A 57,671-nucleotide genomic window follows, 5' to 3' on the forward strand; every position below is an offset into this window, starting at 1 on the left:
AGCCTGGCGGACGCCGCCGAGCGCGTCGCCGAGAGCCTCGAGGAGGCCCGCGAGCGGGTGGAGGACGCCCGCGCCGCCCTCGACGACCTCGCCCCCGCGCCAGAGCTGGAGACGGCGCTCGCCGAGGCCCGCGCGCGGGTCGCCGAGATGCGCGCCGAGGCCTCCGAGCGCCGCGGGGCGCTGCAGAGCCTGGTGCGCGAGGGGGAGCGCGCGCAGGAGCGTCGCCGGGCTCTCGTCGCCGAGATCGCCTCCTGGCGCGCCCGCGACGCCCGGGCGCGGGAGAGCGTCGAGGAGATCGCCGAGCGGCTCGAGGCGACGCGCGAGGAGCTCGAGGCCCTGCGCGAGGCACCCGACGACTTCGCTCTGCGCCGCCGCCGCCTCCTGTCGGAGATCGAGGCCGCCGAGGCCGCCCGCCGCGAGGCCGCCGACCGGCTCGCGGAGGGCGAGCGGGTCTCGGCGCAGGCGGATCGCGACGCGCGCGCGGCACTCGACGCGCTCTCCGCCGCACGCGAGGCGGCCGCCGGAGCGCAGGCGCGGCGCGAGGCGCTGGAGACCCGGCTCGAGGCCGTCCTGCAGGCGATCCGCGACGCCTTCGAGACGGACGTCTCCGGACTGCACGCGCTCGCCGGCATCGAGCCCGGCGACACGCTGCCCGAGCCGATGGAGACCGAGGCGAAGCTCCTGTCGCTCAAGGGCGATCGCGAGCGGCTCGGCGCCGTCAACCTGCGGGCCGAGGACGAGCTCTCCGAGGTCGAGGGCCGCAAGGGCTCGCTCGCCGCCGAGCGCGACGACCTCGTCGAGGCGATCCGGCGGCTGCGCGGCGCTGTGGCGAGCCTCAACAAGGAGGGCCGCGAGCGGCTGCTGGCCGCCTTCACCGTCGTGAACGGGCATTTCGAGACGCTGTTCACGACGCTGTTCGGCGGCGGCACCGCCGAGCTGACGCTCGTCGATTCGGACGATCCGCTGGAGGCCGGCCTCGAGATCCTGGCGCGCCCCCCGGGCAAGAAGCCGCAGACGATGACGCTGCTCTCGGGCGGCGAGCAGGCACTGACCGCGACGGCGCTGATCTTCGCCGTGTTCCTGACCAACCCCTCGCCGATCTGCGTCCTCGACGAGGTCGACGCCCCGCTCGACGACGCCAACGTCGAGCGCTACTGCGACCTGCTCGACGGGATGGCGGGCTCGACGCGCACGCGCTTCCTCGTGATCACCCACAACCCAATCACCATGGCGCGCATGGACCGGCTGTTCGGCGTGACCATGGCGGAGCGGGGCGTGTCCCAGCTCGTCTCGGTGGACCTGGAGCGCGCCGAGCGGCTGGCGGAGGCGGTGTGAGAGGCTTCCCCGGCCCGAGGACGCGCGCGGCGGATTTCTCGCATCCGGCAATTTCTCCAGGCTAGGCAAGCACTTAACGCAAGTGCGAGCATCCTTGACAGGGGGGAGGCCCGCACATATGGTGCGCCCGGCTTCAGGGGGCTCTACCCTTCTTCATCTCACGCTCCGCGCTGGCACGATCATGGGCGATCCCACAGGGCGGAACGACGATGGCGGGGAGGGGTCGGGCACCGGCGACGAGGCCGACCTGTCCGCGAGGCTGCGCCGTCTCGACACGCGCCTGGGCGATGCCCGCTCAAGGCGCGATCGCGATGCGCGAGCCGGTTCCCGAGCGGCGTCCGACATGTCCGGCCTCGGAAAGGCGCTGCGCTTTTCCGCGGAGTTCATCGCGGGCGTCATCGCGGGTGCCGGCGTCGGCTGGGCGCTGGACCAGGTCGCAGGCACGTCGCCTTGGGGGATGATCGTCGGGCTCGTTCTCGGCTTCTGCGCCGGCATGCTGAACATCATGCGTGCCGCGGGGGAGTTGAATCGCAAGCCGCGCTCGGGTAGGTCCCCGGGCGACGGACGCGGCGGGCCGGACGACGGGAACCGCTGAGGCCGGGACCCGCCGCGTGGAACGGCGCTGAACGAGGACTGGAACACGATGGCGAGCCCGGTCGAGCAGTTCGAGATCAAGGAGATCGTCAGCTTCGGCACGATCGGCGACGCGCCTATCGCGCTCACCAATTCCGGCCTCTACATGCTCGTCGTGGTCGGCTTGATCCTCGGCCTGATGAGCGTCGCGACGCGCAACGTCGCGCTGATCCCGAACCGCTGGCAGGCCTTCGGCGAGACGCTCTACGAGTTCGTCGCCAACATGCTGCGCGACGCCGCCGGCAAGGAGGGGATGACCTTCTTCCCCCTCGTCTTCTCGCTGTTCCTGTTCGTGCTCGTCGGCAACCTCGTCGGCATGGTGCCGGGCGCCTTCACCATCACGAGCCACATCATCGTCACCTTCGCGCTGGCGATGATCGTGATCGGCACGGTGGTGATCTACGGCTTCGCCAAGCACGGCACGCACTTCCTCGGCCTGTTCGTGCCGTCGGGCGTGCCCGGCTGGCTGCTGCCCTTCATCACCCTGATCGAGGTGATCTCCTTCCTGTCGCGCCCGATCTCCTTGAGCCTGCGCCTGTTCGCGAACATGCTCGCCGGCCACATCGCGCTCAAGGTCTTCGCAGGCTTCATCGTCTCGCTGCTCGCCGCAGGCGGCGCCGCGGCGGTGCTCTCGCCGCTGCCGCTCCTGATGACGTTCGCCATGGTCGGCTTCGAGATCTTCGTCGCCGCGCTGCAGGCCTACGTCTTCGCGGTGCTCACCTGCATCTACCTGAACGACGCGCTGCATCCCGGGCACTGATCGATCCGGGCGGCGCACTCGTCCCAACCCCCTCCCTTCTCTCGCCTCTTCGCTCAAGGAGTACGTCATGGAGACCGAAGTCATCACCGCCGCCGGCGACGCCTACAAGTACCTCGGCGCCGGCCTCGCCGCCATCGGCATGGGCCTCGCCGCGATCGGCGTGGGCAACATCTTCGGCAACTTCCTCTCCGGCGCGCTGCGCAACCCGTCGGCGTCCGACGGCCAGTTCGCCCGCGCGTTCATCGGCGCGGCGCTCGCCGAGGGCCTGGGCATCTTCTGCCTCGTCGTCGCGCTCGTCCTGCTCTTCGTCGCGTAAGCGGCGTCGGTCCGGCGGCCTCCCGCGCGGCGGGGGGCGCTCTCCAGACGGCACTCGTCGCGCCGGGCCATCGACGCCCGGCGGACGCATTGAAAGGGCGTCGACGCCATGGCATCTCCCACGGAGGCCGCGGGCGAGGCCGTCGCACATGGCGGCGGCGCGTTCCCGCCTTTCGAGACCAGCACCTTCCCCTCGCAGCTCCTGTGGCTCGCGATCGCGTTCGGGCTGCTCTACTACGTGATGAACCGCGTGATCGTTCCGCGCTTCCACGGCATCGTGGAGACGCGCGAGGTCACCGTCGCGCGCGACCTCGACGCCGCGGCGACGGCTAAGCGCGACGCGGAGGCTGCCGGCACCGCCTACGACGAGGCGCTGGCCTCGGCGAAGGCGAACGCCCAGGCCATCGCCGCGAAGACCCGCGACGCGATGCAGGCCGAGGCCGACGCCAAGCGCAGGGCGCTCGAGGACGACCTCGCCGAGCGGCTCGCCGCCGCCGAGGCGCAGATCGCCGCCCGCAAGGCCGAGGCCATGTCGAACGTCCGCACCATCGCGGAGGAGACGGCGGAAGCCATCGTCGAGCGCATCACCGGCCGGGCGCCCGCGCCGGGCACCGTGTCCGCGGCGCTCGACCGCCGGGCCGCGGGCTGAGGAGAGCGACATGGATTTCCTGGGCTCCACCTATTTCTGGCAGGCGCTGTCCACGATCGCGCTGATCTGGCTCCTGTGGCACTACAAGGTGTTCCACCGCGTCGGCGCGGCCCTCGACAAGCGTGGCGAGCGTATCGCCGCCGAGCTCGACGAGGCCCGGCGGCTGCGCGCGGACGCCGAGTCGCTGCTGCGCGAGTACGAGGTCAAGCGCGCCAACGCCGAGAAGGAGGCCGAGGCGATCGTCATGGCCGCCCGCGAAGAGGCCGAGCGCATCCAGGCCGAGGCCGAGGAGCGGCTGAACGCCTTCGTCGCGCGGCGCACCAAGGCCGCCGAGGACAAGATCACCGCCGCCGAGCAGCAGGCGATGATCGAGGTCCGCGACGCCGCCATCGCCGCAGCCGTCTCCGCCTCCGAGACCGTGCTGCGCGAGCAGGCCGGCGGCTCCGAGGGCGAGCGTTTCCTGCGCGACGGGCTCGGCCAGATTCGCGGCCGCCTCGCCAGCTGAGACGAACCGTCCGTCACGACGCGTCACGAACGCCCCGCCGTCCGCCCGGACGGCGGGGCGTTCTCTTTGCGAAGGCGTGGTCCCGCGGCGCTCAGTGCCGCTCGTGCAGGCACTGCTCGTGGTCGGCCAGGACCTCGATGATGCGGCACTGCGCCACTGTGCCGTTGTCGCAGGCGAGCATGCCGCGCAGCTCGTCGCGCAGTGCCGCGAGCCGCGCGATCCGGTCCTCGACGTCGGCGAGGTGGGCGCGGGTAATGGCGTGCGCCTCGCCGCAGGCGCGCCCGGGGTCCGCTGCCATGGCGATGAGCGAGCGGATCGCCTCGATCTCGAAGCCGAGATCGCGGGCGTGGCGCACGAAGCCGAGCCGCGCGAGATGCGCCGCGCCGTAGCGCCGCTGCCCGCCCTCGCTGCGCGCTGGCGCGGGTAGAAGGCCGATGCTCTCGTAGTAGCGGATCGTCGGCACCTTCACACCGGTGCGGCGGGACAGATCCCCGATGGACAGGACCATGCTCGTGACCCCCTTGAAGCTCTAGCGGCTAGAGGAATTATCCTGCCTGGCGAATCGGATCAACCGGGCGGACCACCACGATGGACGAGACGCTGCGCTACCGGGTGGAGGGCATGGACTGCGCCTCCTGCGCCGCCAAGATCGAGACGGCGCTCGCGCGCATCGACGGCGTGGGTGACGTTTCAGTGAGCGTCGCCGCCGGCACGCTGCGGCTGCGCGCGTCGCAGGACGTGCGTGGGGACGCGGAGGCCGCGGTGCGTGCGCTCGGCTTCGGGATTGCGCTGATCGCGCCCTCGGATGCGGGCGCCGCCGCCGAGACGACGGAGCCCGCATGGTGGACGACGCCGAAGGCCCGCCTCGCCCTGGCGAGCGCCGCCGGGCTCGTCGTGGCCGCGCCGATCGGTCTGCGCTTCCCCGAGATCGCCCCCGTCGCCTACGCGCTCGCCATGCTGATCGGCCTCGTGCCGATCGCGCGCCGGGCGCTGTCCGCCGCCCGCGCCGGCTCGCCCTTCACCATAGAGACGCTGATGAGCATCGCCGCGGTCGGCGCGGTCATCATCGGGGAAACCGAGGAGGCGGCGATCGTCGTCCTGCTCTTCCTGGTCGGCGAGCTGCTCGAGGGCGTCGCCGCCGGACGGGCGCGGGCGGGCATCCGCGCGCTCGCGGCGCTCGTGCCGAAGACGGCGCTGCGCGCGCTGCCGGACGGCACGACGCGGACCGTCGCGGCGGACACGCTCGTGCCCGGAGATCTCATCCTCGTGCGTCCGGGCGACCGCATCCCCGCCGACGGCGGCATCGTCGCCGGCGAGGCCGCGGTCGACGAGGCGCCGGTCACCGGCGAGAGCGTGCCGAAGGCGAAGGGCCCGGGCGCCGGCGTCTTCGCCGGCACGATCGTCACGGACGCGGTGCTCGAGGTGCGGGTGACCGCCGAGCCGCAGGACAGCACGATCGCCCGGGTCGTGCGGCTCGTGGCGCAGGCGCAGGAGGCGAAGGCGCCGATGGAGCGCTTCATCGATCGCTTCGCCCGCGTCTACACGCCTGCGGTGCTCGCCGTGGCCGCCCTCGTCGCGGTGCTGCCGCCGCTCGTCGTGGGGGCGCCCTGGGGCGAGTGGGTCTACAAGGCGCTGGCGCTGCTGCTGATCGGCTGCCCCTGCGCGCTGGTGATCTCGACGCCGGCGGCGATCGCTGCGGGCCTCGCCGCGGGCGCACGGCGCGGCTTGCTGATCAAGGGCGGGGCCGTGCTGGAGATCCTCGGGCGCGTCGACGCGGTCGCCATCGACAAGACCGGCACGCTCACCAGCGGCCGGCCCGTCGTCACCGACGTGGTGGCGCTCGTCGGCACCGAGGCGGAGGTGCTGGCGGACGCCGCCGCGCTGGAGGCCGCCTCGTCCCACCCGATCGCCCGTGCGATCCTGGACCGCGCGCATGAGGCGGCAATCGCGGTGCGACCGGCGATCGGGGTCATGGCGCTCGGCGGCAAGGGCGTGAAGGGGCGGCTCGACCGCCGCGCGCTCTTCCTCGGCGCGCCGAAGGCGGCGGGCGCCATCGCGCCCCTCGACGGGGCGACCCGCGCGCGCATCGCGGCGCTGGAGGGAGAGGGCAAGACCGTCGTCGTCCTCCTCGTCGCCGAGCGCCCCGCCGGCCTGATCGCGGTGCGCGACGAGCCCCGCGCGGACGCCGAGGCCGGCCTGCGGGCGCTCGAGCGGCTCGGCGTCGCGCCCGTCATGCTCACCGGCGACAACGCCGCGACGGCCGCGCGCGTCGGCTCCGCGCTGGGCATCGAGGCCCGCGCCGAGCTGATGCCGCAGGACAAGATGCGCATCGTGCGCGAGATGAAGGCCGCCGGCCGCACCGTGGCCAAGGTCGGCGACGGCATCAACGACGCGCCCGCGCTCGCCGCGGCCGACGTCGGCATCGCCATGGGCGGCGGAACCGACGTCGCGCTCGAGACCGGCGACGCGGCGGCGCTGGAGGGCCGCGTCCTGGACGTCGCGCGCATGATCCGCCTCTCGCGCGATACGATGGCGAACATCCGCCAGAACATCGCGGTCGCGCTCGGCCTGAAGGCGGTGCTGCTGGTGACCACGCTTCTCGGCATCACCGGCCTGTGGCCCGCGATCCTGGCCGACACCGGCGCGACGGTGCTGGTGACGCTCAACGCGATGCGGCTGCTCGGGGCGGGGGGGAAGGCTTGATCCTCGTCACCGCCCCGAAATCCCTCACAGCATCGACGGCAGCACCCGGTCCGGCGGGCGGTGGCCGTCCATGAAGGTGCGGATGTTGACGATGACCTTCTCGCCCATGTCGACGCGGCCCTCGTGGGTGGCCGAGCCCATGTGCGGCAGGAGCACCACCTTGCCCTGGCGGGCGAGCTTGATCAGGCGCGGGTTCACCGCGGGCTCGTGCTCGAACACGTCGAGGCCGGCGCCGGCGATCGCGCCCTGCTCGATCAGGCGGGCCATGGCGTTCTCGTCGATGATCTCGCCGCGGGCGGTGTTGACCACGATCGCCTCGGGGCGCAGCAGCCGCAGGTGGCGCGCCGAGAGGAGGTGGTAGGTCGCCGGCGTGTGCGGGCAGTTGACCGAGACCACGTCCATGCGCGCCAGCATCTGGTCGAGGCTGTCCCACCAGGTCGCCTCGAGCTCCTCCTCGAGCGCGGCGGGGACGCGGCGGCGGTTGTGGTAGTGGATGGACAGGCCGAACGCCTTGGCGCGCCGCGCCAGCGCGGTGCCGATGCGGCCCATGCCGATGATGCCGAGCCGCTTGCCGGTGATGCGGTGCCCGAGCATCCAGGTGGGCGACCAGCCCTCGAAGCGCTCCTCGGGGATGACGCGCGCGCCCTCCGCCACCCGGCGCGCCACCGCCAGGATGAGCGCCATCGTCATGTCGGCGGTGTCCTCGGTGAGGACGCCCGGCGTGTTCGTCACGGTGATGCCGCGCGAGAGCGCCGCGCCGACGTCGATGTTGTCGACGCCGTTGCCGAAATTGGCGACGAGCTTGAGCCGCTCGCCGGCCTGGGCGAGGACCGCGGCGTCGATCTCGTCGGTGATCGTGGGCACGAGCACGTCCGCCTCGCGCACGGCGGCGACGAGCTCGGCCTGGGAGAGCGGGGCGTCCGTCACGTTGAGCCGCGTGTCGAAGAGCTCGCGCATGCGCGTCTCGACGACGTCGGGCAGCTTGCGGGTGACGACGACGAGTGGCTTCTTGCGCGCGGGCATCGCTGTCCTCGATTTCGGGCCGAACCGTTCACCGGGTCTTAACCGGAAGCCGGCGATTTGACTCGACGGGCGCGTGCGAGACGCGCCCCGGAAGCCTCTGTACCAGAGGCGTGCGCAAACACAATCCGACGGGAGTTGGACCCTTGTCCACGCGTATCGTCGTCCCCGCCGCCGCGGCGCTCGCCGCCGCCCTCGTCGTCGCTCCGGTTTCCGCCCCCGCCCAGACCACGATCGGACCCGAGACCCGGCTGCCGCTGCCGCGCTATGTCTCGTTGAAGACGGACAAGGTCAACCTGCGCGCGGGGCCGTCGAAGGACCACGTCACCCGCTGGGTGTTCGAGCGGGCGGGTCTTCCCGTCGAGATCATCGCCGAGTTCGACAATTGGCGGCGCATCCGCGATTCGGACGGGGAGGACGGCTGGGTCTGGCACTCGCTGCTCTCCGGCAGGCGCACGGCCCTCGTCGCGCCCTGGGAGCGCGGCGGCGACCCGCTCGACCTGCGCGCCCGCGAGAGCGAGGAGGCCGCTGTCCTGGCCCGGCTCGAGCCGGGCGTCGTGGTCGGCGTCGAGCTGTGCTCCGGAGACTGGTGCCGCGTCGTGGCGGACGGGCCCGGCCGCTCCGAGATCCCGGGCTATCTCCGCCAGGAGATGCTCTGGGGGGTCTACCCGGGCGAGCGGGTGGACTGACAGGCCCGGTTCGGCAGACGTCGAGCCGCGGGACCCCGCCCCTGGCTCGCTCCGCTCGCCGTCCCCGCCCCGATGGGGCGGGAGCGGGTCAGCCGACGCTCATGGGCGCGCGGGCCTGGCCGGGCTCGGGGACGGCGAGGCCGGCGGCGGTATACTCGTTCAGCTTGTTGCGCAGCGTGCGAATCGAGATGCCGAGGATCTTGGCCGCGTGCGTGCGGTTGCCGAGGCAATGGTCGAGCGTGTCGAGGATCAGGTCCTGCTCGACCTCCGCCACCGTGCGGCCGACGAGCGCACGGGTCACCGCCTCCGCCGTGCGCGCCGCACGCGTCGCGGCGTCCGGCTCGGCGCCGAGCGCGTCGCCCTCGGGCGTCATCAGCGCGTCGGGGCCGATCTCCGCGCCGGACGCCAGCAGCACGGCGCGGTGCACCGCGTTCTCGAGCTCGCGTACGTTGCCGCGCCAGGGGTTCTTGAGGACGACCCGCTTGGCGTCGTGGGAGAGCCCGCGCTCCGGCAGGCCGTTCGCCTGCGCGTACTTGCGGGCGAAGTGCTGGGCGAGCTCGATGATGTCGCCCGGCCGCTCGCGCAGCGCCGGCAGGCGCAGGTGGACGACGTTGAGGCGGTAGAACAGGTCATCGCGGAAGGTGCCGGCGCGCACGGCGTCCGCCATGTTGCGGTTCGAGGTGGCGAGCACGCGGATGTCGACCGGCACGGGCTTTCCGCCGCCGACCCGGTCGATGACCCGCTCCTGGAGCGCGCGCAAGAGCTTCGCCTGCAGCCGCACGTCCATCTCGGAGATCTCGTCGAGCAGCAGCGTGCCGCCGTTCGCCTCCTCGAACTTGCCGATGCGCCGCGCCACCGCGCCGGTGAACGCGCCCTTCTCGTGGCCGAACAGCTCGCTCTCGAGCAGCGCGTCGGGGATCGCCGCGCAGTTCACGCACACGAAGGGCTTCGAGCGCCGTCCCGAGCGCTGGTGCAGGTGGCGCGCGAGCACCTCCTTGCCGGTGCCGCTCTCGCCGGTGATCAGCACCGAGGCGTCCGAGCGCGCCACCTGCTCGGCCATCTTGACGACCTTCTCCATGGCGGGATCGCGCCATACGAAGGCCGCCTGGTCGGCGGCGACCGCCTCCAGGATCGCCGCGATCATGTCGGCGTCGGGCGGCAGCGGGATGTACTCCTTCGCGCCGGCGCGGATCGCGTCCACCGCGCCGCGGGTGTCCGCCCCCGCGCCGCAGGCGACGACGGGGGTGCGGATGCGCTCGGCCTCGAGCGCGCCGACGAGATCGGCCACCGAGAGCGCGACGTCGACCATGATCAGGTCGGCGCCCCTGGCGCGCAGCACCGCGAGCCCCTGGTCGAGGTCGTCCGCCTGAACGACGGCGGCGCCGCGGCTCATGGCGATCCGAGAGGCGGTGGTCAGCTCGCCGTCCAGGCGTCCGATGATGAGAAGGCGCATGATCCGGCTCCTTAATGGTCGCTCTTGATGATCTCGGTCATCGTGATGCCGAGGCGATCCTCGACGAGCACCACCTCGCCGCGGGCGACGAGGCGATTGTTGACGAAGATGTCCACCGCCTCGCCGACCTTGCGGTCGAGCTCGAGCACGGCGCCCGGCGCGATCTTCAGGAGATCGCCCACGGGCATGCGCGCGCGCCCGAGCACGGCGGAGACGGCGACGGGCACGTCGAAGATCTGCTCGAGATCGGCGGCCGTGCGCTGGATCACGGGCCCGTCGCGGGTCGAGTCCGCCGGCAGCGCCGCCTGCGGGTCGAAGCCGATGTCCTCGTCGTCGAGCTGGGGCAGGGTGAACTCGTCGCTCATCGCGTCGGGGCTCCGGGTGTGGCGTTGGTCGGGATGTCGTCGTGTGGGGCGGGGCCGTCCGCACCCGTGAGCTTGCCGGCGATCTCGGCGGCGAGCGCGGCGCCGTCGCGCACCACGCCGCCGTCTGCCCATTCGAAGCGCGCGTCGCCGCGCGCGATGTCGGCCTCGCCGATGACGACGAGCCGGCCCTCGAAGCCGCGCTCGCGGGCGAGCCCCTTGATCATGCGCTCGACGTCGTCGACGAGGCTCTCCTCGACGCGCACGACGAGGTGCGGCACGCCGCGCAGGTGCGCGAAGGCCTCGCGCGCCGCCTCCATGATCGTGTCGAGCGGAAAGCGGTCGAGGGCCGCGCCGGCGAGCGTGCGCGCCAGGGTCTCGGCGAAGGCGATGGCCTCCGTCTCGAGCGCCCGCCCGCGGGCGTCGGCGTCGGCGAGGAGCGCGCGGGAGGCCTCGGCGATGCGCGCGAGCGTCTCGCGCTGGGTCGCGTCGGCCTCCGCCTGCGCCGCCGCGCGGCCCTCGGCGAGGCCGCGGGCGTGGCCGCGCGCCTCCGCCTGCGCGAGCGCCGCCTCGGCTTTCGGCGAGGGGGTGCCCTTGGGGCGGGAGAAGTCGCGGTCGAAGACGAAGCTGCCGCTCATCTCAGCCTCTCTCGTGGATCCACTGGCGCATCACCGACACGGTTTCGGTCGGGCTCTGCTTGACGAGGTCGGCGACGCGCTCGAGCGATTCCTGCTGCACCTGCCCGTTCACCTTGGCCATCTCGATCATCTGCGAGGTCGCGTCCGACCGCGCCGGAAGCGCCGCCTTGCCGCCGCCGCCGCCACCCCCTTCGCCGCCGGCGATCGCCGCCACGTCGCCCCCGCCGGCGCCGGCGGTCACCAGGACGGGGGAGGCGGTGAACGCCCGCAGCATCGGCCGCAGAACGGTGAAGACGACGACGAGGGTGAGCAGGAAGAGCACGGCGAGCTCGATGGCGCGCAGCACGTCCTCGCGGGTCGGGTTGAGAAGGCTCTCGACGAGGGTCGGTTCCTCGGGCAGGAGCTCCGGCTGCGGCCCCTCGGCGAAGCGCAGGTTGACCACCTCGATCTGATCACCGCGATCGGCGTCGAATCCGATCGCCGTGCGCACCAGCGCCTCGATGCGCTGCAGCTCCTCTGCGGTGCGCGGCTCGTAGGCGACGGTGCCGTCCGGCCCGGTCGCGTAGGCGCCGTCGACGAGGACGGCGACGGAGAGCCGCGAGAGCCGCGGGCCCTCCAGCATCTCGACGCGGGTCGAGCGGGAGATCTCGTAGTTGATCGTCTCTTCGGTCGTCTCCTGCTGGTCGCGCATGCCGGCGCCCGCCTGGTCGCCGCCCGCGCCCGGCAGCTCGTTGCCGACGGTCACCCCGGCGTCGCCCTGGGTCGAGACGGCGTTGTCGGTGCGGGTCTGCATGGAACGCGCGACCTGGCCGTTGGGATCGAAGGTCTCCGAGCGCGCCTCGACGCGATTCGTGTCGAACTCGGCGGCGACCTGGACGCGCGTGCGCCCGCGCCCGACGATGCCCGCCACGATGTCCTCGACCTGGGCGCGCAGCCGATTCTCGAAGCCGATGCGGGTCTCGTCCGCGGCGGCGGCGGCCATCGAATCGCCGGCGGTTGCGCCGTCGGCGAGGAGCCGGCCGCTCTCGTCGACGATGGAGATGCGGTCCGGGCGCAGGCCCTCGACGGCGGTCGCGACCAGGTGGCGCACGGCGCGCACCTGGGCCTGGTCGAGCTCGCCGCGCACCCGCAGCACGATCGAGGCGCGCGGATCCTCGCGGTCGCGCTCGAACAGGCGGCGCTCGGGAATGGCGAGATGCACCCGCGCCGCCTCGACCCGCGCGAGCGAGGCGATGGTGCGCGACAGCTCGCCCTCGAGCGCCCGCAGCTGGTTGATGTTCTGCACGAAGCTCGTGGAGGAGAACGAATCACCCCGGTCGAAGATCTCGTAGCCGACGCCGGTGCCGGCGGGCAGGCCGTCGGACGCGAGCTCCATGCGAAGCCGTGCGAGATCCGCCCGCGCGGCGAGGATCACGCCGTCGCCGCGGGTCTCGTAGCGCACGCCGCGGGCCTCGAGCTCGCGCACCACGGCACCGGCGTCCGCCATCGAGAGATCGGCGTAGAGCACGCCCATGTCCGGCTGCGACATGCGCATGATCACGAAGGCGAAGAAGCCCACGAGCGCCAGCGTCACCGCGCCCATCACCGCGAGGCGCGCCGGGCCGAGCCGGGTGAGGATCTCCATCGTCTGGTTCACGCGAAACACGCCCCTGGAATTCGTCCACCGGCCGGGCGGCTCGTGCCGGACCCGGTAGGCAGGAATTTCCCAGCGGACGGTGAACGACTGGTTAACGCCGCGCCGATCGTCCCGACGATGCGGGCCGCGCCGATTTGGGCTATCGCCGCGCCGCGATCCGCGCTATGACGCCGTTCCCCATACGTTCGGCTGCAGGCGCATGGCTCCGCGCAACGTCACGATCGTGGTGCTCTGGATGGCCGGGGCGCTCGTCTCCTTCTCGGCCATCGCGGTTGCCGTGCGCGAGCTTTCGGGCGCGCTGTCGGTATTCGAGATGCTCGCCTTCCGCAACGCGGCGGGGCTCCTCGGCATCCTCGTCGCGGCGCTGCTCGTGCCCCGCATGCGCGCGAGCCTCTCCGCCCGGCGGCTGGGGCGGCACGCCCAGCGCAACGTCGTGCACTTCGCCGGCCAGTACGCCTGGACCGTGGGCGTCACGCTCCTGCCGCTCGCCGTCGTCTTCGCGGTGGAGTTCACGGCCCCCGCGCTCACCGCGCTGCTCGCCGTGCTGCTGCTCGGAGAGCGGCTGACGCGCACGCGGGCTCTGGCGATCGGGCTCGGCTTCCTCGGGGTTCTCGTGATCGTCCGCCCGGGGGCGGGTGAGGTCGGCTGGCCGGCGCTCCTCGTGCTGTTCGCCGCCTTCGCCTTCGCGCTCACCGCCATCGCCACGAAGAGCCTCACGCGCACCGAGACGACGGCCTCGATCATGCTCTGGATGAACGCGATGCAATTGCCGCTCAACCTCGCCGGCGCGGGCGAGGGCTATCTCGCCAGGCTCGCGGAGGCGCCCGTCCTGCCGCTCGCGGCCCTGGCGATCTGCGGCTTCTCGGCCCATTGGTGCCTCACCAACGCCTACCGCAACGGAGACGCCATCATGGTCGTGCCGCTCGACTTCCTGCGCATTCCCCTGATCGCCGTCGTGGGCCTCGTGCTCTACGCCGAGCCGCTCGACCCGTTCGTCTTCGTCGGCGCAGGGATCATCGTCGCGGGGATCCTCGTCAACCTGCGCGCCGAGACGGCGCGCGCGCCGCGGCCGCGGGGGGCGTGAGATGGCGTGGTCGGGACAGCAGGAGGCGGCGCTCGCCGCCGTCGGCGCCTGGCTGAAGGCGGGCGAGCCGCAGGTGTTCCGCCTGTTCGGCTTCGCCGGCACGGGCAAGACCACGCTCGCGCGCCACCTCGCCGAGGGGATCGACGGTGAGGTCGCCTTCGGCGCCTTCACCGGCAAGGCGGCGTCCGTGATGCGCGCCAAGGGCTGCACGGACGCCTCCACCATCCACGCCATGATCTACCGCTCACGCGGGGACGAGGAGGAGGGGCCCTCCTTCACGCTCAACCGCTCGGGGCCCGCCGCCAAGGCGGATCTCATCGTCATCGACGAATGCTCGATGGTGGACGAGGAGCTCGGCCGCGACCTCCTCACCTTCGGCAAGCCGGTGCTGGTGCTCGGTGACCCGGCACAGCTGCCGCCGGTGAAGGGCGGGGGCTTCTTCACCGACGCCGAGCCCGACGTCATGCTCACCGAAGTCCACCGCCAGGCGGCGGACAACCCGATCGTCCACCTGTCGATGCTGATCCGCGAGGGCGGGCGGCTCGACTACGGCACCTGGGGCGAGAGCCGCGTGATCCACCGCCGCGACGTCGACGCCGGGATGGTGCAGGCGGCGAACCAGGTGCTGGTCGGCATGAACAAGACGCGGCGCCTCTACAACGGGCGGATCCGAGAGCTCAAGGGCCTGCGCGACCCCTATCCCGCGGCGGACGAGAAGCTCGTGTGCCTGCGCAACGACAAGAGCAAGGGCCTCCTCAACGGCGGGCTGTGGACCGTGACGGAGGCGAAGCATTGGCCCAACCGCGGCCTCGTCGCCATGCGCGTCGCCGCCGAGGAGAACCCGCGCCAGACGGTCAAGGTCGAGGTCCCCACCGCCTTCTTCGAGGGCGGCGACGAGGATCTGCCCTACGCCTTGCGCCGGCAGCACGACGAGCTCACATACGGCTACGCGCTCACCGTCCACAAGGCGCAGGGCTCGCAGTGGGACGACGTGGTGCTGTTCGACGAGAGCTTCGCCTTCCGTGAGCACCGCGCGCGCTGGCTCTACACGGGGCTGACCCGGGCGGCGGAGCGCATCGTCGTGGTGCGTTGACGCCCGCCGCGATCGGGCGCTTGCCCGGACCCGCCGCCGCTGCTACTCGGCAGCGACGACAGCCGCCGCGGCGAGAGCGGCCGAGGAAACGACCGAGTGCTCAACCGCTTCCGCAGCCCCGAGAGCCGCATGAGCCGCCGGCTCGCCCGCATCGCGCGCTGGGATCGCCCGATCGAGGGCGCCTTCGGCCGTCTGCGCGCCTGGACGCACATGGCGCTCGCCGACCACGGCGTCTTCCGCTTCGCCTACCTGAACCTGCACCGGGTCTCCGGCGAGCTTTGGCGCGCGGCGCAGCCGGCGCCGCACCAGCTCGCACGCCTGCGCGACGAAGGTCTGCGCACGGTCGTCTACCTGCGCGGCGGGCGCGAGCACGGCTCGTGGCAATTGCAGAAGGAGAGCTGCGAGGCGCTCGGCCTGACGCTCGTCGACTTCGTGGTGCGCTCGCGCGCGGCGCCCGACAAGGAGACGCTGCTGCGCGCCCGCGCCTTTTTCGAGGAGCTCCAGTATCCGGCGCTCGTTCATTGCAAATCGGGGGCGGACCGCGCCGGCTTCATGTCGGCGCTCTACCTCGTCGTCCACGAGGGCCGCAGCGCCGACGAGGCTTTGCGGCAGCTCTCGCTGCGCTACGGCCACTTCCGCTTCGCCAAGACAGGCATCCTCGACGCCTTCTTCGAGCGCTGGCGCGACGAGGGCGAGGCGCGGGGGCTCACGTTCGAGGAGTGGGTCGAGACCCGCTACGATCCCGACGCCCTCACCCGGGAGTTCAAGCCGGGCCTCGTGTCGGACATCCTCGTCGACCGCGTGATGCGCCGCGAGTGAGCCGGCGCCCGCCGACGCATGCGCCGCCGGGCGCGCCGCGTCACTGCTGCGCGGGCGCGGGCGTCTCGCCCTCGCCGGCTTCGTCGGGGCGCGCGATCTCGACGCCCTCGCGCAGGGACAGGAGCAGCGCCTGCTGCGCCTGCCTGGCGAGGAAGGTGTCGATCTGCTCGCGCATCTCCTCGAAGCTCGGCGTCGGCCGCGCGCGGCGCTCCTCGACCTTGATGACGTGCCAGCCGAACTGGCTCTGCACCGGCTGCGAGACCGCGCCCGGCTCGAGCGCGAAGGCCGCCTCGGCGAAGGGGGCGACCATCTGGCCGCGCGTGAAGAAGCCGAGATCCCCACCGCGTGTGGCGGAGCCGCGGTCGGTGGAGAGGTCGGTGGCGATCTCCTCGAAGGAGTCTCCGGCGGCGACGCGGTCGACGACGGCCTGCGCCTCCTCCTGCGTCTCCACCAGGATGTGACGCGCGCGCACCTCCTGCTCGGGCTCCACCTCGGCCACCATCTCGTCGTAGACGGCGCGGGCGGCCTCCTCGGTGACGGCGGCGTCGATCGTGTCCTCGAGCAGCGACTCGAGCAGCAGCTTGTCGCGCTGGTAGGCGAGGCGCCGCTCGAACGTCTCGCTCGCGCCGATGCCGGCCTCCTCGGCCGCCCGGGCGGCGAGCTCGAGGTTGACGAGGTAGTTGATCAGCGTCTCGCGGCGCTGCGCGTCGTTCATCCCTGGCAGCGGCAGAGCCGGGTCCTGCGCCGCGAGCGCGATGTCGCCCTCGGTGATCTCGATGCCGTTCACGGTGGCGACGACGGTCGCCGGATCGACCGGCGCGGGCTCGGCGGCGGCGGTTTCGGCGGCGGGCGCGGCATTGTCCTGCGCCAGCGCGGCCGCGGGGATCGCGGTGCCGACGAGGAGCGCGAGGGCGAGGCGGGGGAGAAGGGCGTTCGACGGCATGCGTGTCCTCTGGGGGCGTCTCTGGGCGCGACGCGTGGGGCGCCGGACGCGCCCCCGTATCGACGGGATCTCGTCGAAGGTCTGGCCCATCGGGCGGTGCAATGCAAGCCGTGCGGGGGCGCGCGCCCGCCGTCCGGTGCCTCCTCACCCGCGCGTGATCGCCCCCGCTCCTTTCGGATGCGCTCCTCGATGATTAGGTCTATATAGCGCGCACCCGCCGCATCCGACGACCCACTGAGACGACAGGACCCCATGTTCGGCGCACTCGCGAAGAAGCTCTTCGGCTCGGCCAACGACCGCCGGCTGAAGTCGTATGCCTCCCGTGTCCAGGCGATCAACGACCTGGAGAAGGAGCTGGAGTCCCTGTCCGACGACGCGCTCCGGGCGCGCACGGAGGATCTCAAGGCGCGGGTCGCCAAGGGGGAGAGCCTCGACGACGTGCTGGTGCCCGCCTTCGCCACGGTGCGCGAGGGCGCCAAGCGGGTGCTGGGGCTGCGGCCCTTCGACGTGCAGCTGATCGGCGGCATGGTGCTGCACGAGGGCTCGATCGCCGAGATGAAGACCGGCGAGGGCAAGACGCTGGTGGCGACGCTCGCGGTCTACCTCAACGCGCTCGCCGGCAAGGGCGTGCACGTCGTCACCGTGAACGACTACCTCGCCCGGCGCGACTCCGAGTGGATGGGCCGGATCTACCGCTTCCTCGGGCTCTCGGTGGGCGTGATCGTGCACGGGCTCGACGACGTCGAGCGCAAGGCCGCCTACGCCTGCGACATCACCTACGGCACGAACAACGAGTACGGCTTCGACTACCTGCGCGACAACATGAAGTACGACTTCGGCCAGATGGTGCAGCGTGGCCACGTCTACGCCATCGTCGACGAGGTCGACTCCATCCTCGTCGACGAGGCGCGCACGCCGCTCATCATCTCCGGCCCGCTCGACGACCGCTCGGAGCTCTACCAGGCGGTGGACAAGCTGATCCCGCAGCTGACCCCGGAGCACTACGACCTCGACGAGAAGCAGCGCGCGGTCTCGCTCTCCGAGGCGGGCACGGAGAAGATGGAGGAGGTCCTGCGCGCGCACGAGCTGCTCAAGAGCGAGGATCTCTACGACGCGCAGAACGCCACGCTCGTCCACCACATGAACCAGGCCCTGCGCGCCCACAAGCTCTTCACCCGCGACAAGGACTACATCGTCCGCAATGGCGAGGTGGTGATCATCGACGAGTTCACCGGCCGCATGATGCCCGGCCGGCGCTACTCGGAGGGCCTGCACCAGGCGCTCGAGGCCAAGGAAGGCGTCAAGATCCAGCCCGAGAACCAGACGCTCGCCTCGATCACGTTCCAGAACTACTTCCGGCTCTATTCCAAGCTCGCCGGCATGACCGGCACGGCCTCCACGGAGGCGGACGAGTTCGCCGAGATCTACAACCTCGACGTCGTCGAGATCCCCACCAACCGGCCCGTCTGCCGCCTCGACGAGGACGACGAGGTCTATCGCACCGTGCTCGAGAAGTACGAGGCGATCATCCGCGACATCGAGGAGGCCTCGGCCAAGGGCCAGCCGACGCTGGTCGGCACGACCTCGATCGAGAAGTCCGAGATGCTCGCCGCCCAGCTGAAGAAGGCCGGCTTCACGCAGATCGACTTCGCCGACCCCAAGGCGCTCTCCCCGCTGTTCGAGGCGGCCCGCGCCGCCACCGCGCCGAAGACCTTCGCCGTGCTCAACGCCCGCTTCCACGAGCAGGAGGCCTTCATCGTCGCCCAGGCCGGCGTGCCGGGCGCGATCACGATCGCGACCAACATGGCCGGCCGCGGCACGGACATCCAGCTCGGTGGCAACGCCGACATGCGCATCGGCTTCGAGCTCGCGGACCTGCCCGAGGGCGAGGAGCGCGCCGCGCGCGAGGCGGCGATCCGCGAGGAGGTCGCGGCCTTCAAGCAGCGCGCGCTGGCCGCCGGCGGCCTCTACGTCATGGGCACCGAGCGCCACGAGTCCCGGCGCATCGACAACCAGCTGCGCGGCCGCTCCGGCCGCCAGGGCGACCCGGGCCGCTCGAAGTTCTTCCTGTCGCTCCAGGACGACCTGATGCGTATCTTCGGGTCGGACCGCATGGACGGCATGCTGACCAAGCTCGGCCTGCAGGAGGGCGAGGCGATCGTCCACCCCTGGATCAACAAGGCCATCGAGAAGGCGCAGTCCAAGGTCGAGGCGCGCAACTTCGACATCCGCAAGAACATCCTCAAGTACGACAACGTCATGAACGACCAGCGCAAGGTCGTCTTCGAGCAGCGCCGCGAGTTCATGGGCGAGGCCTCGGTGCGCGAGACGATCGACGAGATGCGCGAGAGCGTCGTCGAGGACGTCGTCGCCCGCCACATCCCCGCCGACGCCTATCCCGAGCAGTGGGACACGGACGGCCTCGACAAGGAGGTTCGCCGCCTTCTCAACCTCGACCTGCCGGTGATCGACTGGGCGAAGGAGGAGGGCATCGCCGACGAGGAGATGCGCGAGCGGCTCCTCAAGGAGGCCGACGGCGCCTACGCGGCGCGGATCGAGAAGAACACCTCGGAGGTGATGACCTACGTCGAGAAGCAGGTGCTGCTCCAGTCGCTCGACCAGCTCTGGCGCGAGCACATCGTCACGTTGGAGCACCTGCGCCAGGTCATCGGCTGGCGCGGCATGGCCCAGCGCGACCCGCTGAACGAGTACAAGTCCGAGGCCTTCCAGCTGTTCGAGGCGCTGATCGCGCGCCTGCGCGAGGTGGTCACCTCCCAGCTCATGCGCATCGAGGTCGTCTACCAGCGCCCGCCCGAGCCGAAGCTGCCGGAGATGGAGGCGCACCACGCCGATCCCGTCACCGGCGAGGACGAGCTGGCGACCGGCGGCTCGACGGGCCTCGGCTCTCCGGGCGCCGCGGGGGCGGCGGGTGCGGGCGTCCCGGTCGGCCTCGTCGCGCCGGAGAACCGCGACCCGAACGATCCCGCCACCTGGGGCAAGGTCGGCCGCAACGAGGCCTGCCCCTGCGGCTCCGGCAAGAAGTTCAAGCACTGCCACGGCGTGCTGGCTTGAGCGTGCTGGCGTGAGGCCGCGCATCCGGCGCCCGTGCGGCTTCCCCACGGGCGCCCCGATCGCCTAGTCTCGCGGACCGATCCCTGCTCGCGAGGCCGCGATGGAAAAGCCCCTGATCCTGATGCCCGCCCGGATGATGCCGCTCGTCGTGGAGCGGCTCTCCGAGCGCTTTCGCCTGGTGCGGCTGTGGGACGAGGCGGATCGCGACGGCTGGCTCGCGGTGCACGGCGCCCGGGTGCGCGGCATCGCGGCGGGGGCGCACCACGCGATCGACGACGCGCTGATGGCGCGGCTGCCCGCGCTCGAGATCGTGGCGAGCTTCGGGGTCGGCTACGACCACGTGGACGCGGCGGCCGCCGCGCGCCGGGGCGTGGTCGTCACCAACACGCCCGACGTCCTCACCGAGGAGGTGGCGGACCTCACGATCGGCCTCCTGCTCGCCACCCTGCGTCGCCTGCCGCAGGCGGAGCGGTATCTGCGCGCCGGGCGCTGGAAGGCTGAGGGGCCGTTCCCGCTCTCGCCGACGCTGCGCACGCGCACGGTGGGCATCCTCGGCTACGGCCGCATCGGCAAGGCGATCGCGCGCCGCCTCGACGCCTTCGGCGTGACGGTGGTCTATCACGGCCGCCGGCGCCAGGAGGGCGTGACGCACCGGCATTACGACAGCCTCCTCGAGATGGCGCGCGCCGTCGACACGCTGATCTGCGTCGCGCCGGGCGGCGCGGGTACGCGCCACCTGGTCTCGACGCCGGTGCTGGAGGCGCTCGGCCCCGCCGGCGTCCTGATCAACGTCGGGCGCGGATCGGTGGTGGACGAGGCGGCGCTCGTCGCCGCGCTCGAGGCGGGGACGATCCTCTCGGCGGGCCTCGACGTGTTCGAGGACGAGCCGAACGTCCCCGATGGGCTCCTCGCCCGCGACGACGTCGTGCTGCTCCCGCACGTCGGCTCCGCCTCGGTGCACACCCGCGAGGCGATGGGCCGGCTCGTCGTCGACAACCTCGCCTCCTGGTTCGAGGGCGCGGGGCCGCTGACGCCGGTGGAGGAGACGCCCTGGGGGCGCGGATAGGGCAGCCCCAACCGCCACCCCTCCGCAGTCGAGGACGGAGGACGGAGGCGAATCGCAGATCCGCGGCCGACGGCCGAGAGACTAGGAACCCGAAGCCGACCCGCTCGCCGCATCGGCGACCTCACCGCGCGCGTCCGCCAGCAGCGCGGCGAGTGCGCCGGCGGCCGCGTCGTGCGCGGCGACGGCGGCGGCGACGGCGGCTCGGTCTCCGGCCGCCTCTGCGCGGGTGCGGTCGTGATCGGCGCGGCCGACGGCGAGGTCGAGCGCATGCCAGCGTGCCAGCGCGTCCGCGGCGCCCGGGACGAAGGCCGCCGCGCGGGCGTCGAGCGCGGCCTTCAGGCGCCAGCGTGCGGTCGTGTGCGCGCAGGCCAGGTTGTCCGCCCGCGCGGCCCGATGGCAGAAGGCGCGGTCGGCGCGGCCCTCGTGGGCGAGGCCGCAACGAGTGACGTGGAGCGTCGACAAGTCGTCGATGAACCCGGCCACGATGGCTCTCCTCGTCGGCTGCGGCGCAGCGATGCGTGGGCAGACCCATGTCGGCGTCCCGGGGCGGAGCACGCACCGCTCCGGGGCCGGCGACCTCACGCGGGCGGCTCCAGGGCCGGCCCGGGCTCGTGCGCCTCGTCACGGACGCGGCGGGAAGATGCCCTGGAGGCAGATGATGAAGGAGATGCCGAGGAAGGGCTGACGGTTCTCGTGCGGCTGGCTGCCGCCGTTGACGGCGGTCTGGACCGCGACGCTGCCCTGGGCGAGGGTGACGTTGCCGCCCGCCGTCGTCGTGTAGATCTTGGCCGCGCCGTTGTCGCGGCCGATCTCCGCCTCGCCGATGCCCAGGTAGCCCCCGGAGATCGGGTTCGCGTCGGTGCCCGGCATGGCGCGTGCCACGATCTCGCCGGTGGCGGCGTGATCGTGAGTGGGCATCTGGCTCGTGATGAGCGTCACCGTCTCGGTGCCCGACATGGCGCCGAGCGGGTAGGTGCTCAGGCCGTTCCCCGGGCCCATGCCGCCGCCCACGGGGACGCGAGAGCGCAGATCCGGCAGCATGAAGGTGGTGGAGCCGTTGCCTCCGTAGGTCGTGCCGATGAGGCTGAACAGCGCCGTGTTCTGCGCGATGCTGAGCGTCTGCCCCGCGCAATAGGCGAATTGCTGCGGCGCGAAGTTCGGCGCCCAGATCAGAACCGTCCCGATATAGTAGTCCATCGTCCCCTCCAGGTAGGCTGCGGGCCGCGGTGCCGGCTGAGGTTGCCGGTGCGGCGGGCGCGAGCGGAGAGGACCACGGTGCAGCTTACCGGGAGATGACTATCAGGCGTAGAATAGCTTCATGGTTACCGTTAGGTGAAGCGTGACGCCCCGAGCGCTCGGCGCGTCACGGGTGTGCCGATCAGCCCCGCGAGGGGAAGATGCCGTAGAGCGCGATGATGAAGCTCAGCCCCTCGAACGGCATGCGGTTCTCGTGCGACTGGCTGCCGCCGGCGTTGCCGACCTGCACGCTGACGCTCTGCTGCGCGAGCGTCACCCGGGCGCCCGCGGCCTGTGCGTAGTTCGTCACCGGGAAGGTGTCGCGCCCGTCGGAGTAGACGCCGGAGGCGAGAACGCTGCCGGGCTGCGCGTCATGCTCCGTTCCGGGAGTGTTGTAGACGACGACCTCGCCCTGCGCCGAATGGCTGTGCATCGGCATGTCGATCTGGGTCAGCGTCACCCGTTCCACGCCGCCCTTGACGCCGAGCCGGTAATCGGAGAGCCCGGGGCCCTGCCCCATGCCGGCGCCGATCGGCACCCGCGAGCGCAGGTCCGGCAGGCCGAAGGTGGTCTGCCCGTCGCCGCCGTAGGTCGTGCCCAGCAGCGAGAACAGTGCCGTGTTCTGCGAGATAGCCATCAGCTGCCCGGCACAATAGGCCCAGGCCCGCGGCGCGAAGTTCGGCGCCCAGATCAGGATCGTCGCGATGTAGGTTTCCATGTCCGCCCCTCCTTGCTCAGGCCCGCGCGCGCCGGGATGGCCGTGCGCTGATTCGCAGAACGCGGGCTTGCCGGAGGGGAACACGACCGGAGATCGATGCCAACCGAGTTGTTAACCATATGCGGGGCGCCGCGCGGGATTGCGTGGCCCTTTAGGCGCCTCGGTTAAGATCTCTTCAGTTTGCCAGCGGCTGTTGCGGTGGGGCCACTTTGCAAGACGGCGGTTTCGGAGCAATGTCGCCTGTCGCAGCCCGACGACGGAGAATCGGCCATGGCCTGGAAGCATCGCGATCCGTGGACCCGCGCGCCCCTGACGCTGGCGCTGGAGCCGCGCATCATGTTCGATGCCGCGGGCGCTGCGACCTATGCGGACGCGGTGGACGGCGACACGCCCGACACCGTCCGGACCGAGAGCCACGCCGCTCCCCCGGTCAAGATCGTCTTCGTCGATGGGGCCGTGGAGGACCACGAAACCCTCCTGCAGGACGTGGATCCCGGCGCGGAGATCGTGATCCTGGACCCGGCCCGCGACGGCGTGGAGCAGATGGCGGACGCGTTGCGCGGTCGCACGGGACTCGCCGAGGTCCACGTCGTGAGCCACGGCTGGGACGGACAGGTTCGTCTCGGGACGGCGCTCCTGTACGAAGGGTCGCTGGATCGCTATGCCGCCGAGCTGGCCGTCATCGGCGCTGCGCTCGGCGAGGGCGGGGACATCGTCTTCTGGGGCTGCGACGTCGCCAAGGGCGAGTACGGGACGCAATTCGTCGATCGCCTGGCAACCTTGACCGGGGCCGACATCGCGGCGTCCACGAACGACACCGGATCGACGGCCTCGTCCGACTGGACTCTCGAATACCGCACCGGTGGCATCGAGGCGTCGGACGCCGTCGCGCTGTTCGGGGAAGGTGCGCTCGCGGCGTTCGGCGGCGAGCTCGCGACGTTCACGGTGACGAACAACGCCGACAGCGGCGCCGGCAGCTTCCGCCAGGCCATCCTCGACGCGAACGCGAACGGCGCCGGCAGCGACACGATCGTGTTCAACGGCGACTACACGATCGAGCTCGAGGACTTCATCGAGATCACGAGCGCCGTGGATATCCAGGGCGACCGGAACAACGATGGTATTGCCGATATCACGCTGGTCGACACCAATTCGAACGCCGACGGCGCGCTCGATTTCAACATCGACGCCGTCCCGAATGCGACCGTCAACATAACCGGCCTACGCTTCCAGGGGATCACGAGCACGCTCGACGGCGCGGCGATCGCACTCGGCCGCAGCACCGCGGTGCTCACCGTGAACGTCACGGCGTCGGAATTCCGAAATGTCGTTTCCACCAACGCGGGCGGCGCCACGGGAGGTGCGATCGCCGTCGGCAGCGGTAACACCATCAACGTCGACAGGTCGATCTTTCAGGGTAACCAGCAGAGCGGCGGGGCCGCGGCGATCGGAATGAACCAGAACGCGACGATCGTCGTGACGAACTCGCTCTTCTACGACCACAGTGTCGGAGCGCAGATCATCGAAGGTTTCGGCGCCTCCGCATCCATCACGTTACGAAACGTCACTTTCGCGGACAACTCGATCACGAACGTCACCGCGTCGAGCGGAACCGTCTACAACGCCTACAACTCGATTCTGCAACAGGCGGCCGCTGGCGGTAGCAACAATCTGCTCGTGGGAAGCGTGACCTTCACCAATCAAGCGGGCGACGACTACACCCTCGCTGCGGCAGAGACGGATGCCATCGATCAGGGTAGCAACGCGCAGGCGAGCGGTACGCTGGACTTGGCCGGCAACGCGCGCATTTTCAACGGCACGGTCGACATCGGCGCCTATGAATTCCGCGTCCTGAACCAAGCTCCCGTGCTGGACCTGGACAACGTTTCCGGCGGGACGGGCTACGCAACGAGCTTCGTCGAAGGCACCCATCAGGGAACCGGCCCGACGGACGGCGTGCCGATCGCGAACAACCCGAACATCACCGACGACGAAGGCGATCCGATCACGCAGATCGTGGTCAACCTGACGAACGGCCAGGGCGACGCGGGCGAGCGGATCTTCCTGTCCGGCACGTTCGCGAACGTGAGCTTCACGCTCAACAGCGCGACGCAGATCACCATCACCAACGCGGGCGGCGCGACCAACGATCAGATGGAGGCCGCGCTCGCCGCGGTGCGCTACCAGAACAATTCCGACGCCCCGAACACGACCGCGCGCACGATCAACGTGCAGGTGTCGGACGCGACCGGCTCGTCGACGTCGACGACGACGGTGTCGATCACGCCGTCGAACGACGCGCCCGTCCTCACGGCCACCGGCGGCACCCCCACCTTCACCGAGGGCGACGCCGCCCCGGGCGCGGACCTGTTCTCGGGCGTCACGATCTCGACCGTCGAGGCCGGGCAGACCATCACCGGCCTCACCCTCACGATCACCAACGTCACCGACGGCGCGAGCGAGATCCTGCGCATCGACGGCAGCGACGTGGCGCTGACGAACGGCAACTCGGTGCTCACCGCGACCAACGGCCTGACCGTGACCGTGAGCGTGACGGGCTCGACGGCGACCGTCTCGTTCGCCGGCGCCGGGCTGACGACCGCGGCCGCGCAGACGCTGGTCGACGGCCTCGCCTACCGCAACACGAGCGAAAACCCGACCGCGGCCGGTCGCGTCGCCACGATCACGCAGATCCGCGACAGCGGCGGCACGGCGAGCGGTGGCGTCGACACGGCCGCGCTCTCCGTCGCCGCGACTGTGACGGTGGTCGGGGTGAACGACGCGCCGACCGCGACGGGGATCCCGGCGAGCGTGAGCTTCGTCGAGGACACGCCGGCGGCGCTCGACCTCTCCGCCATCACGTTCGGCGACGTCGATTCGGGCGGCGGATCCGTGACGCTGACCATCGCCGCGAGCGCCGGCACGCTCGCCGCGGCGAACGGGGGCGGCGTCGTCATCGGCGGCTCCGGCACCGGCACGCTCACCCTGTCCGGCACGGCGTCGGCGATCGACGCGTACCTGAACGACACGAGCGCAATCACCTACACCCCGGCCTTGAACGCCAACGGCGCGCCCGCGGCGACGCTCACCCTCACCGCCAACGACGGCGGCAATACCGGCACGGGCGGCGGGACCGACATCGCGCTCGGCACGGTGAACGTGAACATCAGCGCGGTGAACGACGACCCGACGGGCTCTGGTGTGCCGGCGCTCGTGACGTTCACGGAGGACACGCCGGGCTTCCTCGACCTCACGGGCGTCACAATCGGAGACGTCGACAGCGGCGGGGCCGCCATCACTGTCACGATCTCGGTTACGAGCGGCACGCTGTCGGTCCCGGGGTTCCCGGCGGTGCCGGGAACGGGGACCGGCAGCCTCACGCTGACCGGCGACGTAGCGAGCGTGCAGGGGAACCTCGCGACCCCGAACTTCTTCCTCTACACGCCGGCAGCGAACGTCGCGGGGACCAACGCGGCCACCCTCACGCTGACGATCCGCGACAACGGCAACACCGGCCTCGGCGGCGGCGGCACGATCACCATCGGCACCGGCCAGATCGACATCACGCCCGTCAACGACGCGCCGACCCTCACGGGCGGCGGCACGCTGGCGGCCGTGAACGAGGATACGACGAACCCGCCGGGCGCGGCGCTGAACACGCTCGGCATCACCGCCGGGGACGTGGACGGGACGGTGGTCGGCTATGCGATCGTCGGCAACACGGCGAACGCCGTGACGCAGGGCGTGTGGCAATACTCCACCAACGGGGGTACCGACTGGTTTGCGGTGGGCGCGGTCGCCGACGACACGACGGCGCTCGCGCTCGGTCCCACGACGCTGGTGCGCTTCGTGCCCGTGGCGAACTACGCCGGCTCGCCCCCCGCGCTGACGATCCGCGCGATCGATTCGACCTATGGCGGCGGCTTCTCGACGACGGCGGGCGCGGAGACCCGCGTCTCCGTCGACACGACCACGAACGGCGGCGCGACGGCGATCTCCGCCGCGACCGCGACGATCGCAACAACGATCACCGCGTTGAACGACGACCCGACGGGCTCTGGCGTGCCGGCGCTCGTGACGTTCACCGAGGACACGCCGGGCTTCCTCGACCTCACGGGCGTCACTATCGGCGACGCCGACAGCGGCGGGTCCGCCATCACCGTCACGATCTCGGTGACGAGCGGCACGCTCTCGGTGCCCGGGTTCCCGGCGGTGCCGGGAACGGGGACCGGCAGCCTCACGCTGACCGGCGACGTAGCGAGCGTGCAGGGGAACCTCGCGACCCCGAACTTCTTCCTCTACACGCCGGCAGCGAACGTCGCGGGGACCAACGCGGCCACCCTCACGCTGACGATCCGCGACAACGGCAACACCGGCCTCGGCGGCGGCGGCACGATCACCATCGGCACCGGCCAGATCGACATCACCCCGGTCAACGACGCGCCCAGCGTGACGACCAGCGGCGGCAGCGCGGCCTATACGGAGAACGCGGCGGGCGTGCCGGTCGATCCCGGGCTGACGGTCGCGGACATCGACAGCACGACGTTCGCCTCCGCGACCGTCTCGATCACCGGCAACTTCCAGATCGGGCAGGACGTGCTGGCCTTCGTCAACGACGGCGCGACGATGGGCAACATCACCGCCTCGTGGAACCCTGCGACCGGGGAGCTGACGCTGACCTCGGCGGGCGCGACCGCGACCCTGGCCCAGTGGACGGCGGCGCTCCGGGCGGTGACCTACGCCAACGGCTCGGAGGACCCCTCGACGGCGGCTCGCACGGTGAGCTTCGTCGTGAACGACGGCGCCGCCGCGAGCACCGCGGCGACCCGCGGCGTCACGGTCACCGCCGAGAACGATTCGCCGACGGCGAGCCCCGCCTTCGGCTTCGTCAACACCGGCGCCTCGACCGAGACCGGCGGGATCGTGACGATCACCAACGCCATGCTGAACGAGGGCGACCCGGACGACAGCGGGGCGGGGGTGACCTTTGCGGTCACGACCGCCCCGACGAACGGCACGCTGTTCCGCGACGCGAATGCGAACGGCATCGTCGACGGCGGCGAGGCGCTGGGGCTGAACGCCACGTTCACCCAGGCGGACATCGATAACGCGCTCGTCAAGTATCTCCACGGCGGCGGGGGCGGCTCCTCGGATTCCTTCGGCTTCAGCGTGGCCGACGGCGGCGAGAACGGCTCCACCCCGCTGACCGGGCAGACCTTCTCGATCACCATCGCCGCGCGCCCGGTGGTGACGATCGGCGGCGGGACGCCGGCGCACGCGGAGGACGGCACGGCGGCGATCGTCGCGCCGAACCTGACCCTGCTCGATGCCGACAGCACGAACCTCACGGGCGCGACCATCACCATCACCGATTTCGTGGCCGGCGACGTGCTGAGCTTCACGAACCAGAACGGGATCACCGGCACGTACAACGGCGCGGGCGTGCTGACGCTCACCGGCACGGCGACGCTGGCGAACTACGAGGCGGCGCTGCGCTCGATCGCCTATTCCACGACGAGCCAGAACCCTGCGACGGGCGCGGGCAACGCCGACCGCGTGATCTCCTTCACCGTCACCGACGGCGCGCTGAACAGCACCGCGCAGTCGCAGACGGTCGGCGTCACGAACGCCAACGACGCGCCGACCCTCGACGCGACAGCCTCGCCGGCCCTCACGGGCATCGCCGAGGATCTCGGCGCGCCGACGAACGGCTCGACGGCGAACTCCACGCTCGTCTCCACGCTCCTCGGCGGCATGACCGACGTCGACACCGGCGCCGTTCAGGGCCTCGCCGTGACGGCCGTGAGCGCGCAGATCACGCTGTGGTACTCGCTCGACGGCGGCACGACCTGGACGCAGGTCCCAGCGGTCACCGCCGGCACCGCGCTGCTGCTCCAGTCCGACGCGCGGCTCTACGTCCAGCCGGCGGCGAACTTCGCCGGCACGATCACCGACGCGCTGACCTTCCGCGCCTGGGACCGCACCAGCGGCGCGAACGGCGGCACGGCGGACACGACGACGAACGGCCTCGGCACCGCGTTCTCCACCGCCTCCGACACCGTCGCCGTCACCGTGAGCAACGTCAACGACGCGCCCGTGCTGGCCGCGGGGGCCGGCACCACCACCTTCTCCGGCGGCGGGGGGTCTCCCAAGACGCCCGTGGCCGTGGCACCGGCCCTGGTGCTCAACGACGCCGACGTCGGCGAGACCTTCGCGACCGCACTCGTGCAGATCACCGGCAACTACGTGAACGGGCAGGATATCCTCGCCTTCACGGCGAACGCGGCCACGTTCGGCAACATCACCGGCAGCTTCGACGCGGGAACCGGCACGCTGACGCTGACCAGCGCCGGCGGGGCCGCCACGCTGGCGCAGATGGAGGCGGCCCTGCGCGCCGTCACCTACGCGAATACGTCCGACACGCCGAACATGGCCGATCGCACCATGAGCATCCGGGTGAACGACGGCGACGCGAACAGCAACGTCGTCACGCGCACGGTCGCGATCGAGACGATCAACGATCCTCCGACGGTCACCGCGCCGGCCGCCATCGCCGTGACGGAGGACGTGGCGACGGCGCTCACGGGCATCTCCTTCGCCGACCCCGACGCGGCCGGCGCCCCCGTCACCGTCACGCTCTCCGCGCCGGCCGGCACGTTCCTCGCCGTCGGCTCCGGCGGGGTCGCCGTGCTCAACGCCGGCACCGGGACGCTGACGCTCACCGGGTCTATCGCGAACATCAACCTCTTCATCGCCAACAGCCTCGTGTCCTATACGACGGCGGCGAACGCGCAGGGCGCCGTCGCCCTGACCGTGGCCATCGACGACGGCGGCAACAGCGGCTCGGGCGGCTCGCTGACAGCCCAGGCGAGCGTCACCTTGAACATCACCGCCGTCAACGACGCGCCGACCGCGGGAGGCTTCGTCGCCGGGCAGGCCGTGCTCGACACGGGGACGATCTCGCCCTTCTCCGGTGCGACTTTGGCCGACCCGGACACGGGCCAGCCGCTCACCGTCACCGTGACCCTCGATGACGCCGCGAAGGGCGCCTTCACCGCGGCATCGCTCGCTTCGACAGGCTTCACCGCTGCGGGTGGGGGCGTCTACACCCTCACCGCCGCGGACGCGGCGGCCGCCCAGGCGGCGCTGCGGGGGCTCGCCTACGCGCCCGCGGCGAATCGGGTGCCGGTCGGGGCGAACGAGGTCACGGCCTTCACCGTCTCGGTCTCGGACGGCGTCGCCGCAGCCGTGGTCGACACGACGACGACCGTGGTCGCGACGTCCGTCAACGACGCGCCGGCGGTCGTCGGCAGCGTCCCGGCCCAGGTCGGCACGCCGACCGAGCCGTTCGGCTTCCAGCTCCCGGCGAACCTCTTCGCGGACGCGGACATCGGCGACGCGGTGACCGTCACGGTGGAGGGCCTGCCTCCCGGCCTCGCCTTCGATCCGGCGACCGGCACGATATCCGGCACGCCGACGACGCAGAGCGAGACCAGCTTCACGATCGTGGGCACCGACCGGCAGGGCGCGCGCACGACGATCGTCGTGCCGCTCTCCATCGGCGTGCCGCCGGTGGTGACGGAGCCGCCGGTGGTCGCGCCGGCGCCGGAGCCGGTCCTGCCGCCGCCACCGGTCCCGCTGCCGCCGCCGGCGGCACCGACGCCCTCGGTGCCGCCGGCGGCGTTGCCGGCCGAGGATTTCGGCGGCGTCGGCTCGGGCCTCCCGCCGGTCGGGCCGCCTTCGGACCCGATCGTCCTGCCGCCCGGGCTGCCCGAGCCGGTGGCGCCGCGGCCGAGCTTCTTCCTCGCGCCGTCGGACGGCGGGCCGGGCTACTCGCCGGGCTTCGCCATCCGCGCCGAGCCGAGCGCCGGCTCGTTCGTCGCCCGTTCCGGCGCGGGCCCGATCAGCTTCACCCTGCCGCCGGCCACCTTCGTGGTGGAGAACGGCGGCGTGCAGGTGCTCGTCGGCGCGACGCTGGCGGACGGTTCGCCGCTGCCGGTCTGGGTCGAGTTCGACCCGGCGACCGGCACCTTCACCATCGACGCGCCCCCCGGCTTCACCGGCGAGCTCGACGTCGTGATCACCGCGACGCTGCCCACGGGCGAGGCCGCCGCGACCACGATCGAGATCGCCGTCGAGGCCGCCGAGGAGGCGCCTCCAGCGGGGCAGACGCCCACCGGGGACGGAGAGCCGCCCGCGCCGCAGCGGGAGGGGGCGCTCGAGGTCGCGCCCGCGGTCGTGACCGCCGCAGTCGAGGTGCCGGGCACCCAGCCCCTCGTCGGCAAGCCGGCCTTCAGCGAGGTGGTGAAAGCGGCCAGCCGTGGCGCCTGGGCAACACAAGGGGAGCATTTTCTGGACACCTTGATTGCGATCTTGCCTGCCGGGCAGCCTTCAGGCGACATGGCGGAAGATTCGCGCAACGGCAGGGAAGCAGCCTGAGTCGGCTCTACCGGGCGGGTCGCGTAGCGTCTGCCGGCAGTGCCGAAGTGAAGGGGAGCGGCCCGGACGGGGCCGCCCAGGGGGAAACGCGCGCACATGGTCACCTCCCATTCGTCCCGCGCCATGCCGAGTTCGCGCCGTGCCTGCGCGCTCGGTGCGGTCGGCGCATTCGCGCTGTTCCTGGGCGGCTGCGCGATGACGCCCAACCCGCTCTCGCTCGAGGAGCAGATCGTGCAGGCGGCGCAGGACCGCGCCGTCATGTACGCCTCGCAGCAGCCGATCTCCGGCCCGGTGACGCTCGAGGAGGCGCTCGCCCGCGCCATCAAGTACAACCTCGACCACCGCGTCGCGCTGATGCAGCGGGCACTCGAAGACAGGGCGCTCGACGTCGCCACGGTCGACCTCCTGCCGGAGGTCGTCGGCCGCGCCGGCTACCGCACGCGCGACAACGTCCAGGCATCCTCCTCCCGGTCGATCCTCTCCGGCCGGGAGTCGCTCGAGCCGTCCACGAGCACCGAGGAGGTGCTGCGCACGGCCGACCTGCAGGCTTCCTTCAGCACGCTCGACTTCGGGCTGAGCTACTACGGCGCCAAGGCGCAGGCGAACCGCCTCCTCGCCGCCGAGCAGCAGCGCCGGCGCATCGTCATCGACATCGCCGACCAGGTTCGCGCCGCCTACTGGGAGGCCGTGACCGCCGAGCAGCTCCAGCCGCGCGTGGCGCAGGCCCTCGCGGAGGCGCGCCAGGCGCTGTCCTTCGCTCGCCAGGCGGAGGACGAACGCCTGCTCCCGCCGCTCGAGACGCTCCAGTTCCAGCGCGCGCTGCTCGAGATCGTCCAGCAGCTCGAGGTGGTCGAAAGCGAGCTCGCGATCGCCAAGGCGCAGCTCGCCGGCCTGATGAACCTCCAGCCCGGTACCCGCTTCACGCTGGCTCCGCCGCGTCGTGCGCGCCCGGCGCGCCTGCCCTACCGGCTCGACGACCTCGAGGCGGTGGCGATGGTCCAGCGCCCGGAGATCCAGGAGGAGCTCTACGTCGCGCGCAACGTCGTGCTGGAGACGCGCTCGGAGATCCTGCGGCTGCTTCCGGGCCTGTCGCTGTTCGGCGGCGTGAACTACGATTCGAACGACTTCCTGGTCAACAATTCCTGGGCCGACGCCGGGGTTTCCGTGACCTGGAACCTGCTGCGGCTCGTCGCCGTGCCGTCCATCCTCGCCGAGGGCGAGGCGCGCCAGGAGCTCGCCGAGACGCGCCGGCTGGCGCTGCGCATGGCGATCCTCACGCAGGTCAACCTCGCCTACCGCCGCTACCAACGTGCGCACCGGCTCTACGATCGCTCGGCCTCGATCGAGCGCGTCGAGCAGCGCATCGCCCAGGCGACGCGCGCCGCCGAGGAGGAGGATGCCTCCAACCTGCTCGAGCGCGTGCGCGCCCAGGCCGCGTCCGTGCTCGCCACCCGCTCCCGCAACCGTGCCTTCGCGGAGGTTCAGAACGCGCTCGGATCGGTGTATGCTGCCGCTGGCCTCGACCCGCTCCCCACGACGGTGGAGGACGGCGACCTCGAGACGCTCGCCGCGGCCATCGCCGCGATGGCGGCGCGCATCGACGCCGGGCGGATCGAGCTGCCGACCGTGCCTCCGGCGCAGCCCGTGCCGGTGGCGGCGAACGTGCCGGCCGCTGTCTACGCGGCCATTCCCCCGGCGCGCCCCGCCGCGGAGTGAGAGGGGGAGGCATCGAGGAGGCTCGCATGCGCGTCATCCGCAGTCCGTTCGCCTCGCGCGCGCTCGCGGCGGCACTCGGCCTCCTCGCCGCCGGCTTTCTCGTCGTCCCGGGCTCCCGCGTCGTCGGTCCGGCCGCCGCGCAGGATCTCTACGCGCCGCCGCCGCTGGTCGCGCCGGACGGCGCGGCAGGCGGCGAGCCGGGCGGCTGGAGCGCGACCGGCGTCGAGACCGAGATCCGCGCGCAGATCTCGCCGCGACGCCACACGGTCCTCTCCACCGAGATCCCGGGCAAGATCGTCACGCTGGGCCTGCGCGAGGGGGAGCGTTTCGCGCAGGGCGATCTCCTCGCCGCCATAGACTGCGCCGCGCACGAGGCGCGGCGCGATCGCGCCGCGGCACAGGAGGAGGCCGCCCGCCGGCGTCTCGAGACCGCCGGGCGGCTCGACCGGCTCTCCTCGATCAGCCGGCTCGAGGTCGACGAGGCCCGCTCCGCCCTCGTCGCAGCTCAGGCCGAGACGGCGCTGGCGCAGGTCTTCGTCGACCGCTGCGTGATCCGTGCGCCCTTCGACGGGCGTGTCGTCGAGCGGCGCGCCCAGGAGCATCAATACGTCGGCGAAGGCGCCGAGCTCCTCGCCATCCTGGACGACACGGCGCTCGAGGCGGAGATGCTCGTCCCCTCGCGCTGGCTGCGCTGGCTCGCGCCGGGCCAGAGCTTTGCGCTCGTGGTCGACGAGCTCGGCCTGACGATCGAGGCCGAGATCGCCCGCATCGGCGCGCGGGTCGATCCGGTCAGCCAGTCGGTCAAGGTCTTCGGCCGCATTCCCCAGGGCACGCCCGGCCTCGTCGCCGGCATGAGCGGCGTCGCCCGCCTCGCACCGCCCGACGGATGAACCACCCGCCCGATCGCCGCCTCGTCGCGCTCTCGGCGCTGCTGGAGGTCGAGAAGCGCGCCCGCGCCGCCACGAGCGCGGAGGCGCTCGGCTTCGTACTCGTCAACGACACGCATCTCGTCGTGCCCTACCGGCAGGCGGCGCTTCTGCGCGCCGACACAGGCCGGATCGAAGCGCTGTCGGGCCTCGCCACGCCCGATCCGGACGCGCCCTTCACACGGCGCCTCGCCGGCCTGCTGAAGCGCATCGCCGCCCGCACGGACGCCGCCGCGGGACCGCGCGCGGTCGACCTGCCGTCGCTGCCGGAGGAGGCGGGCGACAAGCCGGATACGGAGACGATCGGCTTCCTCGGCGCGCATCTTCCCGCCCGGCTCGCACTCGTCCCCCTCGTGCGCTGCGGCGAGGTCCGGGCGCTGCTGCTGCTGGCGCGCGAGGAGCCCTTCGGGCCGGCGGAGCTCCAGGTTCTCGGCCACCTCGCCGATGCTTACGCCCATGCCTGGACGGCGCTCGTCGGCGCGCGCGGCCGGCGCGGGCGCCTGCGCCGCCGCGGCCTCGTCGCCGCGGCGGCCGCCCTCGCCGCGTTCGTGATCCTGGCGCTGCCCGTGCGCCAGTCGGTGCTCGCGCCGGCGGAGGTCGTGGCCGAGGACGCCGCCCTCGTCACCGCCCCCGTCGACGGCGTCGTCGAGACCGTTCACGTCGAGCCGAACGCGGCCGTCGCCGCCGGGGACCTCCTCGTCACGCTCGACGGGCGCGAGCTCGCGGCACGGCTCGAGATCGCCCGCCAGGCGCTCGCCGTCGCCGAGGCGGAGCTGCGGCAGGCGCGCCAGCAGGCGGTGTTCGACGACCGCTCGCGGGCGCGCATCGCCATCCTCGAAGGACGCCGCGAGCAGAATGCCGCCGAGGTCGCCTTCGTCGAGGAGACGCTCGCGCGCATCCGCATATCGGCCCCGCGTGGCGGCATCGCGGTCTTCGACGACGCCTCCGACTGGGAGGGTCGGCCGGTGGCGCTCGGCGAGCGCATCATGCAGGTGGCGGACCCCGGCATGCGGGCGCTCGAGATCCACCTCGCGGTGGCCGACGCGATCGTGCTCGAGCCGGGCGCCGAGGTGCGCTTCTTCCTCAACATCGACCCCGCGGACCCGGTCACGGCCACGCTCCTGCGCGCCGGCTACCGGGCGACGCCCACGCCCGACGGCGTCATGGCCTACCGCCTGCGCGCGGGCTTCGACGCCCACGACCCGCGCCTGCGGATCGGGCTGCGCGGCACGGCCAAGCTCTACGGCGAGCGCACGATCCTCGCCCTCTACCTGCTGCGCCGGCCGATCGCCGCCGCGCGGCTGTGGCTCGGGCTGTGAGCGGAACGTTCGCCATCGGCGGCGCGCCACGTTCGGGGGGATCCGCCCGAGCTCCGGCGCCAGGTCCGGCGCTCCCGCCGCTGCGCGAGGAGATCGTGCTCCACGAGGGACCGCCCGGCGGCGACGGCGCGCCGACCTGGACGCTGGAGGACCCCGCCCGCGCGCGCTACTTCCGAATCGGCTGGGCCGAGGTCGAGATGCTCGCGCGCTGGGAGGCGGGCGACCCGGCTGCGATCGCCGCGGCCGTCTCGCAGGCGACGACGCTCGCGCTCGCGCCCGCCGACGTCGAGGCCTTCGCGCGCTTCCTCGTCTCGGCCAACCTCGTCCAGGTGCGCGGGCCGGACGCCAACGCGCGGCTCGTCGAGCAGAAGCGTGCGGGCCGGATGGGCCCGCTGACGGCGGCCCTGAAGAACTACCTCTTCATCCGCATCCCGCTCGTGCGGCCGGACGCCTTCCTCGGCGCCACGCTGCCGCTCGCACGGCCGTTCTTCGGCGCGGTGTTTCGCTGGCTCAGCATCGCCGCCGGCGTGCTCGGCGTGGCGCTGGCCCTGCGGCAGTGGGACGCCTTCCTCACCACCTTCGTCTACCTGTTCTCCTGGCAGGGCGCGCTCGCGGTGGGCCTCGCGCTGGTGGCTGCGAAGCTGCTGCACGAGCTCGGCCACGCCTACGCCGCCAAGCGCGAGGGGCTGCCCGTGCCGACCATGGGCGTCGCGCTCATGGTGCTCTACCCCGTCCTCTACACGGACACGACCGCGGGCTGGCGGCTGACGGACCGGCGCGCGCGCCTGCGCATCGGCTATGCCGGCATGGCGATCGAGCTCGCGCTCGCCTCCTGGATGACGCTCGCCTGGAGCTTCCTGCCGGACGGGCCGGTGCGCTCCGCCGCCTTCGTGCTCGCCACCACGACCTGGATCATGACGCTGGCCGTCAACCTCAACCCCTTCATGCGCTTCGACGGGTACTTCCTCCTGTCGGACCTGATCGACGCGCCGAACCTCCAGGACCGCGCCTTCCGCCACGCCCGCTGGCGCCTGCGCGAGGCGCTGTTCGGCTTCGGCGAGCCGCCGCCGGAGCCGCTCTCGCGCAGGCGCGGGCGGCTCTTCGTCGCCTATGCGATCGGCACCTGGCTGTACCGCTTCTTCCTGTTCCTCGGCATCGCGCTCCTCGTCTACCACCTCTTCTTCAAGCTGCTCGGCATCCTGCTGATGGTGGTCGAGCTCGCCTGGTTCATCGGCCGCCCCATCGCGCTCGAGATCGCGGAATGGGCCAAGCGCCGGGAGGCCTACCGGCTCAACCGGCACACCGTGGCGACGGGGCTCGCGGCCGCGGGGCTCGTCGTGTTGGCGATCGTGCCGTGGTCGAGCGCGGTCAACGCGCCCGCCCTCTTCGAGGCCGAGGAGCGGGTGCAGGTGCACGCGCCCGTCGGCGCGCGGCTCGAGGTCGCCGCCGCGGCGCACGGAGCGCGGGTCGCCGCGGGCGATCCGCTGTTCGGCTTCGTCTCGCCGGACATGGACTACCGCCTCGCCGAGGTCGAGCGCCGCATCGCGGTGCTGCGCTGGCGCGCCTCGGTCGAGATCGGGGCCGGCGTGGAGGGCGCGAGCCGGGACGTGATCTTCTCCGAGCTCGAGGGTGCGGTCGCCGAGCGCGCGGCGCTGCGGCGCCTGGCCGAGCGCCTCTCGGTGACGGCGCCGATCGACGGGCGGGTCGTCGAGCTCGCCGAGGACGCGCGTCCGGGGACCTGGATGCCGGAGGGCGCCTGGCTCGCCACCATTGCGGCGCCGGGTACGGGCGAAGTCGCGGCCTATGTGCGCGAGGCCGATCTCGCGCGCATCGCGCCCGGCGCCCAGGCGACGTTCCACGCCGACGCGCCGGGCCGCGCGCCCGTGCCGCTCGTCGTCGCGCGCATCTCCGAGACGGCGACGCGCCGCCTCGACGCCACGCCCGAGCTCGCCTCGGACCACGGCGGCGGCATCGCCGCGAACCTGCGCGACGGCGCGCTCGTGCCCCACGAGGCGGTCTATCGCGTCGTCCTGCGGCCCGTGGAGAGCGGCGCGCCGGAGATGGCGCTGCGCGGCACGGTGCGCCTCGACGGCGAGGCGGAGAGCTTCGTCGCGCGCGCCTGGCGGGCGGCGGTGGCGGTGGTGGTGCGCGAGAGCGGGTTCTGAGGTCCCGCTCCGCTCACCCGAGCGCGTCGAGCGCCGCGAGATCGACGTTCGCGCCGCACAGGAGCACGCCCACCCGCTCCCCCCGCGTCGCGCGGTAGGCGCCCGACGTCAGCGCCGCCAGCGCCGCGGCGCCACCCGGCTCGGTGGCGATGCGGAAGTCGCGCCACAGCATCCGCTGGGCGTCGACGATCGCGTCGTCCGCGACGAGCGCCACGTGGTCGACGGTCGCGAGCGCGATCTCCGTGACGAGCCGCCCGGCGGCGCGGGCGCCGAGCGAATCGGCGGCGACCGAGTTCACCTCGACGTCGATGGGCTCGCCCGCCGCGAGCGCCGCGAACAGCGCGCACGAGCCCGTCGGCTCGACGCCCACCACCTTCACGCGCCCGCCGAGCCAGGCACCGATGCCGGCGACGAGCCCGCCGCCGCCGACCGCGACGAGCACGGTGTCGAGGCCGCCCGCGGCGTCCTCCTCCCATTCGAGCGCGACCGTGCCCTGGCCGGCGATGGTCGCCTGCGCATCGTAGGCGTGGACCGAGAGCGCGCCGGTCGCGGCGATGTGCATGCCGCAGGCGAACAGGGCGTCGGCGTAGCGCGGCCCGCCGATCCGCACGTCCGCGCCCATGCGGCGGATGACGTCCACCTTGGCGCGCGGCGAGATCTCCGGCACGAAGATCGTGGCGCGGTGGCCGAGCTCGCGGGCGGCGTAGGCGACGGCGGCGCCGTGGTTGCCGCCGGACGCGGCGGCGACGCCCGCCTCGGGGACCGTCTCGCCCAGGAGGTTGTTGAAGGCGCCGCGCGCCTTGAACGAGCCGGCGTGCTGGAGGAACTCGAGCTTGAGGGAGACGAGGCCTTCGTGCCCGAAGGCGTTCTCCAGCCGCCAGGTCGGCGTGCGCCGGACGTGGGGCGCGATGCGCCGGTGGGCGTCCTGGATGTCCCGGGGCGTGACGGGAAGCGGGCTCGCGGGGGCGGTCATCGGTCTCTCCCTTGTCTGCCCCCTTCCTAGTCCGCCCCGGCGCGCCGCGCCAGGACGCCCCCGCCCGGGCGGCCTTTGCGAAAGCGCGAGGCCCTCACGCCCAGATCGCCACGGCGAGCCCGTGCGCGTCGCGCTCCGGCGGATCGGGAAAGGCCTGCGCCGCCCCCTCGGCCAGGCGCCGCGCCACGACGAGGCAGGCGAGGGCGTCGATCAGGTCGTCGGGACCCGCCCCGCGCGGGCGCTCGGCTGCGATCAGCGCGGGCGCGACCCCGGCCTCGCGGAGCAGCGCGCGGCGCGCGTCGAGCCCCGGCTGATGCGGGCTTCCGCGCACCTTCTTGGGCGTGTCGAGCGCCCGCTCCCCGTTCATGCGCCAGAAGGCGACCTCGGGGTGGCACTCGAAGACGCGCCCGGCGTCCGCCGGCCGGGCGCGCAGGAGCGCGTCGATCTCGCGCACCTTCGGGAACAGCATGAAGCCCTGCTTGGAGACCTTGCGCGGCGGGGTCGAGGTGGCGAGCGCGGCGGCGCAGGCCTGCGCGTAGCCGTCCGCGTAGACCGCCGCGCGCGCCGGCATCGAGAACACGCTCGACTGGCGCGCACCGAGCAGCGGGCGCACCGCCTGCTCCGCCGCCCGGCCGGGACCGACGATGCGCTCGGGCAAGCCGATCGGCATGTCGATCGCCACCACGCGCGGCGCCTCGGGCGCGTCGAGGATCGCCGCGAGATCCGGCGCCCCGCGCAGGCGCGGCGGCTCGGCGCCGTCGAGGCGTTCGAAGGCGACCACCCAGCCGCCGGGGCAGCCGTCGGCGCCGGCGATCCAGGGGGAGGGGGGCGTCCGAGACGTCATGCGGCGGCCGGGGTTCCGATGCGGGACGTGTCCGGTGGAGATAGGGCAGCGCCGCCCGGCGGGCACGTCCGCGCTTGATCTGGAGCATTGACCCGCGGGCCGGCGCCGGGCAGCCTCCGAGCCCATTCCACAGGAGCACGCTGCGTATGGAGCATCACGTCGGCATCCCCCACCTGCGCGAGGTGATCGTCTTCCTCGTCGCCGCGGGCGTGATGGTGCCGCTCTTCCACCGCATGCGCGTCTCGCCCGTGCTCGGCTACCTCGTGGTGGGCGGCGTCATCGGGCCGTTCGGGCTGGGGCTGCTCGCGGCGGATTTCCCCCTCCTGCACTGGGTCGTGATCGACGATCTGGCGGGGGTTCAGGCGCTCGCCGAGCTCGGCGTCATCTTCCTCCTCTTCGTCATCGGGCTCGAGCTCTCGCTCGAGCGCCTGTGGGCCATGCGCCGGCTCGTCTTCGGGCTGGGCTCCGCGCAGATCCTGATCACGGGGACGATCATCGGCGTCATCGCATGGGAGTTCGGCAACTCGATCCCCGCCTCGATCGTGCTCGGCGCCTGCCTCGCGCTGTCCTCGACCGCGATCGTGATGCAGCTGCTGATGCAGCGGCGCCGGCTCGGCACGCCGCTCGGGCGCTCGTCCTTCTCGATCCTCTTGATGCAGGATCTCGCGGTGGTGCCGATCCTGTTCGTCGTGGGCGTGCTCGGCGCCCAGGTCGGGGGGGCTCGGATGGAGGGCAACCTCGGGGCCGACCTCGCGCTGGCGCTCGGCAAGGCGGCGCTGACGATCGGCGGGATCTACGCCGTCGGGCGTCTCGTGCTGCGCCCGGCCCTGCGCATCGCCGCGCAGACGAGAAGCCCCGAGATGTTCATGGCGGCGATCCTGCTCACCGTCATCGGCATCTCCGCCATCACGGGCGCCGCCGGCCTGTCGATGGCGCTCGGCGCTTTCCTGGCCGGGCTGCTGATCGCCGAGACCGAGTTCCGGCACGAGGTCGAGGTCGACATCGAGCCCTTCAAGGGGCTGATGCTGGGGCTGTTCTTCATGTCGGTGGGCATGGGGATCGACTGGCGCGTGATCGTGGAGGCGCCGTTCTGGATCCTCGCCTCCGTCGTCGGGCTCTTCGCCTTGAAGAGCGTCGTCACGGCCGGCCTGTGCGTCGCCTTCGGGCTCGGACGCGCCACCGCGATCGAGGCGGGCCTGCTGCTCGGCCAGGGCGGCGAGTTCGCCTTCATCGTGGTGGGGCTGGCCATGAGCCTCGGGCTGATCCCGCCCGACGTCGGGCAGTTCATGCTCATCGTCGCGGGCCTCACCATGCTGGTGACGCCCCTCGTCGCGCACGCCGCGGAGCGGCTCGCGGCACGCATGGCGGGCGCCGAGGGCGGCTCCGAGCACGCGCTCGCGAGCATGGCCGAGGTCGAGGGACACGTCGTGCTCGCCGGCTTCGGCCGCGTCGGGCGGACCCTCGTCGAGACCCTGCAGGCCGAGGCGATCCCCTTCGTCGCCATCGACGCCGATCCCAACGGCGTCGCCGCCGCGCGCAAGGAGGGACTGCCGGTCTATTTCGGCGACGCCTCGCGCCTCGACCTCCTCGGCCGCGCGCACATCGCCGAGGCGAGCGCCGTCGTGCTGACGATGGACGACCCGAAGGCGGCGGAGGCCATCGCCCGCGCGATCCGGGAGGCCTGGCCGATGATCCCGATCTACGCCCGCGCCCGCGATCGCGCCCACGCGCACAGGCTGATCGAGGCCGGCGCGACCGTCGCGGTGCCGGAAGCCTTCGAGGCGAGCCTCCAGCTCGCCGGACGGGTGCTGGAGGGCTTCGGCATCGGCGAGGAAGTCGTGCGCCGGCGCCTCGACCAGCAGCGGGGGCTGGAGGAAATCACCTGAGGCGACGCGGGACCCTCTCCCCTCTCCCTCGGGGAGAGGGGAGACCCGCGCGCCCTTCGTCGATGCGGACGCCCGCCTCACGTTCCGCGGCGGTCTCGGTCCTGGGCGCGGCGCAGCGCATCGGCGAGCGCGCCGCCGGCCGAGGCGGCACCCGAGCGTTCCCGGTCGGCGCGAGGCTTGCCGGCCTGCGGCGTGCGCGCCGGTTCGGGCCGGCCGCCGCCTGCGCCCTTCTGCACAGGGCGTCGCTCCTGCCCCGGCTCGTCGGAGAGCCGCATGGACAGGCCGATGCGCTTTCGCGGCACGTCGACCTCCATCACCTTGACCTTCACCACGTCGCCGGGCTTGGCCACGGCGCGCGGGTCCTTCACGAAGCTCGTCGACATGGCCGAGACGTGGACGAGCCCGTCCTGGTGGACGCCGACGTCGACGAAGGCGCCGAAGGCGGCGACGTTCGTGACGACGCCCTCCAGCACCATGCCGGGCCGCAGGTCGGAGATCTTCTCGACCCCCTCGGCGAAGGCCGCCGTCTTGAAGGCCGGGCGCGGGTCGCGGCCCGGCTTCTCCAGCTCGGCGATGATGTCGGAGACGGTCGGCACGCCGAAGGTCTCGTCGGTGAAGCGCCGCGGGTCGAGCGCGCGCAGCGTCTTCGCGTCGCCGATGATGCGCACGACGTCGGCCTTGGTGAACTCCAGGATGCGGCGCACCACCGGATAGGCCTCGGGGTGCACGCCGGAGCGGTCGAGCGGGTCCGCGCCGTCCTGGATGCGCAGGAAGCCGGCGGCGAGCTGGAAGGTCTTGGGCCCGAGGCCGGGCACCTTCATCAGCTCCTTGCGGGTGCGGAACGGCCCCGCCTCGTCGCGGCGCGCGACGATCGCCTTGGCGACGCCCTCGCCGAGCCCGGAGACCCGCGCGAGCAGCGGCGCGGAGGCGGTGTTCACCTCCACGCCGACCGCGTTCACGCAATCCTCGACGACGGCGTCGAGGGCGCGGGAGAGGGCGTGCTCCGCGAGATCGTGCTGGTACTGCCCGACGCCGATGGATTTCGGGTCGATCTTCACGAGCTCCGCCAGAGGATCCTGGAGACGGCGCGCGATCGAGACGGCGCCGCGCAGCGAGACGTCGAGGTCGGGTAGTTCCTTCGAGGCGAAGGCGGAGGCCGAATAGACCGAGGCGCCGGCTTCCGAGACCATCACTTTGACGACCTTTCGATCGGGCAGCCGCCCCATCAGCTCGCCGGCCAGCTTGTCGGTTTCCCGCGAGGCGGTGCCGTTGCCGATGGCGACGAGCTCGACGCCGTGGCGGCGCACCAGCCCTTCGAGCGTGGCGAGCGCCGCGTCCCAACGCCGCTGCGGCTCGTGCGGGTAGATCGTGTCGGTCGCGACGACCTTCCCTGTGGCGTCGACCACCGCGACCTTGACGCCGGTGCGATAGCCGGGATCGAGGCCCATCGTCGCCCGCGCGCCGGCGGGCGCGGCGAGCAGGAGATCGCGCAGGTTCGCCGCGAAGACGCGAATGCTCTCCTCCTCCGCCTTCGCCCAGAGACGGGCGCGGGCGTCGAGCGCGACGGAGAGCGAGATCTTGGTGCGCCAGGCGAAGCCCGCCGCCTTCGCCAGCCAGGCGTCCCCCGGCCGGCCGCGGTCGGCGAGCCCGAAGCGGGCGCGGATCTTGGCGGGATAGGCGTCCTTGGCCGTGTCGGGGGCGTTCTCGGGGATCTCGGTGAGGGAGACGGAGAGCACCTCCTCCTTCTCCGCGCGGAAGATCGCCAGGATGCGGTGGGCCGGCAGGTCGGCGATCTTCCCGGAATAGGCGAAGTAGTCCGAGAACTTGGCGCCCACCTGCTCCTTGCCCTCGCGCACGCTCGCGACGAGCCGCGCCTCGCGCCAGAAATCCTCGCGCAGCCGCCCGATCAGGTCCGCGTCCTCGGCGAAGCGCTCGACCAGGATGTGACGCGCCCCCTCGAGCGCGGCATCGACGTCCGCGACGCCCACGGCGGCGTCGACGAAGGCGCGGGCCTGGTCCTCGGGCGCGCGCTCGGGCGAGGCCACCAGCGCGTCCGCCAGCGGCCCGAGCCCGGCCTCGCGGGCGATCTGCGCCTTGGTCCGGCGCTTCACCTTGTAGGGGAGGTAGAGGTCTTCCAGCCGCGCCTTGGTGTCGGCGGCGGCGATGGCGGCGGCGAGCGCATCGGTGAGCTTGCCCTGCTCGGCGATCGCGGTGCGGATCGCGCCGCGACGCTCCTCCAGCTCGCGCAGGTAGCCGAGCCGCTCCTCGAGCGTGCGCAGCTGCGTGTCGTCGAGGCCCCCCGTCGCCTCCTTGCGGTAGCGCGCGACGAAGGGCACCGTCGCGCCCTCGTCGAGGAGCGCCACCGCGGCGGCGACCTGCGTGTCGGCGACGCCGAGCTCGGCGGCGATGCCGCGGATGATGGTGCGGGCGGTCTCGCCCCCGTCTTGCTTCGTCATGTCGCCTTCACCGAATCGCGTGCTCGGAAAGGCGAAGGGTGTAGCGCGCCCGCGTCGGCCCGCAAACCGCGCGCCGGCGCGCCGCGGGCGGGCCGCGTCAGCGCCGGCGCCGGCGCAGGAAGCGGAACGCCTCGCGCAGGAGGATGGCGCGTCGGATGAAGCGGAACATGGCTGTCTCTCCCGTCTCGTGTCGTCATGGGAGAGAACGCGGGTCGGCGTGCTCGGTTCGGCGGCGGCGCGATCCGCGGCATTCGCGCGATCGCGGCAACTGCGCGGAAAGGCGCGGCGGCATAGGATCGGGTCATGATCTCCGCGCTCGCCATCTCCCGCACCGGCCTCGACGCCGCTTCGTTGCGCCTCGAGGCGAGTGCGTCCAACGTCGCGAACCTGCGCACGACCGGGGCTCTGCCCACGGAGCCGGGCGGGCGTTCGGGGGCCTACGCGCCGGTCGACGTGGTGCAGACCTCCACGGACGGGGCCGGCGTCTCCGCCCGCCTCGCCGAGCGCCGGCCGGCCTTCGTCCCGGCCTGGGAGCCCGGCTCGCCGGACGCCGACGCGAGGGGCTTCGTCGCCGCGCCCAACGTCGACATCGTCGGCGAGGTGACGAACCAGATCATGGCCGTGGCCGCCTTCGAGGCCAACGCGGCCGCGATGCGCGCCGCGCGCGAATTGGCGCAGACGCTCTTCGACATCGAGGCCTGACGCGGGCGTCGAGCCGAGACTCGCGCGCGGGTGCGCGCTCCAAAGGCGCACGCAGGCGCATGGACCCGAGCCGCCGGCCCGGATATCCTGCCGGCAGGACGGACGACGAAGCGGTTCACGGGGGGCGTCGGCATGAGTCTGGCGGGCGGCTGGCCGGGAGAGGCCGTGGCGCGAGCGCGGCGGCGCCTCGGCATGGCGTGGTGCGCGGGGGCGATCGCCGTCGCCTGCCTCGCGCCGTGGCTCGCCGCGCCGGCGGCCGCACAGAGCGCGCCTGGGACCCCGGCGTCCACGTCCGGAGAGGCCTGCCCCTACCTGGTGGACGGCGAGTGCGACGAGCCGGGCATCGGCACCGGCGCCTGCCCCGCCGGGAGCGACGCCTGGGACTGCCGGCGCGAGGGCCCGCTCGCGGCGAACGCCTGCTTCCATGCGCGCGACGGGCAGTGCGACGAGCCGGGCACCGGCACGGGCCTGTGCCCGCCGGGCACGGACACGAAGGATTGCCGCGGGCGCCCGAGCCCGGCCTTCTCCGGACGGGACGACCGCGTGTTCGTCGACACCCTGCGCGCGCCCTGGAGCAGCATCGGACGGCTGGAAACCGAGACCGGCCATTGCTCCGGGGTGCTCGTGGCGCCGCGCATCGTGCTCACCGCCGCGCACTGCTTCTTCGAGGAGGAGAACTCCAACGTGCGCGAGCGGGCGCTCGAGTTCATCGCCGGGCTCGACGGCCCCCGGGAGGTCGCGCGCAGCGCCGTCGTGCGGGAGATCCTGCCCGAGGGGTTCGACAACGCGCGCCACGCCGAGACGAGCGCCATCGACGGGCTGGACTGGGCGTTCGCCGTGCTGGCGGACCCGATCGGCGACCTCGCGGGCTTCATGCGCATCGACCCCGGCAGCGCCGAGGACCTGGAGCGCCGCTTCGACGCGGGCGTGCTCGCGGCGGTGAGCCAGGCCGGCTACAGCGCCGACAGCCAGACCAAGCTGACCGCGCACGAGGGCTGCGCGGTGCTCCGCCTGTTCGAGGACGGCACCTTCTTCCACGATTGCGACGCCATCGACGGCGATTCCGGCTCACCGCTCTTCGTCCCGGACGGGGATGGCTTCCTCGTGCTCGGCATCATGTCGGCGAGCTATCCCGACGGGGACGGGCAGAACGAGATGGCGGTCAGCGCCCACCGCTTCTACGACGCCTGGCGCGACCTGCTCAAGGAGGTGCGCTGACGCGCATCGGCCTCGCACGAAGCGGCCGCGCCCTCGCCGGGAGCCGCTCGCGAACGGACCCGCGGGCGGACCCTCTCTTGCATCCTCACGGCAATCCCTATATGGGCGGCAGACGTTCCCCGCCCCATCGCGCATGTCATAACGCGGTCATGGCCCCGCCGGCATACCGGCGCGCCCGGAAGGCGGCTCCCATTCGGAAGAGACCATGCAGCTGCGCAACATCGCGATCATCGCCCACGTCGACCACGGCAAGACCACGCTCGTCGACAAGCTCCTCTCGCAGTCGGGGGCGTTTCGCGAGAACCAGCGCGTCGCCGAGCGCGTGATGGATTCCAACGACCTCGAGAAGGAGCGCGGGATCACCATCCTCGCCAAGGCGACCTCGGTCGTCTGGAAGGACGTGCGCATCAACATCGTGGACACGCCCGGCCACGCCGACTTCGGCGGCGAGGTGGAGCGCATCCTCTCCATGGTGGACGGCGCGATCGTGCTCGTCGACGCCGCCGAGGGGCCGATGCCGCAGACCAAGTTCGTGGTCTCGAAGGCGCTGAAGATTGGGCTCAAGCCGATCGTCGCCATCAACAAGATCGACCGGCCGGACGCGCGTCACCAGGAGGTGATCAACGAGGTCTTCGACCTCTTCGCCGCGCTCGACGCCACCGACGAGCAGCTCGACTTCCCTATCCTCTACGGCTCGGGCCGCGACGGCTGGATGGCCGCCGCCCCGGAGGGCCCGCAGGACCAGGGCCTCGCTCCGCTGTTCGACCTCGTGCTCGACCATGTGCCTCCGGCCGACACCGATCCCGGCCCGTTCCGCATGCTCGGCACCCTGCTCGAGGCCAATCCCTTCCTGGGACGTATCGTCACGGGGCGCATCGCGTCGGGCGTCGTCAAGCCGAACCAGACGATCAAGGTGCTCGACCGCAAGGGCAACGTGGTCGAGCAGGGCCGCGTCTCGAAGATCCTCGCCTTCCGTGGCATCGAGCGCCAGCCGATCGAGCAGGGCGAGGCGGGCGACATCGTCTCCATCGCGGGCCTCTCGAAGGGCTCGGTCGCCGACACGTTCTGCGATCTCTCGGTCGAGACGCCGATCCAGGCGCAGCCGATCGACCCGCCCACCGTGACGATGTCCTTCATCGTCAACGACTCACCGCTCGCGGGCACCGAGGGCGACAAGGTCACGAGCCGCATGATCCGCGACCGCCTGATGAAGGAGGCCGAGGGCAACGTCACGCTCAAGATCGAGGAGAGCGCCGACAAGGATTCGTTCTACGTCTCCGGCCGCGGCGAGCTCCAGCTCGCGATCCTCATCGAGACCATGCGCCGCGAGGGCTTCGAGCTCGCCGTGTCGCGCCCGCGCGTCGTCTACATGAAGGACGAGACGACCGGCGAGACGCTCGAGCCGGTCGAGGAGGTGGTCATCGACGTCGACGAGGAGCACGCGGGCGTCGTCGTGCAGAAGATGTCCGAGCGCAAGGGCGACATGATCGAGATGAGGCCCTCGGGCGGCAACCGCCAGCGGCTCGTCTTCCACGCGCCGACCCGCGGGCTGATCGGCTACCAGTCGGAACTGCTCACCGACACCCGCGGCACGGCGATCATGAACCGCCTGTTCAAGGCCTACGAGCCCTACAAGGGCGAGCTGCCCGGGCGCGTCAACGGCGTGCTGATCGCCAACGAGGCGGGCGAGGCCGTGGCCTACGCGATGTGGAACCTGGAGGATCGCGGCCCGATGGTGATCGAGCCCGGCGCCAAGGTCTACCAGGGCATGATCATCGGCATCCACACCCGCGACAACGACCTCGAGGTCAACGTGCTCAAGGGCAAGAAGCTCTCGAACGTGCGCTCCACCGGCAAGGACGAGGCCGTGCGCCTCACCCCGCCGATCCGCATGACGCTGGAGCGCTCGCTCGCCTGGATCCAGGACGACGAGCTCGTCGAGGTGACGCCCAAGAACATCCGCCTGCGCAAGGCCATCCTCGACCCCAACGAGCGCAAGCGCGCGAGCAAGCAGAAGGAAGCGCTCGCGGGGTGAGGTGAGGCGCGGCGCGGATTCACGCGGTCGGTGCGGTCTGCGCGACGGCCGGCGGCTGCGCGGCTACGGGCGTGGCCGCGCTCGCGTCTGCAAGAGCCGGTTCCTCCCCACCCGGCAGGAACGCGTCGATCGCCGCCATCACCGGTGCGCGGATCGCGTCCACCTCGTTCAGCAGCTCGTGGCGGGCGCCGGGGACGACGATGGCGTTGCCGGTCTTCAGCCGCGCGGCGAAGCGCTCCACGGCCGGCGTCGAGACGAGGCGGTCGGCGCCCGCGGCCAGCACCAGGGTCGGGATGCGGATCTCGAGCGCCGCCCGCGGCTCCTGGAGCCTGCGCATCAGGGCGAAGGCGCCACGGGCCCAGGCGATCGTCGGATCGCCGATGGCGCCGTCCTTCAGCGCGGCGGCTGCGTCGGCGTTGCGGGCGTAGCGCAGGCGGTCCGACGTGAGCAGGTTGCCGGCGAATGGCTTGGTCGCCACCGACGTCTCGCCCCCGCCCGGCACGAACGAGCCGCCGAGCCCCATCAGCCAGAACAGGGTCGCTCCCGCGTGCGCCAGGCGCGGGCGGCGCACCTGCGCGAGCGCGATCATCGGGGCGAGCGCCACGATCCGCTCCGCCGGCAGCCGGCCGCGGCGGGCGAGATCGAGCGCGATCGCGGCCCCCATCGAATGGGCGAGCACCGCGTGCGGGCGCGGGCAGTCGCGCGCGAGCACCTGCGCGGCGATCGCCTCGACGTCGCGCGCGTAGAGGCCGAAGCGGCCGACGTGGCCCTTGCGCGGGTCCGCGAGCATCCGCTCCGAGCCGCCCTGGCCGCGCCAGTCGAAGGCGACGACGCAGAAGCCGCGCGCGAGCAGCTCCTCGATCGTCTCGAAGTACTTCTCGATGAACTCGGCGCGCCCCTGGAAGATCACGACGGTGCCGCGCGGGTGCGCGGCACGGGCGGGCCAGCGCGCGACGCGCAACGGTGCGCCGTCGCGCGCGACGATTCGCCCGACGACGGCGCCGGGGGGCTCGGGATTGGCGGCGGTGGGCACGAGCTTCATGGCGCGGCGACCCTACGCCATCCGGGCGCGCGAGGGGAGAGGCGTCACCCGGCGAGCAGCGGGAAGGTGACGCCGAGCGCCCAGGCGAAGGCGACCGCGTTCGCCACCCCCGCCACCGCCGGGTGGAGCGTCGCCTGCCAGGCCCAGCGGCTGAAGAGCCCGTAGACGAGGAGGAAGGCCGCGATCACGGGTACGATGATGACGAGGAAGAACAGCCGCTCGAAGTCCAGCGCCACCGCCAGCGCCAGCGAGAGCACGAAGGCGAGCTTCGCCGCCGGGTAGCCCAGGCGCGCCGCGCCGGCTCCGCGGGTCGCCCATTCGTCGGCGAGGAAGAAGGGCAGGGTTCCGGCGAGCATGATCGCGACGAGGGGGATGCGGTCGGCGCCCGGCAGGAAGCTCGTCACGTAGGTGTCGAGCGGCCAGACGATGGCGAGAAAGCCGAAGGCGACCGCGCCCGCGGCGGCGAGCGCCAGCCGTCCCCGGTCGGCGGGCGGCGCCGGCGCGCTCCAGCCGCGCCGCCGCGCGAGGACGAGGCAGGCGGCGGTGATCAGGCCGTAGGCGAGGAAGTGCGCCGCGAGATAGTCCGCGACCAGTACCGGCAGGAAGGACGTCGGCAGGAGGCGCAGCACGAGCGGTGTCGCGATCGCCGGCACGAGGAGGACGATCCACAGCCGCCGCCAGGGTAGCCCGGCGCCCGCGGGCTCGACCGACACCCGTGGCAGGAGGCGCGAGAGCGGCCGCGCCGCGAGCACGGCGCCTGCGAGGAGAAGCAGGATCAGCGGGCCGCGCCGATCGACGAAGGGCGGCGTGTCGCGGGTGATCCCGAAGGTCGCGTCGAGCCAGGCGACGGTCTCCGCCAGCGTCTCGCGCGCATAGAGCACGCCGACGTGCTCGACCCCGTCGGCGAAGACGGCGCGCCGCGCCGTGCCGGACGCTGGATCGCCGTAGGTGACGCCCTCCTGCGCGGCGCTTCCTCGGGCCGCTCCGTCGGTCGCGAGGCCCACCGCGCGCAGCGCCTCCTCCCGCAGGCCGGCCTCGAGGCCGCCCACGACGACGAGGAGGTTCTCCGGCGCGTCCGCCGTCACCGCCGGCGAGAACATCGAGACCGCCACCACGGCCTCCACCGCCGGCAGCTCGGCCGCCGCGCGCACGACGATGTCGGAGGCCATGGAATGCCCGAGGAGGGCGAGGCGCCCGTCGCCGAGCGCCCGCGCCGCCTGCGCGACCGCGACCGTCTCGGCGACGAGCGTGCGCGTCGCGCCGTCCTCCTCGACGATCGAGCCGGCCAGCGGGAGCGGGTTGCGGCCGTGGCCGGCGAAGTCGAACGAGACGGCGACGTAGCCGTTGCGGGCGAGCGTCACCGCGAAAGCCTGCATGAGCTGGCGCGATCCGGCGAAGCCGTGGGCGATCACCACCGCCGGGCCGAGCGGCGCGTCCGCCGGACGGGTGACGCTCGCCGGGATGTGGCCGATCGCAACGCGCTCCACGACGAGCGGCCGCGTCGCCGCCTCGAGCCGCCACAGCGCGATGCCGACCGCGAGCGCCGCGAGGAGCGCGAGCGCCCCGTCGACGAGAGTCCGTGTTCCTGCGCCCGCCATGCGCCCCCGTTCTCCTCCAGCGACCCGGGCCCGAGCCTCGCAGGCCGCGGGCGCCTGCGCAACGCCTCGCGTCACGGGAGGTGCATCACCGGGTTGGGGCAATTCTCGATCACCGCTAGCGGATTTATGCACTCGTTTACCGGTGCCTCGTAGCCTAGCGAATGCCGCTTGCGCCCTCGGGTCGTCGAGCGCTTTGATCGGAGCCCGCGATGACGCCGTCCCCGCCACCATCGTCCGACGCCGCGGGCGCGCGCGCCGGCCGTGTGCGCGGGGGAGGGGCCGCGCGGGAGGGCGGGGCCCACGGGCCCCGCGCGCGGCGCCTCCTGCCCGCCGTCCTCAGCCTCGTGGGGATCCTCGTCGCCGTCGGCGCGCTGCTGCTGTTCGCCCGCGCGGAGGCGCTGCGCGGCATCGAGGAACGGGCGACCGGAGCGATGGCCGGGGTCGTCGACGCCATCGGGCTCCAGGCCGCGCTCGCGAAGGACGTGGGGCTGCACGCCGCCGCCCTGGCCGCGGCCGAGAACCGGGACGCGGCGCTCGGGGCGCTCGCCCGCGCCCTCGCGGTCCAGGCGGAATCCCTCGCGAGCCTGCGGGTACGCCTCGAGGCCCTGCCGAACCGGGCCACCGTGGACGACGCCTTCGTCGAGTTCGTCGCCCTCGTCGCCCGGCTCGAGGAGAACGCGGGCGCGGTGGCGCGTGGCGAGGCCGCGCTCGCACCCCTCGTGGATACCTCGAACGCGATCCTCGCCGCCACCGTCGCCCTCGCCACGGAGGTCGGCACCGCGACGCAGGCGGAGCAGTCCCGCGGCCATGCCGAGCAGGCGATGCTCGAGGGCGTCGCCGCCGCGTTGCTGGCGTGCCTGATCGTGTTCGGCCTGTTCCCGGCCCTGTTCGTGCTCCACCGGCAGAACAGCGAGCTGCGTGGCGCCTCCGCGGAGCTCGAGGCCGCCGCCGAGGAGCTCACGGTCATGTCGCGCATGGTGCAGGTGGCGCCCTGGCACATAGACTGCCCGTCGGGCGACGTGCGCTGGTCGCCGAGGCTGCGCGACGTCCTGCGTATCCCCGACGATGTGCCGCAGACCTTCGCGGGCACGCTCGCGCTTCTCGAGCCGGACTCCGCCGCGCGGCTGGAGGCGTTGGTCGCCCGGGCGCGCGAGACCGGTGAGGGCTGGGACGTCGAGCTGACGACGATCGCGGAGACCGGCGGGCGACGCATGCGCTGCTTCGGCCAGGCGATCCGGGAGGATGGGGGCGGCGACGGTCGCACCGAAGGGCGCGCCGCCGGGCGCATCCTGGCGATCGCCTCCGCCGTCCAGGACGTCACCGACGGCGCGCTCGCCCGCGAGCGCTACGAGGCCGCCCAGCAGCGCCTCGCCATCGCCACCGAGGGCGCCAACATCGGGCTGTGGGATTGGGTGCCCGGCAGCGAAGAGAACTGGTACAACGATTCCTGGTGGACGATGCTGGGCTACGAGCCCGACGCCGTCCCGGAGGCGGCGGCATCCTGGGTCGCACTCGTGCACCCCGACGACGTCGCCCACGCCCGCGCCCGCCTCGACCAGCACATGCGCGGGGAGACGCCCGACTACCGCGCCGAGTTCCGCATGCGCGCCGCCGACGGGGGCTGGCGCTGGATCCTCGCCGTCGGCCGCGTCGTGGCGCGGGCGCCGGACGGCACGCCGGCGCGCCTGTCGGGCCTGCACCTCGACATCACCGAGCGGCGTGAGGCCGAGGCGGCGCTCGCGGAGAGCGAGGAGCGCTTCCGCTCGCTGACCGTGATGGGGTCGGACTGGTTCTGGGAGCAGGACGCGAGCTTGCGCTTCACGCACTTTTCGCAGGAGATCAACGGCCTCTGGAAGGACCGGGCCGAGCTGATCGGCAGGACGCGGCGCGAGCTGCCGATCGTGCTGGAGAACGCGACCTGGGAGGAGCATCTCGCCGTGCTCGCCCGCCGCGAGCCCTTCCGCGACCTCGAGTACAGGGTCGAGGACGGCACGATGACGCGCTGGTTTCGGGTGAGCGGCGACCCCGTCTTCGGGCCCGACGGCACGTTCCGCGGCTATCGCGGCGTGGGCACGGACGTCAGCGAGCGGCGCCTCGCGATGGCGCAGCTCGTCGACGCCAGCCGAGAGGCGTCCGAGCGGGCGCGCGAGCTCCAGCTGACCCTCGCCCACATGATCCAGGGCCTGACGATGTACGACGCCGCGGCCCGGCTCGTGATCTGGAACGACCGCTATCTCGAGCTCATGGAGCTCGCCCCCGGCTCGCTGCGCTACGGCATGCACCTGAGCGAGGTGCTCGCGCTGCGCCGTGCGGCGGGGTCCTTCGACGGCGACATCGCCCGCTCGGTGCCGGCCTTCCTGGAGCATGTGGCGGCGGGCGAGGAGACCCGCGCGACGGTGCGCACCCGCGGCGGCCGGCTGATCGCCCAGTCCAACGCGCCGATCCCCGGCGGCGGCTGGGTGACGACCCACGAGGACGTGACCGAGCGCGAGCAGGTCGCCGCGCGCATCAATCACGCCGCCCACCACGACGTGCTCACCGGGCTCGCCAACCGCGCCTCGCTGAAGGCGCGCATCGACGAGACGCTGCACGCGGAATGCGCCTCGCCCTTCGGCGTGCTGCTCATCGACCTCGATCGCTTCAAGGCCGTCAACGACACGTTCGGCCACGCGATCGGCGACGCGCTCCTCGTGGAGGTGGCCCAGCGCATGCGCGCCCACGTGCGCCAGGAGGACGTGGTGGCGCGGCTCGGCGGCGACGAGTTCGCGGTGCTCGCCCGCGGGCGCAGCCGGGATCAGGGCTGCGAGCGGGCGGCCTGCGAGGCGCTGGCGCGCCGCCTGCTGGAGACGCTCACCGAGCCGTTCTCGATCGAGGGACGGCAGATCGTCGTCGGCGCGAGCATCGGTGTCGCGCTCGCCCCCACCCACGGCCGGGAGGTCGACGAGCTCCTGCGCAACGCCGACACCGCGCTCTACCGGGTCAAGGCGGACGGGCGCAACGGCGCGCGTATCTTCGACGGCGATCTCGACGCCGCCGCCCGGGCGCGGCGCGAGCTCATCCGCGACCTGCGCGAAGCGATGGGCCGCGGGCAGTTCGCGCTCCACTTCCAGCCGATCGTCGACATCGCGCACCGGGAGACGGTGGCCGTCGAGACGCTCCTGCGCTGGCACCATCCCGAGCGCGGCCTGGTCTCGCCGGCGGTCTTCATCCCGCTGCTCGAGGAGACCGGGCTGATCACGCCCGTCGGCGACTGGGTGATCGGCGAGGCCTGCCGCCAGGCCCGGGCGCTGCCCGAGCACGTCAGCCTCGCCGTCAACGTCTCCCCGGCGCAGCTGCGCAACCGCGGGCTCCTCGACGTCGTCCTCGGTGCGCTGGAGGAGACGGGCCTCGCGCCCGAGCGGCTCGAGCTCGAGGTGACGGAGACGGTACTCCTCGACGACGATCAGGCGCTGCTCGCCGACCTGCGCCGGGTGAAGGCGCTGGGCGTGCGCATCTCGCTCGACGACTTCGGCACGGGCTACTCGTCGCTCAGCTACCTGCGCATGTTCCCCTTCGACAAGATCAAGATCGACAAGTCCTTCGTCAACGATTTCGTCGAGCGCGAGGACTGCGCCGCGATCGTGTGCTCGATCATCGCGCTCGCGCGCAGCCTCGACATGGTCTGCACGGCGGAGGGCGTCGAGACGGAGACGCAGGCGACCATGCTGCGGGCGGCCGGCTGCGATCTCGCCCAGGGCTACCTGTTCTCGCGGCCGGTACCCCTGGAGCAGCTGCCGCTCGACCGGCTCGATCCGGACCCCGCCGACCGGGAGAGCGTCGGCGGCGCGGCGCCGGCCTCGCGACGGATCGCGCGAGCCGCGACAGCCGGTCCCGCCCCCGGGGCCGCATTCGGCACGCCCACCCCTCGCCAGGCGCGGCCGAATCGGCCATAGCAGGTCGGAACGGGACGCGAACGACGAGGCACGGGTGACCGCTGCGGCGCCGATGGACGAGCGCGAGGTGGAGAGCGGGCGGGCGCGTGGCGGCGCGGTCGAGATCGCGCTCGGGCGGCTCGCGCTCGTGCTCGACCGGGACGGCGTCGCCTGGCTGCCGGATCATCGCACGCTGCTCGTCGCCGACCTGCACCTCGAGAAGGGCTCCTCGCGCGCCCGTCGCGGCATTCTGCTGCCGCCCTACGACACGCGCGAGACCCTGTCGCGCCTCGCCGCCCGCATCGCGGCGCACGACCCCGCCCGGGTCGTCGCGCTCGGCGACAGCTTCCACGACCCGGACGGCCCCGCCCGGCTCGATGCCGACGCCCGCGCGGCGCTGGCGGCGCTGCAGGCGGGGCGTGACTGGCTCTGGCTCACCGGCAACCACGACCCCGCGCTCCCCGCGTCGCTCGGGGGCGAGGTCGCGGATGCGATCACGCTCGACGGCGTCGCGCTGCGGCACGAGCCGCGGAGCGAGCGGGGCGCGGGGCTGGAGATCTGCGGCCATCTCCACCCGGTCGCCAAGGTGCGCCTGCGCGGGCGCGCCGTGCGCGCGCGCTGCTTCGCCCACGACGACGCCCGGCTCGTGATGCCGGCCTTCGGCGCCTATGCGGGCGGGCTCAACGTCTGCGACCCCGCCTTCGCCCCGCTCTTCCCCGACGGCTTCACCGCCCGGGTCGCCGGACGCGAGCGGCTCTATGCGGTCTCATCGCGGGCGCTGTGCGGGGATTGATCCGCGCCTCGGCGGGACGGTCGTCCGGCACGCCCGGTGCCCTCACCCGGCGAGCCGCCGCGCCTCGTCCTTCGCCGCGGCGAGGTCCCGCAGGAAGCCCTCGTAGCCCGCCACCTTCGCGTCCTCGTCGGGCAGGCGCAGCAGCCAGGAGGGGTGGACGGTGACGAAGCCCGGCAGCACCAGCCCTCCCTCCTCGAAGCGGGCGGGGCCGCGGGACTTCATCAACGGCATCGCCCTGCCCGTCAGCGCGGTGAGTGCGGTGGAGCCGAGCGCGACCGTGAGGCGCGGGCGCACCAGGGTGAGCTCCTCCATCAGCCACCAGCGGTAATGCTTGATCTCGCCGAGCGAGGGCTTCTGGTGGATGCGGCGCTTGCCGCGCTCCAGAAACTTGAAGTGCTTGACCGCGTTCGTGACATAGCAGGCGTCCCGGTCGATCCCGACCTCGCCCAGCGCCTTCGCCAGGAGCCGTCCCGCCGGGCCGACGAAGGGGCGACCCTCCATGTCCTCGACGTCGCCCGGCTGCTCGCCGACGAACGCGATCAGCGGCGCGACCGGCCCCTCGCCGATCACGGCCTTGGGCGAGAAGTCCTGCGGCGGCTCGTAGGCGCGGATCAGCGCCGCGAGCTCGTCGAGGCTGCGCGGCTTCGCGCGGGCGTCCAGCGCCGCGAGGGCGGCGCGGGGCTCGCGTTTCGCGGGCATGGTGGGCTCCCTGTCCATCATGCCGCCGACGCGCGAGGCCGCCCCTCGGACGAGATCGGGAATGATCTCGGCCTCGGGCAGGTTCTTCCAGTACTTCTTCGGCATCTCGGCGCGCATCGCCGTCGGGTTGACCCGCGCCGGATTGAAGATCGCGCGGTAATAGTCGCGCCAGCCATCCTCGAAGCCGTCTCGCGCGGGCGCGTCCTCCGGGCGGCCGGGCGGGCCGTAGGCGAGCCGCTCACGGTCCCACAGGATCGAGCCGTCGGGCGTGTGGATCGACCAGAGCATCGCGCCGAAGCGGTCGCGGAAGAACGGGCCGACGGCGCGCAGGATGTGGTGCTCGGGCTCGAACCAGGCGGCGAAGCGCTCGGGATCGCTGCCCTCCACCTTCCGGAAGCGCACGAAGGCGTGCATCTTGTGGATGTCGCGGCCGATGTTGCGCCGCATGACGTGAAGCGCGTGCACGAGCGGGTCGGCGACGATCTCCGGCAGCCGCCGCTCGCCCCGCGTCACGCGCCAGATCAGCCGGTAGAGCAGCGCCCAGCGCTCCGGGTCGCGGTGCATCGCGACGTCCTTCACGATCGGCGGAACGGTCTTCGGCAATGCGAGCGGCGGCGCCTCGGCGATCTCGGCCTCGGGCAGCAGGCTCGCCGTACGGCCGTCCTCGAACACGACGTCGTCGGGCGCCACGCCCTCCGTGACGAGCGCGCGGGCGGCGCGGCGAAACCCGTCGAGATCGGCCCCGGGTGCGAGGGTGACGCGGCGCATCAGAACAGGGTGAGCTGCTCGGCGGGCCGCTGCACGAGCGCGGCTCTGAGGTCGAGGCGGTCGAGCAGCGCGCCCGGCGTGTGATCGGTGGTGACGAGGAAGGCGCGCGCGCGCTTCACCGAGCCCGCGAGCCGCGCGACGTCGTCGAGGGCGAGCCGGCGGTGGCGGCGCGCGACGAGGATCTTGTCGACCGCCTTGACCCCGAGCCCCGGCACCCGCAGCAGCAGCTCCCGGTCGGCCCGGTTGACGTCGACGGGAAACCGCTCGCGGTGCTTGAGAGCCCAGGCGAGCTTCGGGTCGATCTCGAGGTCGAGCATGCCGGCATCAGCGCCGGCCGCGATCTCGTCCACCTCGAAGCCGTAGAAGCGCAGGAGCCAGTCCGCCTGGTAGAGCCGGTTCTCGCGCTGGAGCGGCGGCGGCTTGAGCGGCAGGAGCCGGCTCGAATCGGGGATCGGCGAGAAGGCGGAGTAGTAGACGCGCCGGAGCGCGTAGCCGGAATAGAGCGCGGTCGAGGTGCGCAGCACGTCGGTGTCGGTCGCGGCGTCGGCACCGACGATCATCTGCGTCGACTGGCCGGCGGGCGAGAAGCGGCGCGCGGTGCGCGTCGTCCTGCGCTCGGCCTTGGCCTCGACGATGCGCTCCTTCATGCGCCCCATGGTGCCGCGGATCGTCGCGTCGTCCTTCTCGGGCGCGAGCGCCTTCAGGCTCTCGCGCTGCGGCAGCTCGATGTTGATCGACAGCCGGTCGGCGTAGAGCCCCGCCTCCTCGATCAGGAAGGGGCTCGCCTCGGGGATGGTCTTGAGGTGGATGTAGCCGCGAAAGCCGTGCACCTCGCGCAGCGTCTTCGCTACGCGGACCATCTGCTCCATCGTGTAGTCGGCGTTCTTGACGATGCCCGAGGAGAGGAACAGCCCCTCGATGTAGTTGCGCTTGTAGAAGTTCAACGTCAGGTCCACCACCTCCTCGACGGTGAACCGCGCCCGCTCGACGTTCGACGAGCGGCGGTTGACGCAGTAGACGCAGTCGTAGAGGCAGAAGTTGGTCAGCAGGATCTTCAGCAGGCTGACGCAGCGCCCGTCCGGCGTATAGGCGTGGCAGATCCCGCTGCCCCCCGTCGACCCGAGCCCGTCCTTGCGGGACGTGCGCTTGGGCGCGCTCGAGGAGGCGCAGGACGCGTCGTACTTGGCGGCGTCGGCGAGGACGCGCAGCTTGCGCGAGAGGGCGGGCTCCATGCGGGGAGGATGCGCCGGGTTCTTGGTTCGTTCAAGGGGGTAGGATGTCGCGGGGGGCACGCGTCGACGGCCATCCACAGCCCGCGATGCCCCACCCCTCGACAGGCGCGCGGCCAAAACGGATAAGGAACGGCGCGGCGGATCGGGACTGGAGGGCGAGGGGCCATGGCGATCATCAAGGACCCCGGCTTCGTGCACCTCCACGTGCACTCCTCCTACT

Annotated in this window: 42 protein-coding genes (1 of these 42 running past the window's edge); 25 read left to right on the forward strand and 17 right to left on the reverse strand. The window is 72.6% G+C overall.

What is annotated here, in order from left to right; translation table 11 throughout:
- The 6 genes from ACTZWW_RS08995 to ACTZWW_RS09020 all read left to right on the forward strand — a co-directional run.
- A partial coding sequence (locus ACTZWW_RS08995; protein WP_458575407.1) for a coiled-coil domain-containing protein occupies positions 1–1,335 on the forward strand: 1,335 nt, incomplete at its 5' end.
- A gap of 181 nt (positions 1,336–1,516) precedes the next feature.
- Positions 1,517–1,930, forward strand: a complete 414-nt coding sequence (locus ACTZWW_RS09000; RefSeq protein WP_444780612.1) for an AtpZ/AtpI family protein — start codon at positions 1,517–1,519, stop codon at positions 1,928–1,930.
- 48 nt (positions 1,931–1,978) lie between these two features.
- Positions 1,979–2,728 carry a F0F1 ATP synthase subunit A gene (locus ACTZWW_RS09005; protein WP_444780613.1) on the forward strand — a complete coding sequence of 250 codons (750 nt, stop codon included), beginning with the start codon at positions 1,979–1,981 and terminating at the stop codon, positions 2,726–2,728.
- 67 nt (positions 2,729–2,795) lie between these two features.
- Positions 2,796–3,044, forward strand: a complete 249-nt coding sequence (locus ACTZWW_RS09010) for a F0F1 ATP synthase subunit C (RefSeq protein ID WP_372426488.1) — start codon at positions 2,796–2,798, stop codon at positions 3,042–3,044.
- A 108-nt stretch (positions 3,045–3,152) separates the two neighbouring features.
- Positions 3,153–3,692, forward strand: coding sequence for a F0F1 ATP synthase subunit B family protein (locus ACTZWW_RS09015; protein WP_444780614.1), 540 nt, complete (start codon positions 3,153–3,155; stop codon positions 3,690–3,692).
- 10 nt (positions 3,693–3,702) lie between these two features.
- Entirely contained in the window at positions 3,703–4,197 is a 495-nt protein-coding gene (locus ACTZWW_RS09020; protein ID WP_444780615.1) for a F0F1 ATP synthase subunit B family protein, read from the forward strand.
- Positions 4,198–4,288: 91 nt separating this feature from the next.
- Here ACTZWW_RS09020 and ACTZWW_RS09025 read toward each other — a convergent pair whose 3' ends face one another.
- Entirely contained in the window at positions 4,289–4,705 is a 417-nt protein-coding gene (locus tag ACTZWW_RS09025; RefSeq protein WP_444780616.1) for a MerR family transcriptional regulator, read from the reverse strand.
- A gap of 80 nt (positions 4,706–4,785) precedes the next feature.
- On the opposite strand from ACTZWW_RS09025, the gene ACTZWW_RS09030 reads away from it, so the two are divergent.
- Complete coding sequence (locus ACTZWW_RS09030) at positions 4,786–6,900, forward strand: heavy metal translocating P-type ATPase (protein ID WP_444780617.1); 2,115 nt, start codon at positions 4,786–4,788, stop codon at positions 6,898–6,900.
- A 24-nt stretch (positions 6,901–6,924) separates the two neighbouring features.
- Here ACTZWW_RS09030 and ACTZWW_RS09035 read toward each other — a convergent pair whose 3' ends face one another.
- On the reverse strand, positions 6,925–7,923 hold the full coding sequence (locus ACTZWW_RS09035) for a 2-hydroxyacid dehydrogenase (RefSeq protein ID WP_444780618.1): 999 nt from the start codon (positions 7,921–7,923) through the stop codon (positions 6,925–6,927).
- Between the two features lie 143 nt (positions 7,924–8,066).
- Here ACTZWW_RS09035 and ACTZWW_RS09040 point away from each other — a divergent pair, with 143 nt between their 5' ends.
- Complete coding sequence (locus tag ACTZWW_RS09040) at positions 8,067–8,609, forward strand: SH3 domain-containing protein (protein WP_444780619.1); 543 nt, start codon at positions 8,067–8,069, stop codon at positions 8,607–8,609.
- A gap of 88 nt (positions 8,610–8,697) precedes the next feature.
- Here ACTZWW_RS09040 and flbD read toward each other — a convergent pair whose 3' ends face one another.
- From flbD to fliF, 4 genes are read right to left on the reverse strand one after another with little or no spacing between them, the layout of a single operon-like run.
- Positions 8,698–10,062 (reverse strand): sigma-54-dependent transcriptional regulator FlbD, encoded by a 1,365-nt coding sequence (gene flbD / locus ACTZWW_RS09045; protein WP_444780620.1) that lies wholly within the window; start codon positions 10,060–10,062, stop codon positions 8,698–8,700.
- A gap of 11 nt (positions 10,063–10,073) precedes the next feature.
- Positions 10,074–10,427 carry a flagellar motor switch protein FliN gene (gene fliN, locus ACTZWW_RS09050; RefSeq protein WP_444780621.1) on the reverse strand — a complete coding sequence of 118 codons (354 nt, stop codon included), beginning with the start codon at positions 10,425–10,427 and terminating at the stop codon, positions 10,074–10,076.
- Positions 10,424–11,062 (reverse strand): FliH/SctL family protein, encoded by a 639-nt coding sequence (locus ACTZWW_RS09055; protein ID WP_444780622.1) that lies wholly within the window; start codon positions 11,060–11,062, stop codon positions 10,424–10,426. The genes fliN and ACTZWW_RS09055 overlap by 4 nt, the downstream gene beginning before the upstream one ends.
- 1 nt (position 11,063) lies before the next feature.
- Positions 11,064–12,698, reverse strand: a complete 1,635-nt coding sequence (gene fliF, locus ACTZWW_RS09060) for a flagellar basal-body MS-ring/collar protein FliF (protein WP_444780623.1) — start codon at positions 12,696–12,698, stop codon at positions 11,064–11,066.
- A 199-nt stretch (positions 12,699–12,897) separates the two neighbouring features.
- Between fliF and ACTZWW_RS09065 the strand changes: the two genes are divergently transcribed.
- From ACTZWW_RS09065 to ACTZWW_RS09075, 3 genes are all read left to right on the forward strand, one after another.
- The gene (locus tag ACTZWW_RS09065; RefSeq protein ID WP_444780624.1) at positions 12,898–13,782 is read left to right on the forward strand and encodes a DMT family transporter; all 885 of its coding nucleotides are present in this window, start codon (positions 12,898–12,900) and stop codon (positions 13,780–13,782) included.
- Between the two features lies 1 nt (position 13,783).
- Entirely contained in the window at positions 13,784–14,875 is a 1,092-nt protein-coding gene (locus ACTZWW_RS09070) for an ATP-dependent DNA helicase (protein ID WP_444780625.1), read from the forward strand.
- Positions 14,876–14,971: 96 nt separating this feature from the next.
- Positions 14,972–15,694, forward strand: coding sequence for a fused DSP-PTPase phosphatase/NAD kinase-like protein (locus ACTZWW_RS09075; protein WP_444780626.1), 723 nt, complete (start codon positions 14,972–14,974; stop codon positions 15,692–15,694).
- A gap of 40 nt (positions 15,695–15,734) precedes the next feature.
- Here the strand turns inward: ACTZWW_RS09075 and ACTZWW_RS09080 are convergent, their stop codons facing one another.
- Positions 15,735–16,637 (reverse strand): peptidylprolyl isomerase, encoded by a 903-nt coding sequence (locus tag ACTZWW_RS09080; protein ID WP_444780627.1) that lies wholly within the window; start codon positions 16,635–16,637, stop codon positions 15,735–15,737.
- Positions 16,638–16,889: 252 nt separating this feature from the next.
- On the opposite strand from ACTZWW_RS09080, the gene secA reads away from it, so the two are divergent.
- Together secA and ACTZWW_RS09090 are read left to right on the forward strand one after the other, a co-directional pair.
- Entirely contained in the window at positions 16,890–19,709 is a 2,820-nt protein-coding gene (secA, locus tag ACTZWW_RS09085) for a preprotein translocase subunit SecA (RefSeq protein ID WP_444780628.1), read from the forward strand.
- Positions 19,710–19,809: 100 nt separating this feature from the next.
- The gene (locus tag ACTZWW_RS09090; RefSeq protein ID WP_444780629.1) at positions 19,810–20,775 is read left to right on the forward strand and encodes a 2-hydroxyacid dehydrogenase; all 966 of its coding nucleotides are present in this window, start codon (positions 19,810–19,812) and stop codon (positions 20,773–20,775) included.
- A gap of 81 nt (positions 20,776–20,856) precedes the next feature.
- On the opposite strand, the gene ACTZWW_RS09095 is transcribed toward ACTZWW_RS09090, so the two are convergent.
- From ACTZWW_RS09095 to ACTZWW_RS09105, 3 genes are all read right to left on the reverse strand, one after another.
- The gene (locus ACTZWW_RS09095) at positions 20,857–21,258 is read right to left on the reverse strand and encodes a hypothetical protein (protein ID WP_444780630.1); all 402 of its coding nucleotides are present in this window, start codon (positions 21,256–21,258) and stop codon (positions 20,857–20,859) included.
- A 138-nt stretch (positions 21,259–21,396) separates the two neighbouring features.
- The gene (locus ACTZWW_RS09100; protein WP_444780631.1) at positions 21,397–21,972 is read right to left on the reverse strand and encodes a phage tail protein; all 576 of its coding nucleotides are present in this window, start codon (positions 21,970–21,972) and stop codon (positions 21,397–21,399) included.
- Positions 21,973–22,153: 181 nt separating this feature from the next.
- Positions 22,154–22,729 (reverse strand): phage tail protein, encoded by a 576-nt coding sequence (locus tag ACTZWW_RS09105; protein ID WP_444780632.1) that lies wholly within the window; start codon positions 22,727–22,729, stop codon positions 22,154–22,156.
- Between the two features lie 270 nt (positions 22,730–22,999).
- Between ACTZWW_RS09105 and ACTZWW_RS09110 the strand changes: the two genes are divergently transcribed.
- From ACTZWW_RS09110 to ACTZWW_RS09130, 5 genes are all read left to right on the forward strand, one after another.
- The gene (locus ACTZWW_RS09110; RefSeq protein WP_444780633.1) at positions 23,000–31,168 is read left to right on the forward strand and encodes a DUF4347 domain-containing protein; all 8,169 of its coding nucleotides are present in this window, start codon (positions 23,000–23,002) and stop codon (positions 31,166–31,168) included.
- A 96-nt stretch (positions 31,169–31,264) separates the two neighbouring features.
- Positions 31,265–32,884 carry a TolC family protein gene (locus tag ACTZWW_RS09115; RefSeq protein ID WP_444780634.1) on the forward strand — a complete coding sequence of 540 codons (1,620 nt, stop codon included), beginning with the start codon at positions 31,265–31,267 and terminating at the stop codon, positions 32,882–32,884.
- 26 nt (positions 32,885–32,910) lie between these two features.
- A complete protein-coding gene (locus ACTZWW_RS09120) occupies positions 32,911–33,774 on the forward strand; it encodes an efflux RND transporter periplasmic adaptor subunit (RefSeq protein WP_444780635.1) in 864 nt (287 codons plus the stop codon).
- A complete protein-coding gene (locus tag ACTZWW_RS09125) occupies positions 33,771–35,129 on the forward strand; it encodes an efflux RND transporter periplasmic adaptor subunit (RefSeq protein ID WP_444780636.1) in 1,359 nt (452 codons plus the stop codon). The genes ACTZWW_RS09120 and ACTZWW_RS09125 overlap by 4 nt, the downstream gene beginning before the upstream one ends.
- A gap of 95 nt (positions 35,130–35,224) precedes the next feature.
- On the forward strand, positions 35,225–37,294 hold the full coding sequence (locus ACTZWW_RS09130) for an HlyD family efflux transporter periplasmic adaptor subunit (RefSeq protein ID WP_444780637.1): 2,070 nt from the start codon (positions 35,225–35,227) through the stop codon (positions 37,292–37,294).
- Between the two features lie 13 nt (positions 37,295–37,307).
- Here the strand turns inward: ACTZWW_RS09130 and ACTZWW_RS09135 are convergent, their stop codons facing one another.
- Positions 37,308–38,267: a threonine/serine dehydratase gene (locus ACTZWW_RS09135; RefSeq protein ID WP_444780638.1), complete on the reverse strand. Its 960-nt coding sequence runs from the start codon at positions 38,265–38,267 to the stop codon at positions 37,308–37,310.
- A 94-nt stretch (positions 38,268–38,361) separates the two neighbouring features.
- Positions 38,362–39,111, reverse strand: coding sequence for a DUF429 domain-containing protein (locus ACTZWW_RS09140; protein WP_444780639.1), 750 nt, complete (start codon positions 39,109–39,111; stop codon positions 38,362–38,364).
- 146 nt (positions 39,112–39,257) lie between these two features.
- Here ACTZWW_RS09140 and ACTZWW_RS09145 point away from each other — a divergent pair, with 146 nt between their 5' ends.
- Positions 39,258–40,997, forward strand: coding sequence for a cation:proton antiporter domain-containing protein (locus ACTZWW_RS09145; protein WP_444780640.1), 1,740 nt, complete (start codon positions 39,258–39,260; stop codon positions 40,995–40,997).
- Positions 40,998–41,074: 77 nt separating this feature from the next.
- On the opposite strand, the gene ACTZWW_RS09150 is transcribed toward ACTZWW_RS09145, so the two are convergent.
- On the reverse strand, positions 41,075–43,453 hold the full coding sequence (locus ACTZWW_RS09150) for a Tex family protein (protein ID WP_444780641.1): 2,379 nt from the start codon (positions 43,451–43,453) through the stop codon (positions 41,075–41,077).
- A 303-nt stretch (positions 43,454–43,756) separates the two neighbouring features.
- Between ACTZWW_RS09150 and ACTZWW_RS09155 the strand changes: the two genes are divergently transcribed.
- The 3 genes from ACTZWW_RS09155 (at position 43,757) to typA (ending at position 47,408) form a co-directional block, all read left to right on the forward strand.
- Positions 43,757–44,155 (forward strand): flagellar basal body rod protein FlgC, encoded by a 399-nt coding sequence (locus tag ACTZWW_RS09155; RefSeq protein ID WP_444780642.1) that lies wholly within the window; start codon positions 43,757–43,759, stop codon positions 44,153–44,155.
- 132 nt (positions 44,156–44,287) lie between these two features.
- The gene (locus ACTZWW_RS09160; protein ID WP_444780643.1) at positions 44,288–45,373 is read left to right on the forward strand and encodes a trypsin-like serine peptidase; all 1,086 of its coding nucleotides are present in this window, start codon (positions 44,288–44,290) and stop codon (positions 45,371–45,373) included.
- A 205-nt stretch (positions 45,374–45,578) separates the two neighbouring features.
- On the forward strand, positions 45,579–47,408 hold the full coding sequence (typA, locus tag ACTZWW_RS09165; RefSeq protein WP_444780644.1) for a translational GTPase TypA: 1,830 nt from the start codon (positions 45,579–45,581) through the stop codon (positions 47,406–47,408).
- Between the two features lie 19 nt (positions 47,409–47,427).
- Here the strand turns inward: typA and ACTZWW_RS09170 are convergent, their stop codons facing one another.
- Entirely contained in the window at positions 47,428–48,450 is a 1,023-nt protein-coding gene (locus tag ACTZWW_RS09170) for an alpha/beta fold hydrolase (RefSeq protein ID WP_444780645.1), read from the reverse strand.
- Positions 48,451–48,494: 44 nt separating this feature from the next.
- Complete coding sequence (locus tag ACTZWW_RS09175) at positions 48,495–50,048, reverse strand: alpha/beta hydrolase (protein WP_444780646.1); 1,554 nt, start codon at positions 50,046–50,048, stop codon at positions 48,495–48,497.
- 209 nt (positions 50,049–50,257) lie between these two features.
- On the opposite strand from ACTZWW_RS09175, the gene ACTZWW_RS09180 reads away from it, so the two are divergent.
- Together ACTZWW_RS09180 and pdeM are read left to right on the forward strand one after the other, a co-directional pair.
- Positions 50,258–53,980, forward strand: coding sequence for a sensor domain-containing protein (locus ACTZWW_RS09180; protein ID WP_444780647.1), 3,723 nt, complete (start codon positions 50,258–50,260; stop codon positions 53,978–53,980).
- Between the two features lie 52 nt (positions 53,981–54,032).
- Positions 54,033–54,752 (forward strand): ligase-associated DNA damage response endonuclease PdeM, encoded by a 720-nt coding sequence (pdeM, locus tag ACTZWW_RS09185; RefSeq protein ID WP_444780659.1) that lies wholly within the window; start codon positions 54,033–54,035, stop codon positions 54,750–54,752.
- A gap of 42 nt (positions 54,753–54,794) precedes the next feature.
- Here pdeM and ACTZWW_RS09190 read toward each other — a convergent pair whose 3' ends face one another.
- Together ACTZWW_RS09190 and ACTZWW_RS09195 are read right to left on the reverse strand one after the other, a co-directional pair.
- Positions 54,795–56,219, reverse strand: a complete 1,425-nt coding sequence (locus ACTZWW_RS09190) for a UdgX family uracil-DNA binding protein (protein WP_444780648.1) — start codon at positions 56,217–56,219, stop codon at positions 54,795–54,797.
- Positions 56,219–57,451 carry a putative DNA modification/repair radical SAM protein gene (locus tag ACTZWW_RS09195; protein ID WP_444780649.1) on the reverse strand — a complete coding sequence of 411 codons (1,233 nt, stop codon included), beginning with the start codon at positions 57,449–57,451 and terminating at the stop codon, positions 56,219–56,221. Before ACTZWW_RS09195 ends, ACTZWW_RS09190 begins: the two co-directional genes overlap by 1 nt.
- Before the next feature lie 165 nt (positions 57,452–57,616).
- On the opposite strand from ACTZWW_RS09195, the gene dnaE reads away from it, so the two are divergent.
- Positions 57,617–57,671 carry the 5' end (the start) of a DNA polymerase III subunit alpha gene (gene dnaE / locus ACTZWW_RS09200; protein WP_444780650.1) on the forward strand. 3,416 nt of this gene lie beyond the right edge of the window, so only the first 55 of its 3,471 coding nucleotides appear in the window; the start codon lies at positions 57,617–57,619; the stop codon falls past the right edge of the window.

The organism is Salinarimonas sp. NSM (assembly GCF_052380005.1).
GTDB lineage: Bacteria > Pseudomonadota > Alphaproteobacteria > Rhizobiales > Beijerinckiaceae > Salinarimonas.

Coding starts and splice junctions, on each gene's coding strand:
- ACTZWW_RS09065 (WP_444780624.1), top strand. CDS start 12,898: ATGGCTCCGCGCAACGTCACGATCGTGGTGCTCTGGATGGCCGGGGCG.
- ACTZWW_RS09080 (WP_444780627.1), bottom strand. CDS start 16,637: ATGCCGTCGAACGCCCTTCTCCCCCGCCTCGCCCTCGCGCTCCTCGTC.
- ACTZWW_RS09175 (WP_444780646.1), bottom strand. CDS start 50,048: ATGGCGGGCGCAGGAACACGGACTCTCGTCGACGGGGCGCTCGCGCTC.
- ACTZWW_RS09110 (WP_444780633.1), top strand. CDS start 23,000: ATGGCCTGGAAGCATCGCGATCCGTGGACCCGCGCGCCCCTGACGCTG.
- ACTZWW_RS09195 (WP_444780649.1), bottom strand. CDS start 57,451: ATGGAGCCCGCCCTCTCGCGCAAGCTGCGCGTCCTCGCCGACGCCGCC.
- ACTZWW_RS09000 (WP_444780612.1), top strand. CDS start 1,517: ATGGGCGATCCCACAGGGCGGAACGACGATGGCGGGGAGGGGTCGGGC.
- typA (WP_444780644.1), top strand. CDS start 45,579: ATGCAGCTGCGCAACATCGCGATCATCGCCCACGTCGACCACGGCAAG.
- ACTZWW_RS09100 (WP_444780631.1), bottom strand. CDS start 21,972: ATGGACTACTATATCGGGACGGTTCTGATCTGGGCGCCGAACTTCGCG.
- ACTZWW_RS09155 (WP_444780642.1), top strand. CDS start 43,757: ATGATCTCCGCGCTCGCCATCTCCCGCACCGGCCTCGACGCCGCTTCG.
- ACTZWW_RS09015 (WP_444780614.1), top strand. CDS start 3,153: ATGGCATCTCCCACGGAGGCCGCGGGCGAGGCCGTCGCACATGGCGGC.
- ACTZWW_RS09025 (WP_444780616.1), bottom strand. CDS start 4,705: ATGGTCCTGTCCATCGGGGATCTGTCCCGCCGCACCGGTGTGAAGGTG.
- ACTZWW_RS09030 (WP_444780617.1), top strand. CDS start 4,786: ATGGACGAGACGCTGCGCTACCGGGTGGAGGGCATGGACTGCGCCTCC.
- ACTZWW_RS09145 (WP_444780640.1), top strand. CDS start 39,258: ATGGAGCATCACGTCGGCATCCCCCACCTGCGCGAGGTGATCGTCTTC.
- ACTZWW_RS09150 (WP_444780641.1), bottom strand. CDS start 43,453: ATGACGAAGCAAGACGGGGGCGAGACCGCCCGCACCATCATCCGCGGC.
- ACTZWW_RS09125 (WP_444780636.1), top strand. CDS start 33,771: ATGAACCACCCGCCCGATCGCCGCCTCGTCGCGCTCTCGGCGCTGCTG.
- ACTZWW_RS09055 (WP_444780622.1), bottom strand. CDS start 11,062: ATGAGCGGCAGCTTCGTCTTCGACCGCGACTTCTCCCGCCCCAAGGGC.
- secA (WP_444780628.1), top strand. CDS start 16,890: ATGTTCGGCGCACTCGCGAAGAAGCTCTTCGGCTCGGCCAACGACCGC.
- flbD (WP_444780620.1), bottom strand. CDS start 10,062: ATGCGCCTTCTCATCATCGGACGCCTGGACGGCGAGCTGACCACCGCC.
- ACTZWW_RS09190 (WP_444780648.1), bottom strand. CDS start 56,219: ATGCGCCGCGTCACCCTCGCACCCGGGGCCGATCTCGACGGGTTTCGC.
- ACTZWW_RS09140 (WP_444780639.1), bottom strand. CDS start 39,111: ATGACGTCTCGGACGCCCCCCTCCCCCTGGATCGCCGGCGCCGACGGC.
- ACTZWW_RS09070 (WP_444780625.1), top strand. CDS start 13,784: ATGGCGTGGTCGGGACAGCAGGAGGCGGCGCTCGCCGCCGTCGGCGCC.
- ACTZWW_RS09105 (WP_444780632.1), bottom strand. CDS start 22,729: ATGGAAACCTACATCGCGACGATCCTGATCTGGGCGCCGAACTTCGCG.
- ACTZWW_RS09180 (WP_444780647.1), top strand. CDS start 50,258: ATGACGCCGTCCCCGCCACCATCGTCCGACGCCGCGGGCGCGCGCGCC.
- ACTZWW_RS09120 (WP_444780635.1), top strand. CDS start 32,911: ATGCGCGTCATCCGCAGTCCGTTCGCCTCGCGCGCGCTCGCGGCGGCA.
- pdeM (WP_444780659.1), top strand. CDS start 54,033: ATGGACGAGCGCGAGGTGGAGAGCGGGCGGGCGCGTGGCGGCGCGGTC.
- ACTZWW_RS09170 (WP_444780645.1), bottom strand. CDS start 48,450: ATGAAGCTCGTGCCCACCGCCGCCAATCCCGAGCCCCCCGGCGCCGTC.
- ACTZWW_RS09010 (WP_372426488.1), top strand. CDS start 2,796: ATGGAGACCGAAGTCATCACCGCCGCCGGCGACGCCTACAAGTACCTC.
- ACTZWW_RS09115 (WP_444780634.1), top strand. CDS start 31,265: ATGGTCACCTCCCATTCGTCCCGCGCCATGCCGAGTTCGCGCCGTGCC.
- ACTZWW_RS09020 (WP_444780615.1), top strand. CDS start 3,703: ATGGATTTCCTGGGCTCCACCTATTTCTGGCAGGCGCTGTCCACGATC.
- ACTZWW_RS09005 (WP_444780613.1), top strand. CDS start 1,979: ATGGCGAGCCCGGTCGAGCAGTTCGAGATCAAGGAGATCGTCAGCTTC.
- ACTZWW_RS09160 (WP_444780643.1), top strand. CDS start 44,288: ATGAGTCTGGCGGGCGGCTGGCCGGGAGAGGCCGTGGCGCGAGCGCGG.
- ACTZWW_RS09035 (WP_444780618.1), bottom strand. CDS start 7,923: ATGCCCGCGCGCAAGAAGCCACTCGTCGTCGTCACCCGCAAGCTGCCC.
- fliN (WP_444780621.1), bottom strand. CDS start 10,427: ATGAGCGACGAGTTCACCCTGCCCCAGCTCGACGACGAGGACATCGGC.
- ACTZWW_RS09090 (WP_444780629.1), top strand. CDS start 19,810: ATGGAAAAGCCCCTGATCCTGATGCCCGCCCGGATGATGCCGCTCGTC.
- ACTZWW_RS09135 (WP_444780638.1), bottom strand. CDS start 38,267: ATGACCGCCCCCGCGAGCCCGCTTCCCGTCACGCCCCGGGACATCCAG.